This is a genomic window from Rhizobium sp. ZK1 (assembly GCF_047782645.1).
Lineage (GTDB): Bacteria > Pseudomonadota > Alphaproteobacteria > Rhizobiales > Rhizobiaceae > Rhizobium.
Map to the genome: position 1 here is coordinate 2887339 of NZ_CP180586.1, position 55683 is coordinate 2943021.

The following is a 55683-nucleotide window of genomic DNA, read 5'->3' on the forward strand; positions in this document are numbered from 1 at the left end:
CGCCGAACGCGTCAGCCTGTCACCAACGGCGACGGCCGAACGCGTCAAACGGCTGACGCGGGAGGGCTACATCACTGGCTATATGGCGGTCCTTTCGCCGGAAAAGCTCGGCCGCAATCTCCTCGTCTTCGTGCAGGTAAAGCTCGACCGTACTACGCCTGACGTCTTTGATGCCTTTGCTGCGGCGGTAAAACGCAGCGATGACGTCATGGAATGTCATATGGTCGCCGGAGGCTTCGATTATCTTGTGAAGGCGCGCATGGCGGGGATGGAGGCCTATCGCCAGTTCCTCTCGGAGGTGATTCTGTCCCTTCCCGGCGTACGCGAAACACACACTTATGCGGTGATGGAGGAGGTAAAAGGCACCGCCCTTTTACCCGTGTAGCTCAAAAATCAACTTGAACGTGTTTTTTCACTGATTAATTTTTCACAAAATGAATTAATCAGCATGTGCTAAGTCAATTGGCACTAGCATGCGTGCGGATTTATGTATTTGATAGCGGTAACATGAAGACTTGCGGGGGCGTATAATGTCTTACATGACTACCTCTGAAAGGCAGTCATTGCTGTCGAGCGAACTGGCGGTGGCGCGCACGCGTGGCCTGTTCGCACAGGCACTCGGAAGAGTGGCCGCCGCTTTCGGTTTTGAGCACGTCACTCTGCTGAACGCGCCCTCGGCGGAAGATCTGCTGCTGAAGCCGCTGATCATCGAGAGTTCGTTGCCGGTTTCCTACATCAGAGATTTTGATCGCGGACATATGCTGCGTGCCTGTCCGTTTGCCGCCCGCATGAGGGAATCAGCCGTACCGCAAGTCTGGCACCTCAGCGATCCTGGCCATGCACAATCCTTTCCCGCCGACATCAGGAATTTGATGCTCCAGCGCGGCATGATGGCGGGTATCGCGATGCCGATCAACTCAGCCGATGGACAGCGCCTCGTCTTCTGGTTCGGCGGCGAACGCGCATCCCTCGGCCAAAGCGAGATCAACGAACTTGTGATGATCGTTCTCCACGCGCTGGACACCTACAACGCCGTCAAGCGCAATGAGGAAAGCGCTCATAGTGCGCTTTCGGCTCGTGAACTGGAGGTCGTACGCTGGACCGCACAGGGCAAGACCTCGATAGAGATCGGCCAGATCCTGGCGCTCTCGGATCACACGGTAAATGCTTATATGACCAACGCAATTAAAAAACTCGATTGCGTCAACCGCACCCAGTTGGTAGCAAAAGCCATCCGATTGAAGCTGATCAACTGAGGAATCAGAAGAGAATCAGCGCGTCATCCCGAATTGGGGGGAAACCGTGCCTCTTCGTTTCGAACAGCCAGCCGTCGAGCATCGGCTGCAATCCCGTGCCCATATCGGAATCACCGATGCCGAAGCGCTGACGATGTTCGCCGCCTATCGCCTCTTTGGCTTCTGGTGGATGAACCTCGAGACGGGGCATTTCTTCGCCAGCGAAGACGTACACCAGATCTTCGATCTTCCCTACAGCGAAGGTCCGGTCAACCTGACCGAACTCATGTCGCGCATCCATGAGGAAGACCGGTTGCTGATCGCCGAAACCTTCGAGCAGGCGAGCCTCCACCGGGTCGGCTTCCACTATGTCTATCGGGTCGACAACCGACTCGGCGGCTACAAGATGGTACGCTCCGTCGGCAAGTTCCGCGACGACGCCAGAGGCGGCGGTATTGTCGGTATCACCTATGAATTCGTCGAGAAGCTGCGCATCGTCGGCTTCGAGGATGGCGGCGCTCGGCTTTAACCGTCAGGAAATAGCATTCTGGGCAGTCTAGCGGTCGAGCACCGCACGGATTTCAACCAGGTTCGAGCGCACTCTCAATATATAGAAGCCCATCGTGGCGAGATGGCTCGGCATGATCCAGCCGTCCTCCCGCCCGTTGGAAATGATCGCCGGCTGGATACGAAGTGCTGCCTGGAATTGCCGTGTCGTGCCAGCCCAGATTGCCCCAAGGTTTCGCTCCGACACAACCTGGGAGAAGTCCGCCTGCGCCGCCGAAAGAATCGCGTAATAAGCGTAGAGTTGTCCATAGGCGAACCAGAAGCGATCGTCGGCACGCGTATCGAACCAACCGCGATTGTGGTTTTCCGAGCGCTCGGCCAGCATGTCGGAGGTGCTGCCGAGATCGTTGGCGATACGATCGATGAACTGAATGAGGTTGTCGGCGCGGCCATCGAAGACCGCATTGCAGCCAGCCAGATCGGTATTGAACTTGCGCAGGCTGTTGATCGCCGCACGATAATAGGCCGGTGTCGGCGTCTTAGGCCCGAAGGGGCTGAGGCCGAAATACCAGCTATATTCATCGAACTGCAGATTGCCGCGAGCGTTCTGCAGGTCATTGTTGATGCCGGACGTGCCGCGCACGCGGCCCAGCGTATCGACAAGCTCGACGGAGGTGCGGCGGACGGCCTGGTTGATACCGCGCTGGAAGGATGCCTTGTTGTCGAGGAAGGGCGTGTGATCCCAGTCTATGCCGAAGAAGCCCATCTTGTAGAGCACCATCGAGGATATCCAGGCATTCTGGTTGACGTTGAAATCCGTCAGATCGGCCGCGACATCGACGATTGCCGAGCGCTGGCAGGTCTTGGCAGCAGCCCCGTCAGCCGCCGGAATTTCCTGCCCAGCCGGCACCTTGCGTTCCGAAAGACGATACTGATTGACGAAGTCAGTATTGAAATTCGACCAGACCTGCGTCTGCCAGACGAAGTTGCCGTAGAGAACGACAAGAAGCACAAGGAAGGCGAGGATCGGCAGCCGGATCACCCAGGTCCGCCGCGCATACCATCCGTGCGCGGCCAGGAACGGCCAGAAGGCCCAGGCGGCAAAAAGGCGAACCCAGCGGCTGATCGTCTGGCCGATCAGTCTGAAAAAACCGGCAATCCGGTCAAGCATCGTCGTCTCCTGTCAGGCGGCGAAAACGGGGATATCCTTTTCATCCACATATGCGCTTGATCGCCCAAGTACAACAAGAGCCAAGGATATTTCGTCCCGAAGGATGCGCGGGCCAGACACGACAGGACGTGATACGCTTCCCCTCACCGCCCTGTCAGGAGCGCAACGAACGGAAGAATCCAAGTCCGAACATAGGGGATTTACGCACCACATCGATCAGCGGCGCATCGGACCGTTCCTCCGCATAGACGGGGAATTTGCGGGCGAATTCCTGGTCGGCGCGGCTTTTTCGCTGGACCAGATCCTGAGGTACCAGCATGCCCTTCTCGAAAAGCGCGATGGTTTCAGCGATGTCAGGAAAAAGCTCCGGTTTGATCCTCACCTTCATGCCGGGCCGGTCGGTATCGACCTGCGCCTGATAGATGATGAGCCGCTCCTCGGTATCGACCGAAAGCTTGCGGATGAGCACGTTGCAGCCGGCAATACGGCTGTTCAGCCTGTCAACGAAAGCCTGGAACATGCCGATGAAACGCTCGCGCCGCTGGCTCTCATCGCGCATCGCATGTTCCTCGACGGAAATGCGATCAGCCTCCGCTATCAGCGCCTGGCGCTCCGCCTCCATTTGCGCCCAATGCGCCTTATTGCCATAGACGCCGATGCGGCCCTGCGTGTTCAATGCCTTGGCATTGAGCTCCTTCATGCGCATCCGCGCAATATCGATCTCGTCGACCAGCCGCCGCCGATGCTCGACAATGTCGATAAGGCTCAGTTCGGCGCTTTTGTGACGCCCGATAAGGAATCGCCTCTGGCCTTTGAGCAGCGTCGCCAGAAGATCTGATTTCGTCAGCAGATCGAGCAGCTGTTCCACGACCGGCGCCTCGCGTACCCGCGCGCTGTGCATGCGCCACATGCGCTGGCGGGAAAACCATCCGGCTATCTTTTCGCGCCGCGTCAGCCCGCGAAAACTGTCAAGATCGGCCGAAACCTTTGATGTCAGCCGGTCGAGAGAGAAGACGAGTTCTGCAAGCAGCACATCGAGCGTGGCGCTGTCGTTGAAAAAGGCCTGGAAGCGCGCATTCTGTTCGAGGAAAATCTCGTCGGACGAGCGCCCCTCGTCGCCATCGAAGCCGGCGATGCAGGCGGCACAATAATCCGCCTCGCCGGCCATCGCCTCGGCAAGGCCGCGGGCGGCATCATACTGGCTATCGAAAGGCGGGCTTTTGCGCACCGGGCACTCCCAGGGAATCTCCGTCTTCCAGACTATTCGCTTGCCGCGTCAAAGAAAACAGGCGTCGATCCGTTCAGACCGGCTCTGCAATCCATTCGCCGTTCATCGCATCGTCCCAATGCCGGCGGCACAGCGAAACATATTTCTCGTTTCCGCCGACATCGATCTGCGCGCCCTCATGCAGCACCTTGCCCTCGGCATCGAGCCGCACGACCATGGTCGCCTTGCGCCCGCAATGGCAGATGGTGCGCACCTCGCGCATCTCGTCGGCAATCGCCAGCAGTTCCTGCGAGGCCGGAAAGAGTTTGCCCTGAAAATCCGTCCTTAGGCCGTAGACCATGACGGGAATGCCGAGCCTGTCGACCACGCGGGCAAGCTGCCAAACGTGCTCGCGCGTCATGAAATGCGCCTCATCGAGGAAAACGCAGGAGATCGGCTGCCCTCCGCCGCTAAGCGTCTGAACCAGAGCATAGAGATCGCTGTCGTTTTCGAAGGGGATGGCCTCTGCTTCCAACCCAATGCGCGAACCGATGACGCCACGCCCGACCCGGTCGTCGAAGGCCGCAATCAAGAGAACCGTGCGCATTCCGCGCTCCTGATAATTGTAGGAGGCCTGCAGCAGCATCGTCGACTTGCCGGCGTTCATCGTTGAGTAGTTGAAATAGAGTTTTGCCATCGGATTCTCCTTGTCTGGCTTCTTGGAAGGTGGAGAACACAAAGAAAAGCCCCGACAAATTGATAATCACAGGAAATCCTGGCATCGAAATCGCCAAAAACCTGGAAGTTCAGGCATTCTCAAAAAAACGCCGGGGCGTCGCAATCACAGTGGCCGGAACGCCGCAAACGCGCCGAGATCGCTTGTAAAACTGGTCTATTGATGGTTGGCTTGGGAACGTAAGACTGGGAGTCTAAAATGAAAACAACAAGCGCATTCAAACTCGTTACCGTAACCGCAGTCGCCGCCCTCTCCGTGGCGACCGCCGCCTTCTCCGCAGACCCTGAAAGCTGCTCCACCGTCCGTCTTTCGGACATCGGCTGGACGGACGTCACGTCGACCACGGCGACCGCCTCTCTGCTCCTCAAGAAGCTCGGCTATGAAACCGACATCAAGGTTCTCTCCTTGCCGGTCACCTATACCTCGATGAAGAACAAGGACATCGACGTCTTCCTCGGCAACTGGATGCAGTCCCAGAAGGCGGATATCCAGCCCTATCTCGACGACAAGTCGGTCGAGTCCTACGGGCCGAACCTCGTCGGCGCCAAGTACACGCTGGCGACCAATGCCAAGGGTGCGGAACTCGGCATCAAGGACTTCAAGGATATCGCTGCTCACAAGGGTGATCTCGATGGCAAGATCTACGGCATCGAGCCCGGCAATGACGGCAACCGCCACGTCATCGACATGATCGACAAGAACACCTTCGGCATGAAGGAGATGGAACTTGTCGAATCCTCCGAGCAGGGCATGCTGGCGCAGGTCGCCCGCGCCGAGAAGGATGGCAAGCCCATCGTCTTCCTCGGCTGGGAACCGCATCCGATGAATACCAACTTCAAGATGACCTATCTGTCGGGTGGAGATGATACTTTCGGACCGAATTTTGGCGGCGCCGAAGTCTATACCAACGTGCGTGCCGGCTATCTCAGCGAGTGCCCGAACGTCGGGACATTGATCAAGAATCTCAAGTTCTCCCTGAAAATGGAGAACGAGATCATGAACAAGATCCTCAATGACGGCGAAGATCCGGAAAAGGCAGCGGGCGAATGGCTGAAGGCCAATCCGTCCACGGTTGAACCCTGGCTCGCCGGCGTCAAGACGCGCGACGGCAGCGGCGACGGCCTCGCAGCCGTCAAGTCCGGCCTCGGCCTCTGATGAAATGACCGGGGCGGATTTGCCGCCCCGTTTTCGTTTTCATCCCGATCTTCGTTCTCAAAAAGACAGGCGCGCCTCGTGAATTGGATCACTGACGCTAAAATTCCCATTGGCCCCTGGGCCAAATCCTTTGTCGATTGGCTGACATCGAACGGCGACTGGTTTTTCAACCAACTCTCCGCCCTGTTGTCGTACGTCATTAATGCCTTGCTTTTCGTGCTGCAGACGCCCAATCCGCTGGTTGCCGTCCTTGCCATCAGCCTCCTCGCCTGGTGGCTGCGCCGGTCGATAGCAGTTGCGGTCTTCACCTGTCTTGGGCTGCTGCTCATCATGAACCAGGGCTACTGGAAGGAGACGACGGAAACACTGGCGCTCGTGCTCGCCGCGACCTTCGTCAGCATGGTGGCCGGCATTCCGCTCGGCATTGCGGCTGCCCGCCGCGCCTGGATCTATGCCGCCATGCGGCCCGTCCTGGATCTCATGCAGACCATTCCAACCTTCGTTTATCTCATTCCAGCACTTATCCTTTTCGGTCTCGGCATGGTGCCTGGTCTGATCGCAACCGTCATCTTCGCGATTCCCGCTCCCATCCGCCTCACTCGTCTCGGCATCATCTCGACGCCCCCCTCCCTCGTCGAAGCCGCCGTCGCTTTCGGCGCGACGCCGGTTCAGGTTCTTCGCAAGGTCGAGTTACCCTTTGCAACGCCGCAGATCATGGCCGGTCTAACACAGACCATCATGCTCTCCCTCTCGATGGTCGTCATCGCCGCCCTCGTTGGCGCTCCCGGTCTCGGCGTGCCGGTCGTGCGTGCCTTGAACACCGTCAACATCGCCAAGGGTTTTGAGGCCGGCTTCTGCATCGTCATCCTGGCAATCATTCTGGACCGCATGTTCCGCACAGCAGGCGAAGGAGACGTCGCATGACTGCGGTTAGTTTCAACGACGTTAGCATCATCTTCGGCGACCGGCCGGAAACAGGGCTCGCCATGGTCGACCAGGGTCGCTCACGCGACGAGATCGGCGCCGAGACCGGCCTCGTTCTCGGCGTCGCCAATGCCTCGCTGACGATAGAGGAAGGCGAAATCCTCGTGTTGATGGGCCTTTCGGGTTCCGGCAAGTCGACGCTCCTGCGGGCCGTCAACGGACTTGCGCCCGTCGTGCGCGGCGACGTCGCCGTCTCCACGGCAACGGGGCCGGTAAACCCCTACAAATGCAATGCCAAGGCGCTGCGCGACCTGCGCACGCATACGGTCTCCATGGTGTTCCAGCAGTTCGCCCTGCTGCCCTGGCGCACCGTTGCCGAGAATGTCGGTTTCGGCCTCGAACTCTCGGGCGTGCGGGAAGCCGAGCGCAAGAGCCGGGTCGGCGAACAACTCGAACTCGTCAACCTGACGAAATGGGCAGACCGCAAGGTCAACGAACTCTCCGGCGGCATGCAGCAGCGCGTCGGCCTTGCCCGCGCATTCGCCACCGGTGCTCCGATCCTGCTGATGGACGAGCCGTTCTCCGCGCTCGATCCACTGATCCGCACACGACTGCAGGACGAGCTGCTGGAATTCCAGCGGCGACTGAAGAAGACCATCCTCTTCGTCAGCCACGATCTCGATGAGGCCTTCCGCATCGGCAATCGCATCGCCATCATGGAGGGTGGGCGGATCATCCAATGCGGAACGCCGCAGGAAATCGTCAAGAATCCGGCCGATCAGTATGTTGCCGACTTCGTGCAGAACATGAACCCAATCAACATGCTGATGGCCTCTGACGTCATGCAGCCCGGGCTGGGCGATGCGGCAATCGGCATGTCGGTCAGCGCCACTGCGCGCCCCACGACGCCGCTTGTCGATATCCTCGACGCCCTCTCCCGACAGCCCGGCAGTATCGGCGTAGTCGACAACGGCCAGATCGTCGGCACGATCTCGGCGCAGGATGTCGTCACCGGCCTCACGCGGCACAAGCGGAAGGAATAAAGCATGTCGCGCAAAAGTGTGCAGCGGTTTTGCGATAACGACATGCATCAACCAAAGAACTAAAGCGTGGCAAGCGAATCCTAGAGATCGCGACGCGCTTTAGCCTTGATCCTTTCACTCCGCTTTGCAACATGGCGGATATGAAAGAACCATCCTCCAAGCTCCGCGAAACCGACGACGAGGCCCGCAAACTCGCACGCACCCTGCTGCGCTCCGCCCGCTATGCGGCCCTCGCCGTTCTCGATCCTGAAACCGGCTTTCCCTTCGCAAGCCGGGTTCTTCTCGGCACTGACATAGACGGCGTGCCCATCATTCTCGTTTCCGCGCTCTCTACTCACACGAAGGCGCTCGCCGCCGATGCCAGAGCCTCGCTCCTGACCGGCGAGCCTGGCAAGGGCGATCCGCTCGCCCATGCCCGCCTGACGACCCAATGCCGTGCGGAACAGGTGGAGCGGGATACGCCCCTCCACGCGCGCATCCGCACCCGTTTTCTCAATCGTCACGCCAAGGCGAAACTCTATATCGATTTCCCGGATTTCCGTTTCTTTCGCCTCATCCCGCAATCGGCCAGCCTTAATGGCGGATTCGGCCGTGCTTACATTTTAGACGGCAGCGATCTCGTGATTCACTCGGAGGCAAATGATGACATCGCCGAAAAAGCTGACGCTGCAGTGCAAGATTTAGTAGCGCGCCATCCGACTCTGATGACAGCGCTGGCATCTAGGCTAAAGGCGCCCGAAGCAGGTCCCTGGCACATATGTGGGGTGGATTCCGCGGGTTTTGATATGATTTCAGGTGACTTATTGTTGCGTTGCGAGTTCGACATACCCGCGGAGGATTTGGATCACATTTGTTCAAACATATCTAAAATAGCATACCTGATACCTTAAATTTAGGTATATACAATCTTCAAGCCCAATTGCTAGTTTTTGACGTCAGTCAAAGAACCGTCTGACGGCCTGTGCCTGTACGGATGATGTACGTTTCGCATTAGGAAGAAAAAATATGGAAACCTCTGATTTGGCCGATCACACCAATGTGGCGGCAGCTTTATTATCGGCCATGGCCAACCCCAAGCGTTTGCTGATCCTCACCAGCCTGGTAAAGGGAGAAGTGCCTGTCGGCGTTCTCGCGACCCAGGTCGGCCTGAGCCAGTCGGCCCTCTCCCAGCATCTGTCGAAATTGCGCGCTCAGAAGCTGGTCAAGACCCGTCGCGATGCACAGACGATCTATTATTCCAGCAACTCCGAGCCGGTCATGAAAATCCTTGCAACACTCGAGGATATCTACGTGACACAGAACCGGAGTAGGTCTGCAGCCTGATGTTAGCGCTGACATGATGTTAGTCTGAGCAGTATCGGAGGAGATGTTTCCTCCGATACTGCTCGCGCTATTTCAGCTCGTGAAGCGTTGGAGACCGGCAATTCGCGAGAATTGCCGGTCTCTTTTGATTGCGAAAAGCGGGCTTAGCTGCCCACCACTTCATTGTTGCCGCGGGTCAGCACGACGAGCGACGGACGAGCCGGTACGCCCGGCTTGAAGTCCGGCCAACTGGTGCCGGCATCTTCCATCGAGGTCGCATCTTCGTTGTCGGCCATGCGCAATTCGCCCGGATGCTGGACCGAGAGGAAAACGCTGGAGCCGTCGGACGTGAAGGTCGGCGAGCAGGTCTCCGAACCGACAGGGGCGATATAGATGAGCTTCGGCAGGGCGCGGCCCGGACCTTCCGTATCCATCACATAGACGGAATCGGCGATGCCTTCCGGTGGCGGACCGTCGGTGGTCACCCAGAGGCGGCCCGCCGGATCGACGGCAAGGTTGTCGGGATCGGTGAACCAGCCAGCCGAGGTGGTCGCCGGGTGGAACATCGCCTGGTCTTCGGGCTTTGACGGATCGCCGCAGAGCACGAAAACGTCCCACTTGAAGCTTTCGGCCGCATAATCCGGCTTATCCGGACCGCCAGGAGCTACCAGCTCCAGCAGATGCCCATGCGGATTGGGGCCGCGCGGATTGGCGACGTTGACCTGTTCCTTCTCGTCGTCACCCTGCCCCTTCGGCAGGCGGTCTTCGTTCTCCGTCATGGCAACATAGAGCTTGCCGGTGCCGAGATGCGGGATGAAGCCTTCCGGCCCATCCATCGGCGTAGCACCTACGAGGTCCGCGGCGGCGCGTGTCGCAAGAACCACATCTGCTTGTGTCTTGAAGCCGGCTTCCGCCGTCAGCGGGCCTTCGCCGGCGACCAGCGGGATCCAGCGCATCGTGCCGTCGCTTTCGAACTTGGCGACCGACAGCGTACCGTGGTCGAGCAGGTCCTTGTTGGCGGCGCGATCATTGGGGTTCCACGGATCGCGGGTGACGAAGCGGTAGATATATTCGAAATCGTCATCATCGCCCATGAACACCACGACGCGTCCGTCAGGGGCGACGCAACATTGCGCGCCTTCATGCGTCATGCGGCCGAGCGACGTGCGCTTGACCGGCTTTGCCGAGGGATCGAACGGATCGATTTCGACGACCCAGTCGAAGCGCATCCATTCATTCGGCTCCTCCTCGAACTTGAAGCGCGGCTCGACGCGGCTGACGGAATAGATGTCGTTCTCATCCTCGTCCCAGCCCTGTCGCTCGACCAGTTCCTGGTTCGCCAGCTTGGTATAGTCGCCGGCAAAAACGTCCATTGCGCCTTCTTCGCCCGAGAGCATCGTGCCCCAAGGCGTGATACCGCCATTGCAGTTCGAGATCGTGCCGAAGACCATCTTGCCGGTCGGGTCAGCCTTGGTCTTGAGGCGATCGTCGCCGGCGGCCGGGCCGGAAATGCCGATTTCCGTGCTCATGTGGATGCGGCGGTTATATTTGCCGTCCTTGACGACCTGCCACCGGTTGCCGTCCTTGCGCACTTCGAAAACCGAGACGCCGACAGCGGCCATCACCGCCCGGATCTGGTCCTCGGTCATCTTCTCACGGTAATTGTCCGCCGTCAGTCCCGGAAACATCAGGAAGGGCGTGGCATATTCATGGCTGACGACCATCAGGCCATGATCGGAGCTCTTCTCGCCCCAGGGCAGCGGCAGGAACTGCGTGAAATCGTTGTTGTAGCCGAACTGGCGCTCGGCGGTCTTGCCGTCGAGCTTGGCGACATCGAATTCCGGGCTGTCGTTGAAGAGTGCGTCACCCCAGCGAATGAGGATCTGGCGCTCGTAACCATCAGGCCAGTGGTCGGCAGCGTCACGCACACGCTTCAGTTCGGGGAAAGTAAGCGTCGACTCGGCGGCTTCAGCCTTCCTTGCTTCGAGCGCCGGCGCAAAAGCGGCTGCACCCATGGCTGCGATGAAGCCCTTCAGAACGGTACGGCGACGAACGCCTTCTTCGAGAATGGTGCCGTAGCTCGGCGCAAATGCACGCCGCGGATTGGGACGCGGTCTGGTCTTCTGGCGGTCCGTCATGACTACCTCCGGTAAAATGGTTGAATTTCAAGGAAATGAATGGAATGCCCTCGGCCATTGCGGCCATCGATTTTTGTAGCGATGCCGGGCGAAGGATTGATGACGCCCGACGTGTCCGGGAACATCAGAAGGCGACGCTTCTCTGGCTTGACGCCTTGCCGGGCGCTGATAATTTGACCGGGCAGTAAAAATATAATCGGCGCCAAGCTTAAAACGGGAACGGCCTCCCCAACGGCCAGGAGAACAGCATGTCCAATCGCCTGAATGCAACGCCAAACGACCTTCGCGCCTTTTGGATGCCCTTTACCGCGAACCGTCAGTTCAAGAAGGAACCGCGCCTCTTCGTGGGTGCGAAGGATATGTATTACCAAACCCATGACGGCCGTCAGGTTCTGGACGGTACGGCTGGCCTCTGGTGCGTGAATGCCGGACACTGCCGCCCGAAGATCACCGAAGCGATCCGCGAGCAGGCGGGCGAACTCGACTACGCCCCGGCCTTTCAGCTCGGCCATCCCAAGGCTTTCGAACTCGCCAATCGCCTGGTCGACATCGCACCCGAGGGCATGAACCATGTCCTCTATACCAATTCCGGTTCTGAATCGGTCGAAACGGCGCTCAAGGTGGCGCTCGCCTATCACCGCGTGAAGGGCAATGGCTCACGCTTCCGCCTGATCGGCCGCGAGCGTGGCTATCACGGCGTCAATTTCGGCGGCATCTCCGTCGGCGGCATCGTCACCAACCGCAAGATGTTCGGCACGCTGCTGACCGGCGTCGACCACATGCCCCACACTCATCTGCCCGGCAAGAACAACTTTACCCGCGGCGAACCCGAGCATGGCGGCGATATCGCCACCGAACTCGAGCGCATCGTCACCCTGCATGACGCGTCCACCGTCGCCGCCGTCATCGTCGAGCCGGTCGCCGGCTCCACCGGCGTTCTCATTCCGCCGAAGGGCTATCTGCAGAAGCTGCGTGAAATCTGCACCAAGCACGGCATCCTGCTGATCTTCGATGAAGTCATCACCGGATTCGGCCGCCTCGGCGCACCCTTCGCCGCTCAGTATTACGACGTGAAGCCCGACATCATCACCACCGCCAAGGGTCTGACCAACGGCGTCATCCCGATGGGCGCCGTCTTCGTGACCTCGGAAATCCATGATGCCTTCATGAACGGCCCCGAGCACATGATCGAGTTCTTCCACGGTTATACTTATTCCGGGAACCCGATCGCTTCGGCCGCAGCACTTGCGACGCTCGACACCTACAAGGAAGAAGGCCTGCTGACCCGCGCAGCCGAGCTTTCCGACTACTGGGCCGACGCGCTGCACTCGCTCAAGGATTGCCCCAACGTCATCGACATCAGAAATACGGGCCTCATCGGCGCCATCGAGCTCGACCCGATCGCCGGCGAGCCGACCAAACGCGCCTTCACGGCCTTCCTCAAGGCTTACGAAAGCGGCCTGCTGATCCGCACGACGGGCGACATCATCGCGCTCTCCCCGCCGCTGATCATCGAGAAGAAGCACATCGACGAGCTCTTCGGCAAGCTGCGTACGATCCTGCAGAACAATATCTGAACTCGATCGTCCTGATTGAATGCATCTTTCTGATTGAATTTAAGGGCGAGGCTCAGGCCTCGCCCTTTCCTTTTGATGTCGGCGACCTTGATCGCGTTATCGGTCTCCGGTGTGACGGATTTCCTGCAGACAGGGCAAATCAACCCTATGGAGATCTCATGCAAAGACTTGCCATCCTTCTCTCCTTCACCCTGTTACTGGCACCGGCAGCACATGCCGGAACCGGCTTTCGCGAAACCACCCTGCCTGTCAAAAACGCCGATCGTCCTGTCCATGTCAGCATCTGGTATCCAACGGTATCGGACGTCACCCCGGTCCTTCTCGGCGAAACGCCAGCCTTTATCGGCCAGCCCGTCATCAGGGATGCCGAACCCATGGCCGGCCCGCATCCGCTGGTCGTACTCTCCCATGGTTACGGTGGCAGCTGGCGCAACCTCGCCTGGCTCGCCGCCGATCTCGTGGAAGCAGGCTATGTCGTGGCCGCACCCGATCATCCCGGCACGACCACATTCGACATGCGAAAGCCCGATGCCATCGAACTATGGAAGCGCCCCGGCGACCTCAGCCGCACGATCCACGCCCTGCTCGACAATCCCGATCTTGCGGGCGGCGTGGCATCCGATCGGATTGCCGCCATCGGCCATTCACTCGGCGGCTGGACGGTCGTCGAACTGGCGGGCGGCCGCTTCGACGCGGCCAAGGTGGCGAAGAACTGCATGGCTGAATTCAGCCCGATCTACTGCAGAATATTCGAGGCGCTCGGCATCGGGCGCAATGCAGCCTCCGATGCAGCGATGGCCGCCGATCTCAGCGACCCGAGAATCCGTGCCGTCGTGACGCTCGACCTCGGACCCGGCCGCGGGCTGACACCAGAGAGCCTCGCGGCAATCGATGTTCCCGTCATGGTGCTGGGCGCTGCTGACGACGTCGATGGAGACACGGCAACCAAGGCGGACATAGCCGCCACGAACAAGGATTCCGGCTACCTTGCCCGCTATCTGCCGCCAGCGACGACCACCTACACTCTTATCCCCGGATCGCTGCATTTCAGCTTCATGCAACCCTGCAAGCCCGGCGCAGCAGAACTGATCGAGAAGGAAGCGCCAGGGGAGAGCATCGTCTGCCGGGATGGCGTCGGCGCAGATCGCGGAACGATTCACCGGCAGGTTTCCAACATGATCACGGATTTCCTGGGAAAGGCGCTCGCCGATCAATAGAGTAGCTTCCTTGTCCTGCGCGCTTTCGGGGTGCCACGGATCACGAAGAAACTCGGCCTGCGGCGGATCAGATCCCCGCAGGCCTTGTGTGACGAGACAGATACGCTCAGGAAACGGAGGCGATCGACAGGCAGAGGGCGAATTTTTTGACGAGCCGGCGATCGAAATGCCCTTCATTGGCCAGCATCCAGCTCAGCGCCTCCTTCGCGCTCCACGCAGCCTTGTAGGGGCGCGCCGAAGTAACGGCGTCATAGACATCGCAAATCGCGGCGAGACGTGCGTGAAGGCTGATCTCGCCGTGGGAGAGCTTGCGCGGATAACCCTTGCCGTCAATGCGTTCGTGATGGTTCAGGCAGACGTCGAGGACGATTTCCGGCATGCCCTCCTGGCGCGACAGGATCGCATGCCCTTTCGCCGGATGATCTCGGATCAATTGGATCTCGTCCTCATTCAGGCGTCCTTCCTTGTTGAGCACTTCAAGAGGAATTTCGAGCTTACCGACATCATGCAATAGCCCGGCCGTGCCGAGCGTCTGCACCAGTTCCTCGTTCAGTCCGAGATGACGGCTGAAAAGGATCATCAAGGCACTGACCGAAAGGGAATGCAGAAAGGTTACTTCGTCCTTGGATTTCAGCCGGGTAACGCTGATGAAGACGGCCGGGTGGTCATCCATTGATTTGGAAACGGAGGAAATTACCGGCTCGACCTGATCGACGGCGATCGCATCTCCGCCTTGCAGCCGACCGAAGACATTTTCCAGCACCTCGACCGATTTCTGAATGGTCTCGCGCGCTGCCCTGACGTCGATCTCGATCTTATGTGAGGTGTTCCTGACATCGAGGCCCTTGGTCGTGTTGATCACGACGCCCGTATCCGCGCACTCGTTAAGCTTCAGCGTATCACTCTCACGTCGCAGTAAGAACCGTCGCCGAGATAGAAGAGGATCTTGCCAGATGCCCTCGACCATCTCGATGAACATTCCGGTTCGTACCTGCCTGGCTTCAATACGCTTGAGCATCCAGATATCTGTTCCCGTTATATGCCTGTATCGATAAATCGGATACTTTTTCGCACCGCAATAAATACTAGGGAATGATAGTTATATTGGGATTCTTAGAATCAATTGTTAACTCGCTAAAACAGTAAAACCAAAACAGCGGTCAGCGGCGTCATTACCAGATACCCGCTTATCCGCAGCCGTAGATATGCTCTGTCGGAGAAGCTTCGCCTCGACTTTCTGCAAAGGTTGCAAGTCATTTACGGCTAAAAGCATGCGGTCGGAAAAATCTCGGCCGGACACCTGCAGATTGAGACTGCCCTGACACCGTCGCGGCAAGCCGAGGAATGGTCGCGACAACGCAGACCGAAAATTGCGGAAGATGGATTGAAAAATCAAAAAAATCGCGCGCAATCTTTCCAGATTTGGCGAAAATGATCCCGATCTTGTTATCAACTTGCGGAATCTTCCCGAAATTTCTAGAAATCTTGCCATGCGCCGGGCGAGCCAAATATGGCCGCGAGGCTCATTGATCGCGCAGCTTTTCCTCGTCCTTGGCACGCTCCCAAAGGGATCGCTGACAAAAGAAGCGGCCTGCGCGGCAAGCAACCGGTGGTCGAAGACGACCCTACCCAAGGAGACAGAACATGACCCTGAAGACTCTGACGGCGACGCTCGTCGCCTCGCTGGCATTTGCACCGCTCGCGCATGCGGATATCACCATCGGCCTCATCGCGCCGCTGACCGGTCCGGTGGCGGCTTACGGCGACCAGGTAAAGAATGGCGCGCAGACCGCCGTCGACGAAATTAACAAGAACGGCGGCATTCTCGGCGAGAAGGTCGTGCTCGAACTGGCCGACGATGCCGGCGAGCCGAAGCAGGGCGTTTCCGCCGCGAACAAGGTTGTCGGCGACGGCATCCGCTTCGTCGTCGGCCCGGTCACCTCCGGTGTCGCCATTCCGGTTTCCGACGTTCTGGCCGAAAATGGCGTACTGATGGTCACTCCGACTGCAACAGCACCTGACCTGACCAAGCGTGGCCTGACCAACGTTCTGCGCACCTGCGGCCGCGACGACCAGCAGGCCGAAGTCGCCGCCAAATACGTTCTCGAACACTTCAAGGACAAGCGCATCGCCATCATCAACGACAAGGGCGCTTACGGTAAAGGTCTCGCAGACGCCTTCAAGGCAACGCTGAATGCCGGCGGCATCACCGAAGTCATCAACGACTCCATTACGCCTGGCGACAAGGACTTCTCCGCTCTGACCACCCGCATCAAGGCCGAGAAAGTCGATCTCGTCTATTTCGGCGGCTACCACCCGGAAGGCGGTCTGCTCGCCCGCCAGCTCCATGACCTCTCGGTCAATGCCCAAATCATCGGCGGCGACGGTCTCTCCAACACCGAGTTCTGGACGATCGGCACGGATGCAGCAGGCGGCACGCTGTTCACCAATGCTTCGGACGCCACCAAGAGCCCGGACTCCAAGACCGCTGCCGATGCGCTCGCCGCCAAGAACATTCCGGCCGAAGCCTTCACGCTGAACGCCTATGCTGCCGTCGAAGTCCTGAAAGCCGGCATCGAAAAGGCCGGCAGCGCCGAGGATGCGGAAGCCGTTGCGGCTGCCCTGAAGAGCGGCGACCAGATCCCGACGGTCATCGGCAAGCTCACCTATGGCGAAACCGGCGACCTCTCCTCGCAGAGCTTCTCGCTCTACAAGTGGGAAGGCGGCAAGATCGTTGCTGCCGAGTAATCGAGCGAATGGAACATGCGACCGGGCGCCAATGGCGCCCGGTTTTGTTTGCGGGCATCGAATCCGCGAACAGATGCGCTATAACTCGCGGAATCGATTGCATTGCGAGGACAGATATGATCGCCAAGCTCGAACGTCTCATCGATCAGGGTGTGGGTCGCATGCCTGCCGATATCGTCCTGAAAGGCGGACACTTCTTCGACCTCGTGACGGGTGAACTCGTCCAGTCGGACATCGCCATCGGCGGCGAGCGTGTGATCGGGACCTGCGGCAACTACAGCGGCGAGACGGAGATCGACATTTCCGGCAAGATCGTCGTTCCCGGCTTCATCGATACGCATCTGCACATCGAATCCTCGCTCGTCACGCCGCATGAATTCGACCGCTGCGTGCTGCCTTACGGCGTGACGACAGTGATCTGCGACCCTCATGAGATCGCCAATGTGCTCGGCAAAGAAGGCATTGAATTCTTCCTCGCCTCGGCGTTGGAAACGATCATGGATATCCGCGTCCAGCTTTCCTCCTGTGTGCCAGCCACACATCTTGAAACATCCGGCGCCGACCTGCCGGTCGAAAGCCTCCTGCCTTATCGCGATCATCCCAAGGTCATCGGCCTTGCCGAATTCATGAATTTCCCCGGCGTAATCCACAAGGATCCCGTCTGCATGGCGAAGCTCGAGGCTTTCCAGGGCGGCCATATCGACGGGCATGCTCCGTTGCTCTCAGGCAATGATCTGAACGGTTATCTCTCCGCCGGCATCCGCACCGAGCATGAATGCACGAGCGCGGCCGAAGCGCTGGAGAAAATTCGCAAAGGCGTGCATATCCTTGTGCGCGAGGGCTCCGTCTCTAAGGATCTGCACGCCCTGATGCCCATCATCACCGAACGCCTCTCGCCATACCTCGCGCTCTGCACCGATGACCGCAATCCGCTCGATATCGCCGAGCAGGGCCATCTCGACTATATGATCCGCACGGCGATCTCCAAAGGCGTCGAGCCGCTGGCTGTCTACCGCGCCGCCTCGATCTCGGCTGCCCGCGCCTTCGGCTTGCGTGACCGCGGCCTCATTGCGCCCGGCTGGCGGGCCGATCTTGTCATTATCGACAGCCTGGAGAACTGCGTGGCGGATATGGTCTTCTCGGCCGGCCGCCACGTCACCGACGCGCTCTTTGCCACCCGCAAATCCGTGCCGCCTGTCGGCCTCGACAGCGTCAAGGCACGGCCGGTCAATGCGGCCCATTTCGGCGTGCCTGTTTCGGAGGGAGAAACACCCGTCATCGGCGTCATGCCCGGCAAGATCATCACCGAGCATCGCCGCTACCGCCTGCCGGCTAGGGGCAACCAGACCACCGTCGATCTCGGCAACGACATCATCAAGGTCGCCGTCATCGAGCGCCACGGCAAGAACGGCAACCATGCAAACGGTTTCGTCCAGGGCTTCGGATTGAAGAAAGGCGCCATCGCCTCGACGGTCGGCCATGACAGCCACAATATCTGCGTCGTCGGCGTTAGCGAGGATGACATGGCTCTTGCGGCCAATCGTCTCGGCGAGATCAAGGGCGGCTTCGTCGTCGTCGAGGACGGCAAAGTCACCGCCGAAATCGCGCTTCCTGTCGCCGGCCTGATGAGCCTGGAACCGTATGAGACGGTGCGCGACACGCTGCATCATCTGCGCAAGGCAGCCTACGCCCTCGGTACGACGCTGGAGGAACCCTTCCTGCAGGTCGCCTTCCTACCCCTGCCCGTGATTCCGCATTTGAAGATCTCGGACAAGGGGATGGTGGACGTCGATCGCTTCGCGCTGATCAGCTGATCCGAGCGCAGAAAGCGTCAAGCGCGTCGAGCTGCACTGTCTTCGCACTGGCGGCGGCATTGAAGCCGGGCATGGGCAATGGAGCGCCCAGCACCATGCCAGCGGGAAGCTGAAACTCCGCGGCTTCACGCGTCAGGTTGAAGACGAAGAGCAGCTTCTCGTCTCCCTTCTCGCGCACGAAGGCGAGCAGATCCTGATTGCTGCCGACGAATTCCATACTGCCGTCAAGCAGCGCCGGATGGCCCTTCCGGAATTCCAGTGTGCGCCGATAGTGGTGCAGAACCGAGCTATCGTTGTTCTCCTGAGTGTCCACGGAAAGCGCCGCCTGTTCATAGGGCACCGGCAGCCAGCTCTTCTCGGCGCTGGTGAAACCGGCATGCGCCTTGCCGGCTTCCCACGGCATCGGCGTGCGACATCCGTCACGGCCCTTGAAGGCCGGCCAGAAGCGGATGCCATAGGGATCGCGCAGGTCCTCGAAGGCAAGTTCCGCCTCCGGCAACCCCAGTTCCTCGCCCTGATAGAGGCAGATCGAACCGCGAAGTGCCGCAAGCACCGAAATCGCCAATTTGGCAATGACCGGACGCTCCTCTTCCGTCAGCGCGAAACGGCTGACATGGCGGTTGACGTCGTGATTGGAAAAGGCCCAGCAGACCCACCCGTCCTTCACCATGCGCTGGAAGGTCTCGACACAACCGCGAATGTGAGTGGCGGTGAAATCCGGCCGGAGCAGATCAAAAGTGTAACACATATGCAGCTTATCGCCGCCGCTCGTATAGGCCGCGACGGTCTTCAACGAACGTGCCCCGTCGCCGACTTCGCCAACGGTCGTGCGCCCTTCGTACTGATCGAGCAGAGCGCGGAAACGCTTGAGGAACTCGAGGTTCTCCGGCTGCGTCTTGTCATAAAGATGGTTCTGCATGCCATAAGGATTGGTATCGGGCGCATCGAGACCGACCTGATCCGGGTCCGGCTCGTGCGGCGGATTGTCTCGGAGCAGCTTGTCGCAGAAGTAATAATTCACCGTGTCCAGGCGGAATCCATCCACGCCGCGGTCGAGCCAGAACTTTACCGTCTTCAAGAGCGCATCCTGAACTTCCTTGCTGTGAAAGTTCAGGTCAGGCTGCGAGGTCAGGAAGTTGTGCTGGTAATATTGCCGGCGCACGCCATCCCATTCCCAGCCCGGCCCGCCGAAGATCGACAGCCAGTTGTTTGGCGCCGTCCCATCGGGCTTCGGATCAGCCCAGACATACCAGTCGGCCTTGTCGTTCGTGCGGCTGGAACGGCTTTCCACGAACCATGGATGCCGGTCGGACGTATGGGAAATCACCTGATCGATGATGACCTTTATGCCGAGCCTGTGGGCTTCCCCCATCATCGCATCGAAATCGTCGAGCGTGCCGAAAATCGGATCGACATCGCAATAGTCGGAGACGTCATACCCCATGTCGGCCATGGGCGACTTGAAGAAAGGCGACAGCCAGATCGCATCGACGCCGAGGCTTGCGATATGGGAGAGGCGCCGGGTTATCCCCTTGAGATCGCCGAGCCCGTCGCCATCAGTATCCTGAAACGAGCGCGGATAGACCTGATAGATCACCGCGCCGCGCCACCAATTCGCATTCCCGCCTGTCTGCAACGCCATGAACCGCCGTCTCCTGCTTCATTTCGCAAGCAACACTAGTGAGGGCGAGGCAAAAAACAACAGCTTAGTGGCGCGGTGAAGCGCGGGAGAAGGGGGGGCGCGATCGGACAAAAGGGAGACGCTTATAAGCTTGTCCACACCCGAATGCTACCCACCGGTTTAGGGGTTGCAACGCCAAACCTTTGCGTTAAGGTGCCGTTGACCTGCACGTAACAGGTCAAACCGGGAACAAATGACCAAAGAAAAGGCGAAAAGCCTAGAAAGGTGGACACACTATGTCCTTTTTCACGAAAAAATTTCTCGCGTCTGCAATGGTTGGCTCATTGCTCGCATTTTCGGCCCATGCGGCCACGCTGAATATCCATAACGGTGGCGACCCCACCTCGCTGGATCCGCAAAAACTCTCCGGCGACTGGGAAAACCGCATTGCCGGCGACATTTTCGAAGGCCTCGTCACTGAAGACGCCAAGGACAACCCGGTTCCCGGCCAGGCCGAAAGCTGGACCATTTCCCCCGATGGCAAGGTCTACACATTCAAGCTGCGTGACGGCATCAAGTGGTCCGATGGCCAGCCGGTAACGGCCGGCGACTTCGTCTTCGCCTTCCAGCGCCTCGTCGACCCGAAGAACGCAGCCGACTACGCCTATCTGCAGTTCACCATCAAGAACGCGGAAAAGATCAACAAGGGTGAGATCACCGATCTGAACGAGCTCGGCGTCAAGGCTATCGACGACAAGACGCTTGAGATCACCCTTGAAAACCCGACCCCCTATTTCATCAACGCCCTGATGCACTACACGGCCTATCCGCTGCCGAAGCATGTCGTCGAGGCCAAGGGTCAGGACTGGGTCAAGATCGGCAACATCGTCACCAACGGTCCGTACAAGCCGGTCGAGTGGGTCCCCGGCTCGCACGTTACGACCGTCAAGAACGACCAGTATTACGGTGCCAAGGATCTGAAGATCGACGGCGCGAAGTTCTTCGTGCTCGAAGACCAGGAAGCCGCGCTGAAGCGCTACCGCGCTGGCGAATTCGATATCCTCACCGACTTCCCAACCGACCAGTATGAGTGGATGAAGAAGAACCTGCCGGGCCAGGCGCATGTCGCCCCCTTCTCCGGCCTCTACTACTACGTCATCAACTCGACCAAGCCGCCCTTCAACGACAAGCGCGTGCGCCAGGCTCTCTCCATGGCGATCAACCGCGAAGTCATCGGCCCGCAGATCCTTGGCACCGGCGAACTGCCGGCCTACTCCTGGGTTCCGCCGGGCACGGCAAACTATGGCGAACCGGCCTACGTTTCCTGGAAGGATCTTCCCTACAAGGATAAGGTCGAACAAGCCAAGAAGCTGCTGAAGGAAGCCGGTTTCGGTCCGGATCATCCGCTGACCACCGAGCTCAAGTACAACACCAACGACAACCACAAACGTATTGCTGTCGCGATCGCCTCCATGTGGAAGCCGCTTGGCGTCAATGTCGAGCTCGTCAACGCTGAAACGAAGGTCCACTACGATCAGTTGCAGCGTGGCGAAGTGCAGATCGGCCGTGCGGGCTGGCTTGCCGACTACAACGATCCGGACAACTTCCTGAACCTGCTCGTGACAGGCGTTCAGATGAACTATGGCCGCTGGTCAAATGCCGACTATGACAAGCTGATCAAGGAGGGCAACGCTCAGACCGATCTGACGAAGCGCGCCGAGATCTTCAAGAAGGCCGAACAGCTCGCGCTGGATGATTCCGCAGCACTGCCGATCTACTACTACGTCTCCAAGAACGTCGTCTCGCCCAAGATCGAGGGCTTCGTCGACAACGTTCAGGACATCCACCGTACGCGCTGGCTGTCCATTAAGGAATAAGGATGAAAGGCTCTTCCCGGCACGTCCGGGAAGAGCCGCTCCACGACCATGATCAAATATGCACTCCGTCGATTGCTGTCGACGATCCCTGTCCTGTGGATCGCCGTCACAGCCTGCTTTTTCGTTTTGCGCCTTGCCCCCGGCGGCCCCTTCGATGGCGAAAGGCCATTGCCGCCGGTGATCTTGAAAAACCTCGCGATCCACTACAATCTGGATAAACCGCTCGTTCAGCAGTACCTGATCTATGTCGGCGACCTGCTGAAAGGCGACCTCGGCCCCTCCTTCGCGAGTGAGGACTTCACCGTCGCCCAGCAGATCATGATCGGTCTGCCCTACACCTTCACCATCGGCACTGCTGCCTTCCTGATCGCCATCATCGTCGGCGTGGCTGTCGGCTGTCTTGGGGCGCTCTATCAGAACAAGGCACCGGACTATATTCTGAGTGCTCTCATTCTGGTGGGCGTCGTGCTGCCGAACTTCCTGATCGCGCCGATCATGCAGCTCGTCTTCGGCATCCATCTCGCGTGGTTCCCGGTCGGCGGCTGGGGTGATGGATCGATCAAGTATCTCGTCCTGCCGATCGTCGTTCTGGCGCTGCCGCATGCCGGCCGCATCTCGCGCATCACCCGCGGCTCGATGATCGAAGTGATGAACCAGAACTTCATCCGCACCGCCAAGGCCAAGGGCATCGGCCCGCGTCTGACGGTCATGCGTCATGCGCTCAAACCCGCCATGATGCCCGTCGTTTCCTACCTGGGTCCGGCGGCAAGTTACCTTCTCACCGGCTCGCTCGTTGTCGAAAGCATCTTCGGATTGCCCGGCATCGGCCGCTATTTCGTCAACGCAGCGCTGAACCGCGATTATGGTATGGTTCTCGGTACGGTCATCTTCTACATGGTGCTGATCGTGTTCCTGAACCTTCTGGTCGATATCGCCTATGCCTGGCTGGACCCGAAAGTGAGAAACAGATGATCCTAAATCCTGCAAAAAGAGAGCTGCTCGCAGCCGAGTTGTTGGAAGCGGAAGGCCTGTCTCCAGAAGGCCGCTCGCTGACCAAGGATGCGTTGCGCCGCCTCTCGCGCAACAAGGCGGCCGTCATATCGATCGGCATACTCGTGTTGCTGATCCTTGCCGCCTTCCTCGGCCCGAACTTCATCCCCTTCAACTATGAAGACCCGGACTGGGCCGCCTTCCGCGCGCCGCCGTCCTTCGAAAACGGCCACTATTTCGGCACAGACCCGAACGGCCGCGACCTGCTCGCCCGCGTGCTCTACGGCACGCGCATCTCGCTGGCCGTCGCGTTGACGGCAACCCTGGTCTCCGTCGTCATCGGCGTGCTCTACGGTGCGGTCTCCGGTTATATTGGCGGCAGACTGGACTCCATCATGATGCGCTTCGTCGACATCATGTACGCACTCCCCTACATCCTCTTCGTTATCCTGCTGATGGTCATCTTCGGCCGCAACGTCTACCTGCTCTTTGCAGCGATCGGCGCGCTCGAATGGCTGACCATGGCCCGTATCGTGCGTGGTCAGACCCTGTCGCTCAAGCATCGCGAATTCGTGGAAGCGGCCCGCGCCTCGGGTCAGAAGCCTTTCAAGATCATTACCAAGCACATCATCCCGAACCTCGTCGGCCCCGTCGTCATCTTCGCGGCGCTGACCGTGCCGGAGATCATCGCGACCGAGAGCTTCCTTTCCTATCTCGGCTTCGGCGTTCAGGAGCCGCTGACTTCGCTCGGCACCCTGATTGCCGAAGGCACCGATGCCATGGAAAGCATGCCCTGGCTGCTGGTCTTCCCGGCAAGCTTCCTTGTGGCCCTGCTCCTCAGCCTGCTGTTCATCGGCGACGGGCTGCGCGATGCGTTCGACCCGAAGGATCGATAGATGATCTCAGAAAAACAAAAAGATACCCTTCTCGAACTCAAGGATTACTCGATCACCTTCGAGACCCCCGAGGGCCAGGTGAAGGCGGTCTCCAACATGAACCTGACGGTTCGCCGCGGCGAACGTATCGCCATCGTCGGTGAATCCGGTTCAGGCAAGAGCCAGACGTTCCTTGGCATCATGGGACTGCTCGCCAAGAACGGCAGAACGACCGGCCAGGCATTGCTGGAAGGCCAGGACGTGCTGTCGCTGAAGCCACGCGAACTCGACCGTGTCCGCGGCAAGGACATGGCCATGGTCTTCCAGGACCCGATGACGGCACTCAATCCGTCTCTCCGCATCTCCCGGCAACTGACGGAACAGCTTGAGATCCACCGCGGCTTTACCGCCAGGGCGGCATCTGCCGAAGCGCTCGATATGCTGAAGCGTGTCGGCATTCCTGATCCCACGCGTCGTTTCAACCTCTATCCGCACGAGCTTTCCGGCGGCATGCGCCAGCGCATCGTCATCGCCATGGCGCTGCTCACCAAGCCGAAACTGCTGATCGCCGACGAGCCGACGACCGCGCTCGATGTGACCATCCAGGCGCAGATCCTCGATCTCTTCAATGATCTGACGGCGGAAATGAACACGGCGCTTCTGATGATCACCCACGACCTCGGTGTCGTGGCTGGTCTCGCAGACAGGGTTGCCGTCATGTATGCCGGCCGCATCGTCGAGGAAGCTCCGGTCGACGAACTCTTCGAAAACCCGGCGCATCCCTATACAGCAGCGCTGCACGCTTCGATCCCGCGCCCGGATCAGGATGTCGACGATCTCGTCGTCATCCCCGGCCGCCCGCCGAACCTGCAGCATCTGCCCAAGGGCTGCAATTTCTCGCCACGCTGTTCGCAGGTCCAGGACGATTGCATCGACCGCCCGCCGCAGCTTCAACAGCAGGGAGCAAGCCATTGCGCAGCCTGCTTCCATCCCTTCCCCCGCCGCGAGGAGTTGCTGATCCATGGCTGAGCGCTCGCTTCTGAGGGTCGAGAACCTGACGACCCAGTTCGAGATCCCCTCAAAATCCTTCTTCAAGCCGCCGCTGATGCTGACGGCCGTCAACAATGTCAGCTTCGATCTCGCCGAAGGCCGCACGCTTGGCATCGTCGGCGAATCCGGCTGCGGCAAGTCGACGCTCGGCCGCTCCATCCTGCGTCTTCTGAAGTCGCAGAAGGGGCGCATCCTCTGGCAGGGCCGTAATCTGCTCGATCTCTCCGACGAGGAAATGCGCGCCGCCCGCCGCGACATGCAGATCATCTTCCAGGATCCGATCGCCTCGCTCGATCCGCGCATGACGGTCGGTGACATTATTGCCGAACCGCTCACCGTCTTCGAGCCAAAGCTCTCGAAAGCCCAGCGCCTCGAACGCGTACGCGAGATCATGGCGGCCGTCGGTCTCGTGCCTGAAATGATCAATCGCTATCCGCACGAATTTTCGGGCGGTCAGGCGCAACGTATCGGCATTGCCCGTGCTGTCGTCACGCGGCCGAAGCTCATCATCTGCGACGAGCCGGTCTCGGCGCTCGACGTGTCGATCCAGGGCCAGGTCATCACACTGCTTCGCAAGCTGCGCAAGGAGTTCGGCTTGACGTTGATCTTCATCAGCCACGACCTCTCGGTCGTGCGCCTGATCTCGGATGACGTGCTGGTGCTCTATCTCGGCAAGGTGGTCGAAGCCGGCGATTGCGCCACCGTCTTCGAACATCCGGCGCATCCCTATACGCAGGCGCTCTTCTCGGCGGCGCCGATCCCGGATCCAAAGCTCGCGCGTCTGCGCAGCCGCATCCGCCTGCAGGGCGATCCACCTTCGCCGCTGAATCCGCCACAGGGCTGCGTCTTCTCGCCGCGCTGCTGGAAGGCAACGGATGTCTGTCGCACCGAAATGCCGCCGACGGAGCTCGTCCGCCCAGGGCAGACGGCGGCCTGCTATCATATGGACAGGCCCTGACCTGCCATCTCCATCGCCCCGCAACTGGGGCGATGGACTTTCCATGCTCATTGACTTGTCTCATCTCCCCTCTTCGCGTATCCGCAAGAACAGAAAAATCTGGGAGGACGGCTTGAGCGGACGGTTTTTGTCGATTGGCGAATGCATGGTGGAGCTCTCGCAGGCAGGTGAAGGCCTGCTGCGGAAAGGCTTTGCCGGCGATACTTTCAACACCGCATGGTACGCCCGCGCCTGCCTGCCGCCCGCCTGGTCGGTCGATTATTTCACCGCCCTCGGCGATGATCCGATGTCTGACGAAATGGTCGCCTTCATGGGCAAAGCCGGCATCGGCACGGACCTCATCTGCCGCATCAAGGGCAAGACGCCTGGCCTCTACATGATCAATCTGAAGAACGGCGAACGCTCCTTCAGCTACTGGCGCGACAGCTCTGCCGCCCGTAGCCTGGCCGCCGATCCCGACCGCCTGCGTGAGGCGGTGGAAAGTGCCGATGTCATCTATTTCTCCGGCATCACGCTCGCCATCCTTTCCCATGACGACACCGAGACGCTGCTTGCGGAAATCCGCCGTGCCAAGGCGGTCGGCAAGTTTGTCGTCTTCGACCCGAATATCCGCCCTCGCCTCTGGTCGAGCTACGATGTGATGCACACGACGATCAGCGAAGGCGGACGCGCCTCCTCGCTTGTCATGCCGAGCTTCGATGACGAGGTTGCCCATTTCGGCGATGCCTCCATCGAAGCCACCATTGAGCGCTATCGCGGGCTCGGCGCCTTGCATGTCGTCGTCAAGAACGGCGCGGAAGGCGCAACGCTGAGCTTCGCCAATGAGCAGATGCATGTGCCAGCGGAAAAGGTAAAAAAAGTCGTCGATACCACCAGCGCCGGCGACAGCTTCAACGGTGCATTTCTGGCTCATTATCTGGAAAACCGGGATGCCCCGGCAGCCGCCCGCTTCGGGGCTAAAATCGCCGCCCGCGTCGTCAGCGAACATGGTGCACTCGTGCCGAAGGAAAAGCTCGACCTCTGATATCGAGATTGAAGCCTGCGCATGTCCTTTGTCGGGCGGCCACGCGCAGGCCCGTCCCCCTCAGCGGTCATTAGCGCCTGATTGCGGGATCAGGAATTGGTTTTCTTGTCGTCCGTGCGCACGGCCTCGTCGTGATACCAGCAGCTATCGAGCGCGGCGTCGCACACACCAGCCGCCTCCCGCTCCATCATGCGCAGGCGCTCGAAGCGGTTCGGGCCTTGAGCAGCCTTGAGTGGGAACTGGTAGATCGTCGCGGATTCGCGATGGAAACCGATTGCCATGAGATAGCCTTTCTTCAGCTCGGCCTATCAACATTCACGGTCGAAACAATAGCACAATGCACATAGTTTATGCAAATAGCATAAAATATAGGCAAAGTTATAATTGCAGCCGATCGATGCAGCATTTCCTGATTAAGCTTGCGCTGATTTGTTTAAAACTTCATCCATTAGCCTCAACGCCGGAATTTTGATCTGGTTCCGACCCCGAAAGTGGCCGCCTCAAAGCGGAATGGGGCCAACCGGACTCGCCCTTTCTTCTGCCGCATCCAGGCTGAAAACTGCTTCCGTATTGTGATTCGTAAATTTTTTATGTCTGAAAGACGATCTGGCACGCTACGTGCTTCACAAGAGACATCCCTGGCGGAAGAGCGCACCCTTGCGTCTACTGCCTCAGGATTTGCTCAAGTTCGCAGCAGAGAGAGTCGCGATGACAAAGTATAAGCTCGAGTATATTTGGCTCGATGGGTACACCCCGGTACCGAACCTGCGTGGCAAGACGCAGATCAAGGAATTCGATAATTTCCCGACGCTCGAACAGCTCCCGCTCTGGGGCTTCGACGGTTCGTCGACGATGCAGGCCGAAGGCCGCAGCTCGGATTGCGTGCTGAAGCCGGTTGCCGTCTATCCCGATCCGGCCCGCACCAACGGCGTGCTCGTCATGTGCGAAGTCATGATGCCGGATGGCGTGACACCGCATGCAAGCAACGCTCGTGCGACCATCCTCGATGACGAAGACGCTTGGTTCGGCTTCGAACAGGAATATTTCTTCTTCGAGAACGGCCGTCCGCTCGGCTTCCCGGAGAGCGGCTACCCGGCTCCGCAGGGCCCGTACTATACCGGCGTCGGCTATTCGAACGTCGGTTCGGTTGCCCGCGAAATCGTCGAAGAGCACCTCGACCTCTGCCTCGCTGCCGGCATCAACCACGAAGGCATCAATGCCGAAGTGGCCAAGGGCCAGTGGGAATTCCAGATTTTCGGCAAGGGCTCGAAGAAGGCCGCCGACCAGATCTGGATGGCGCGCTACCTCCTGCAGCGCCTGACCGAGAAGTACGGCATCGACATCGAGTATCATTGCAAGCCGCTCGGTGACACCGACTGGAACGGCTCGGGCATGCATTGCAACTTCTCGACCAAGTACATGCGCGAAGTTGGTGGCAAGGCCTATTTCGAAGCACTGATGGCTCAGTTCGAAAAGAACCTGATGGACCACATCAATGTCTACGGTCCTGACAACGACAAGCGCCTGACCGGCAAGCACGAGACGGCTCCGTGGAACAAGTTCTCCTACGGCGTTGCTGACCGTGGCGCCTCGATCCGCGTTCCGCACTCATTCATCAAGAATGATTACAAGGGCTATCTGGAAGATCGTCGCCCGAACTCCCAGGGCGACCCCTACCAGATCGCATCGCAGGTTCTGAAGACGATCTCGGAAGTTCCGACCTCCGGTTCTGCTTCGGCCGCAGCCTGAGCTTTTACCGCGGCGCCGGCCTCCCCGCTGGCGCCGTTCCTTTTCAAGGCTCATCTGCCTGGCGGCTTTTCAACCGACATATTTACTGTCGCAATAGCCGCAAAGTCCTGTCAACACTCGCACAGGGCTGTAATATTTCCATCATGCACTTCCGCCAAGATAAGAGAGCGGGAATCGCCATTCCGGAACCCCGCCCAGGGATTATGCGTTGCTACAACCATGCGACGCTGATGGAAATGGAAGCATGCTGCAACGTCCGTCAAGTTCATATAGCGGCGAAAGCTGGGCTAGTGCTGCGGCCGCTGGGGCCGTGCCCGAGCGGCTGGTGATCGTGACTGACGCCTGGCACCCGCAGGTCAATGGCGTTGTCCGCTCGATCGAGAACACCAATCGGGAACTCGCCAAGATGGGCGTCGAAGTCTCGATGGTGACGCCGGAGCGCTTCGCAAGCATCCCCTGCCCCACCTATCCCGAGATTCGCCTGTCGATCGCCTGGTATGGCCGTGTTGCCCGCGAGATCGAAAAGCACAATCCTTCCTACGTCCACATCGCGACGGAAGGCCCGCTGGGACTGACGGCGCGCCGCTGGTGCCTCCGCAAGCGCATGCCGTTCTCCACGAGCTACCACACCCGCTTCCCCGAATATGTTTCGGCCCGCCTGCCAATCCCTGAGAGCTGGCTCTATGCTTTCATACGGTGGTTCCACAACGGCGGCGCAGGCTGCATGGTCGCAACGCCCAGCCTCGCCCGGGAACTCGCTGCAAAGGGCGTGAAGAACCTCATGCCGTGGAGCCGCGGCATCGATGCGACGCAATTCCACCCGATGCCGTTGGAAGAGAAACCCTTCGGCCTTCCCCGTCCGATTTTCATGACGGTCGGCCGCGTGGCGCTGGAAAAGAACCTGCCGGCTTTCCTCGATCTCGACCTGCCCGGCTCGAAGGTGGTGGTCGGCGACGGCCCGGCGCGCGCGGATTTGGAGCAGCGCTATCCGGATGTGCACTTCACCGGCATCAAGCTCGGTGAGGATCTGGCAAAGGCCTATGCGCAGGCCGATGTCTTCGTCTTCCCGTCGCTGACGGATACGTTCGGCAATACCATTCTGGAAGCGCTTGCGTCGGGCGTTCCAGTCGCGGCCTATCCCGTCACCGGCCCGCTGGATATCATCGGCGAGGAAAGCCTCGTCGGTGCGCTGGACGAGGATCTGCAGATGGCCTGCTTTGCTGCGCTTTCCGCCTCGCGGGAGAAGGCGCGCGAGCTCGCCATGCAATATTCCTGGGAAGCGGCGACGCTGCAGTTCATCAACAATATCCGCGCCGCCAACGGCGTCATCACGCCGAAATGGAAGAAAGCGTGGCAATACGCCACCAAATCCCTTCCGAGAAGCAGAAAGCCCGGCGATAGCGCCGGGCCTGTCTCGCCTGCCGACTGAGCTTACTTGTGAAGAGCAGCCCTTAAGGTGTCATTGGCGACCGAGATGGCACTCCGCACGGCCGGAGTCTCAGCAATCGCGTTCAAGAGCACGAAGTCATGGATCGTGCCGTTATAGCGGATCGATGTGACCTTCACGCCGGCCTGAACGAGTTTGCGGCCATAGGCTTCGCCCTCGTCGCGCAGCACGTCGTTTTCATCGGTGATGATGAGCGCCGGCGGCAGGCCGTTCAATTGTTCGAGCGAAGCCTGAAGCGGTGAAGCCGTCGGTTCCTTGCGCTTGGCCTCGTCCGGCAGGTAGGCATTCCAGAACCACTTCATGGCTTCCTTGGTCAGCCACGGGCCGTTGGCGAACTGATTGTAGGAGCCAGTGTCGAAATTGGCATCGGTCACGGGGTAGAACAGCACCTGCTGGTCGATATCGGGACCGCCGCGTTCCTTGGCAAGCAGCGTCACGACGGCTGCCATGTTACCGCCGACACTATCGCCGGCAACGGCAAGGCGGCTGGCATCGATATGGAATTCCTTGGCGTGATCGGCGATATATTTCGTTGCGGCATAGGCCTGTTCGATAGCAATCGGATAACGCGCTTCCGGCGAACGATCGTAATCGACGAAGACGACAGCAGCCTTGGCGCCGTTGGCGATCTCGCGCACGAGCCGGTCATGTGTGTCAGCATCACCCAGCACCCAGCCGCCGCCATGGAAATACATGACGACAGGCAGCGTGCCCTTAGCACCCTCAGGGCGAACGATGCGCAGCTTGACGCTGCCGGTCGGGCCGACCTTGATGACCTTGTCCTCTTCCCGGGCTGCCAGCTTCTTCACGTCACCCTTCTGGGCGCCGGCGAGGATGTTGCGGGCCTCATCAGGCGAGAAGGTATAGATCGGCTTGGAGCCTGCCAGGCTATCGATGAATTTCTGTGTTGTCGGTTCCAGCACCGGATCGGCAAACGCTCCGATGGCGGAAGCTGCCAGAATTGCTGCTGCGGAAACTGCGGTCTTGATGCCAGGCATTGTCGTATCCTCTTGGGGTTCGTTGCGTTCTTCCTGAACGCAGTTTTTATATCGCACACGACTTATTATCGCGCGATATAAAATATCGCATGGCGGCCATGCATAAAAGCGTCTACGATTATTTATCGCACGATATAAAGTCCTGCAGTTTTGGAGATTGAGCCATGTCGGACCAACTGAAACTCGACAACTTCATCTGCTTTGCCGTCTATACGGCAAGCCACGCCTTGAACCGTGTCTATAAGCCCCTGCTGGACGAACTCGGCCTCACCTATCCGCAATATCTGGCGATGGTGTCGCTCTGGGAAGAAGACGGCCAGACCGTCGGCGGCCTCGGCGGAAAGCTCTTCCTGGAATCGAGCACGCTGACCCCTCTCCTGAAACGTTTGGAGACCGCAGGCTACATCCGCCGCGAACGCAGCAGGCAGGACGAACGCGTCGTGGCGCTGCGCCTGACGGAGGAAGGCAAGCGTCTGAAGGAGAAGGCGGAGACTGTACCGGGCTGCATCATCGACGCAAGCGGCCGCAGTGGAGATGAGCTTGCACGGCTGCAGGCAGAGATCGTCGCACTGCGCGAGGCACTGAACAAGAGCGCATCCTGACGCCAGGCGCGCCGGGCGGCAGGCTCATTCCGGCCCGCGCGGCAACGCTGGAAAACCGCGCTAAGTCCGCTTCTTCTTCCCCTCATAGGGATTGTCCGGCGACCGGTAGTGGATCCGGATCGGCACACTCGGCATGTCGAAATCGGCACGCAGCCCGTTGATCAGGTAGCGCGTATAGGATTCCGGCAGGGCATCCGAGCGGGTGCAGGACACCATGAAGGCCGGCGGGCGAGCCTTTACCTGCGTCATGTATTTGAGCTTGATGCGGCGGCCGGAAACGGCCGGTGGCGGGTGCTGCACCTGCTGCTGCTCCAGCCAGCGATTGAGCTTGGCGGTCGAGATGCGCTTGTTCCAGACGCGATCGGTATCGATGATCGACTGCATCAGCTTGTCGAGCCCCCAGCCGGTCTGGCCGGAGATCGGCACGGCACGAATGCCGCGCGCCTGCGGCAGCAGCCGGTCGGTCTTCTCGCGCAGGTCAGCGAGCACGGCCTGGCGATCCTCGATCATGTCCCACTTGTTGAATGCGAGAACCGCCGCGCGGCCTTCGCGCAACACGAGGTCGACGATATGGAGATCCTGCTTCTCGAAGGGGATCGTCGCATCGAAGACGATAACGACGGTTTCAGCAAAGCGGATGGCGCGCAGCGCATCGGCGACGGAAAGCTTTTCCAGCTTCTCGATCACCTTGGCCTTGCGGCGCATGCCGGCCGTATCGAACATCTTGATCGTGCGGCCCCGCCAGTCCCATTCCACGGAGATGGAATCGCGCGTTATGCCGGCTTCCGGCCCCGTCAGCAGCCGGTCCTCGCCGAGGAACCGATTGATGAGCGTCGACTTGCCGGCGTTCGGACGACCGACGATCGCAACACGCAGCGGCTTGGTGTCGTCATAGGCGGGCTCTTCGTCGTCTTCACCCTCGTCGCCTGATGGTTGCGGCAGGTCGACATCGGTGACGGCAACGTCTTCTTTCGACGGATAAGCGACATCCTCGCCGAGCGCAGCAACGATGGCGTCGCGCAGATCGAGCATGCCCTGCCCATGTTCGGCCGAAATCGGCACGGGTTCGCCAAGCCCCAGCGAGTAGGCATCGTAGAAACCGCTGTCGGAACCGCGCGCCTCGGACTTGTTGGCAACGAGCACGACCGGCTTTCCGCGACGGCGCAGCATCTCGCCGAGCGCCGTATCGACCGGCGTCAGCCCGGTTTTAGCATCGACGACGAAGAGCGATAGATCGGCCTCGTCGATTGCCGTTTCCGTCTGCTGCCGCATACGGCCCTGCAGGCTCTCATCCGTCATCTCTTCGAGGCCTGCCGTATCGACAATTGTAAAACGCAGGTCGATAAGCCGCGCTTCGCCCGGGCGGCGGTCGCGGGTCACGCCCGGCGTGTCATCGACAAGCGCAAGCTTCTTCCCAACCAGCCGGTTGAAAAGCGTCGACTTGCCGACATTCGGGCGACCGACGATGGCGACCGTAAAACTCATTCTTTTCCCTTAAGCCTTAACCCTGCGCGGCGGGCGCCTTGCCGGATGCGGTGATGAGATCAAGCATCATATGAGCGCGATTGGCAACATTGCGCGGGCTGTCGACATCGTCGACGATCGACTGGAACCACTGGCGCGCCTGGGCCATGTTGCCGGCCTTGTAGGCGGCAAGACCAAGCGCCTCGCGCGCCGAATGGCGGAAGGCATTCCCCGGTACGGCCATTTCTTCGACGGCGGCAGAAACCTGTTCATAGGTGCCGTTCTCGATCAGCAGCCAGCCGGCGCGCATCTTGGCAGCATCCTGCACGGCGGCCGGGACGGATTTGTCCTTGGCGATGGCCTCGAAGGACGCGATCGCTCCGGCATTGTCGCCCTTCTGCGACTGGACGGTCGCTGCACGCATGCGCGCCAGAACCGGATAGGCGCCGTGGCCTTCCTTTTCCAGCTTGTCGAGTGCGGCGAGCGCCTCGTCCGTCTTGTTCTCGTCGGCAAGCTTCATCGCCGCCAGGAATTGGTCGCCGGCGCCGGAGGAACGGGTATTGTCCCAATATTCGTAGGCGACCTTGCCGATGGTTCCGAGCACGATGAGAACGGCAATGGCAATGATATAGCGGCCAAACCGGCGCACTGCGCCCTTCATCTGGTCGGAACGCAGTTCCTCGTTGACTTCACGAATGAAGCTGTCGTCGTTGAATGCCATTCTCGTCTCCGGCCACGGATACCCATACATAGTGCAAAACGCACATTGTCGGGCCTTCTACTCCATTTTGCGGCCGTTGTAAGGGGGATATCGCAGAATCGTCACGAAGCAAGCATCGGCAGCGGGGCAACACCGATCAGCCATTCGTGAACACGCCAGATCGTCAGCGCCCAGACGATCGCGCCGATGATGACGGCGTAGAGGTCATTCTTGGCCGACACGAAGGTAGGCAACGTGATCTCTCCACGCTGTTGGCGCCGCTTCAGCGAGATGCGAAGCACCACGCCCCAAATCAGGAAGGCTGTAAAAAGCAGCACCGAATAGGCTTCGCCGTTCGACAATAGATGGGCGAGCGCCCAGATCTTCACCGACAGCACGATCGGATGTTTCGTCTTCGTCTTGATATAGCCGCCTGGCAGGAAACCGGCGACCAGACAGATCACCGCGATCAGCATCAGCGTGACGGTAAGATGCGCCATGCCAACAGGCGGATTATAAAGGAGGCCGATCGGCTCGCTGCGCGCCACACCGAAGGCGTAGATCACGAAGATCAGCGTCAGGATGCTCGCAACCGAGTGGATAGCCATCCAGGCAGGCTTGCCGATCCCATCGATCATCGCCTGCCGGAAGCCCGGCACGACGACGCGGATCAGATGAACGCCGAGAAAGAGAATGAGGCTGAGGACGAGCAGAGCCATGATGATCTGGTTTTCCTGTTTAATGGTCAGCCATGAATTACCGGCAGACGGTGAAAAATGCCAGCGAGACCGCAGCTTCGCCGCATTTCTGTAACAGGAAAACCGCAATGCAAATTGTCGCGGTGCCCATGTTTCGTTCTATTTTTTCTGCTTCCCTCGCCCTGTCTCTGATTTTTCCTGCCGTTGCGGAGGCCGCCGACAAGCCGAAGCAGCTGGTTATCATCTCCTTCGACGGCGCTCACGACAACGCACTCTGGCAGAAGAGCCGCGAAATGGCGGCAAAGAACGGCGCGCACTTTACCTACTTCCTCTCCTGCACCTTCCTGATGAATGAGGCAGCGAAGAAGGCCTACCAAGCCCCTCATCAGAAACGCGGAAAATCCAATGTCGGTTTTGCGCAGAGCGACGATGAGATCCGCGAGCGCCTCGGCAATATCTGGCACGCCCACCTAGAGGGGCACGACATTTCCAGCCATGCCTGCGGCCATTTCGACGGAAGGCAATGGAGCGAGGCGGACTGGTCGGCCGAATACGCGACGTTCAAGACGACGCTGAAGAACGCCTGGAAGGGCGTCGGCTTGGACGAACCGGCCGGCTGGCAGGATCTGGTCGACCACGGCATCAAGGGTTTTCGCGCACCCTACCTGTCGACCGGCGGCGGTGCGGACATGATCGCAGCCGAGAAGAAAGCAGGCTTCACCTATGACGCAAGCCTCGTCACCAAGGGGCCGGCCATGCCGGTCGAGGAACACGGGGTCATCCGCTTCGGCCTGCCGCTCATTCCCGAAGGTCCGGGCGAAAAGCCGATCATCGGCATGGATTACAATCTCTTCGTTCGCCACTCCAAGGGCGAGGAGGACGCAGCCGACAGCGCCGCTTTCGAGGAGCGCGCCTATGCCGCCTTCAAGGAGGCCTTCGACAGGCAATATGCCGGCAGCCGCATTCCCCTGCAGCTCGGCTTCCACTTCGTGGAGATGAACGGCGGCGCCTATTGGCGTGCGCTCGACAGGCTGGTCGGCGACGTCTGCCACAGGGCCGATGTCGCCTGCGTCAGCTATTCCGAAGCGATCCCCATGATCGAGGCACGTGGCCAGTTGCAGCAGACATCCGGGTTGTAAGGCACCCTTACCTACTTAAAATGTTGGATATCAAAAACCACCTGCACCAATTGATTGCGTCCGACCTGCGCTTTGATAAGCACTACATCATGAATGCGCACAAGCACAGGTGGTGGTGTCATGACGGCTATTGTGGACTTCGAGTGTCTGACCGACAAAGACGAATTTCCCATTTGTGAAACCGGCTTTTTCATCTGAGACATCGTCACCAACCTTCTTTACGGCGACGGAGCGGTCGCCGAAATGTTCAGACTTGACCCCTCGAAAACGGCAAGCGGCCTGCCGCTCGAAGCCTATATCTCCCGCATCCATCCGGAGGATCAGCCGGCAGCCGCCAGGATCATTCATGACGCGATCCTGACACAGGAGCCGGAACACCAGAGCTACCGCACCCGCTGCGCCAACGGCGCCTTCCATCAGGTCATGGTCTTCGGACGCTGCTTCCGCGACAAGAACGGCATTCCGTCCGTTTATGGCGGTATTGTCTTGCCCCTTCCGGAGGAAGCGCCGGTGGCCACGCCGCTGCTCGACCATTGCCTCGCCGCCTATGACATCGCCCTCAGGGAGGGCAACGTGGCTGTTGCGGATCATATTCTGGAGGCATTGATGGATTTGGATTGGAAAAATACGGGGTGCAACCGCCCGAATTGACGATCTGCCGGACGCTCAAACAGAAAGGGCCACCATTTCGGTAGCCCTTTCTGTTTTTGTCAGCCGTCGACGTGAACGACGCCGGCCTCACGCTCCAGATAACGCTGATCGATATCCGGCAGCGGCTCATCGTCAATTGCCGCTTCGAAGGCCTTGAGACGCTTGTGAATGGACAGCAGTTCGATGATCGTCGACCAGGAGTTGACGAGAAATTGGAAGGAATTGCTCACCTGGCCGAAGGCGGTCGAGATCTGTTGGAAGATGCCGAAGGTGATGGCGCCGGCGACGAGAGTCGGCGTCATAAAAAAATAGACGAAAAGATTGTCGGCCTGCAGATAAAACGAGCGGGCAATATCGAAATACATATAGTGAAAGTAAAGCGTGAAATAATTCGCTCTTACCCTTGAGAACAGTTCTCGGACGGTCGGCGGTTGCGCTCGGTCGGCATGATCCTCACCATAGACCAGTTCCTTACGGTAGGCAGCCTCCACGCGTTGGTTCTTAAAATTTAGCCCAGGCAATTTGATACCCGCGACAGCAAGCAGGACGGTGCCGAAGGCCGACCAGAAGATAGCCAGCCAGAAAAGAGAGTTCGGCACTTCACCGAGCACCGGCAGCGCCGTGACATAATGCGATAGCTCCAGCATGATCGGCAGGAAGACGACCAGCGTCATTACTGAATTGATCAGGTTGATGCCGAGGCCTTCCAAGGTGCTGGAAAAGCGCATCGTATCCTCCTGCACACGCTGCGATGCGCCTTCGATATGGCGGAGCTTTTCCCAATTGGCCATGTAGAAATTGTTCATCGCCGTTCGCCAGCGGAAGATGTAGTGCCTGGTGAAGAAATCGGTCAGGATCGATACGAACATCGCGAGGAAAGCGATCTGCGCAAAAATCAGAAATAGATCGTAAAAGTTCTCGACGGTAATACCCGGCTTCTTCGCCAGCGCATTCTGCAGCAGATCACCAAAAGGCCGGCGCCAGTTGTTGATGACGACCGTGATCTGCACGCCAAAATAGGTAACGAAGATGATCAGCGCCGATCCCCAGACGGACCACAGCTTCCACGGATGATGCAGCGCCTTTAGATGCCAGAAGCCGCAAAAGATGAGCGCGGCTAAAAGGAAGTAGCCGTAAAACCAGAGATTTTCCGGCAGCAGAAAGAACGAGAGATCAATCGGCTGCTGCTCTTCGGGAACCGGCGTAAAACCAAGCGAAGCACCGAGACCGGCCGCGAAGAAATACCAGCCAAAAATTGCAGCCAGCGTCCAGACTGCGAGCGAAGTAAAGAACGCCTTTGGCTGGGGGAAGAAGGAATGAAACACGGGGGGTTTTGCTTTCCTGAACTGGAGTCACGGAAGAGTGGCGAACCACTGATTGCCCGGAAATTAAGGCAGTTCGAAGAAAGCGGCAATGGGTCCAGCCCATTGTTACGCACTTGTAATCACTTAAGGGATTTTCTTCATCACCGGCATGACCAGAGCCGCGCAGAAAACCAGCACGATTGCGGCGATGATGGTCGGCAGCACGAAATTTCCGGTTCCCTGTGCGATCCAGCCGGCAACGACAGGACCGACCATCTGACCGATACCGAAGGCGGCCGTCATCAGCGCCAGGATGCGGCGCGGGCTTTCGGGTGACAGCCGGCGGCCGATCTGCAATCCATAGGCGGTGATGGCAAGGAACGTTGCGCCGAACAGCGCGCCGCCGATCAGTGGTGCCACCGAATGCGGCAGTGCCACGGTCGCGAGCACGCCAACAGCCTCGATGATGAGGGCGGCCACATAGACGCCGCCGATCCCGAGCCCGCGCACGAAGGGCTTCCAGATGAACAGCGCGATGGTGGCCGTCAGTCCCGCAATGAACCAGCAGAGGAATTCAACGATCGGCCCCGAGGCGCTCATTCGGGCGATGGCGACGAGAAAGGTTGCGGTGATGACGTAGCCGAAACCAAAAAGCCCGTAGGACAGCGTCAGCAGCACCATCGGCCGGTTCCAGGCGAGATCAGGCTCCCTTGCCTGACCCGTATGCACCGGCGCCTTCGGCAGCAATGCCCAGACGATGCCAGAGCTGACAAGGCAGAAGAGCGCGCCGCCGATCCAGTCCGCGCGCCAGCCGCCGGCCGCATCGTCAAAGACATAGCCCAGCGCAAACACCATGACGGAGGAAATCGCGATCCCCGCCCCCGGCCCGCCGAAATGCGTCGCCTGAACGTGATCATTGTCTGCAGCGGCCCCGTGGCTCAGCACGATTGCAGACGCGAAGACCAGCGTGAAGGCGCTCGCCACGCCAGCGAAGAAGCGGATGACCGCAAAGAGCATCACCGAGTCCGTCGCCGCCATGGCGGCAAGCAGGATTGCGGTCGCCAGCAGCGAAAGAAGCGCCACCAGCCGCTCGCGCCCCGCCGCCCAGCCATAGGCAGCCAGGACAGCACCGACGAGGTAGCCGACAAAATTGGCGGAAGCTATGAAACCCGCGTCGGCAGCCGATAGCGGCACGCCGACCATCATTCCCGGCAGGATCGGGGTGAAGGAAAAACGCCCGAAGCCCATCGCCGCCGCCATGGCGACGGCGCCTGCAAGCGCTGTGGTAAGGAGATTGACCGGGCGGTCGTCATTGGGAGCCAACATGGCCCCGTTTATCGCGCTGCAGCATGGCCGTCACAAGTGACTAATTCTGATGAGTTCTTCAATTTCACGAACAGATTTGTCGCATTGCCTCTTGAATGATATGTCTTACGATATATGTTTACGACACAGTAAGCGATACATCAGATATATAGGAATATGACATGAGAGGTTTTCGAGGCGGATTCGTCGGCGAGGCGATGCGCATGGGAATGGGCCGCAGGTTTTCTGCCGGCGAGTTGCAGACGATCCTGCTGGCGCTTCTGGAAGAGCGTCCAAGCCACGGTTATGAACTGATCAAGACGCTGGAGGAGCGCTCCGGCGGCTTCTACGTGCCGAGCCCGGGCGTCATCTATCCGGCCCTCACCTATCTGGAAGAGACCGGACTGGCGGAAGTGGAAAACGAAGGGACGAAGAAGCTCTACAAAATCACGGAGGCCGGCCGCCGGAAGGTGGAAGAAAACCGCGACATGATCGACCAGACGCTTGCCAAGCTGGAACGCATTGCCGAAGGCATGGCCTTCGTTAACCGCATGTTCGATCCCGACCAACCCCAGGGCGGCGGGGGCCGCGGTGGCCACGGCCATCGGCGTCGTGACCACGAGGACGATGAATTCGGCCGCGACCACAGCAACGTCCATGCCGCACGCCAGCTGCTGCGCTCCGCCCTGCGCATGCGCCATCCCTGGTCAACAAGCGAGGCTGCCAGGATTTCCGCGATTCTGGAGCGTGCAGCCATGGAGATCCTGCAGGGCGGCAAGACCGACCCGCATCAGGACTAACGTCGCTTGAGCGAATGGCGGCGGAAGTCGCCGCCCCAGTCAGTCCTCGACCTTCAGGAGACCGCCTGCCAGGGATCGGAATGCTTCGACGACCTTTGCCAGAACGGCATGAGGATCATCTGCTGCGGCGATCCAGAGTGCCGCGCTGAGCGACGCTCCGTTGAGCAGACGGGCCGCAGCCTCCGCATCGACGGGTCTGACAGTCCCTTCGTCGATCAGCGCCTGTATGGTCTGGGTCGTCGTGCGAAGGCAGGCATTCTGGCTCGGCCATTGCGAGGGATCACCCAGCACGGCCGGTCCGTCAAGCAACATGATACGCTGGATCTCCGGCTCCAGAGCCATCTCGATATAGGCGGTATATTCCGCGAGAAGGCCGAGCCAGGCCGACTCCGCCCGGTCGCGCTCGATGCGCAGCCGCTCCCCCATCTCTGCGTCGATCTGGTCGATCACGGCCTGCAGAAGGCCCTTCTTGTCGCCAAAATTATGATAGAGCGCGCCACGCGTCAGACCGACATCGGCGGTCAGATCATCCATGGAGGCCGCCGCATAGCCCTTGACTGCGAAGGCCTTCCGGGCGGCCCGAATGAGCTTCGCCCGCGTCTGCTCCATCATCTGTGTCCGAGTTCTTGCGGTCATCACGATCTCCAAAATTCACATACGCATCGTATGCGTATTGACATACGCGGCGTATCTCCTGATATATCCACATACGGAGCGTATATCAATTGCAGCTCCGCATGACGGGCAAGCCCCGTATCCGCGAATGCTTCCCCTCTCACGACGAACGCGTGTTCGGCGATGGGTACCCTTTTGTCTACAGGAGAAAACAATGACCAAGCGTGACGCGATCTTCCCAGCCGGCCGGCAGGCGCTCTATGAAATCAACCGCTATTCCGCGGCAATCCGCTCCGGAGACCTGCTCTTCGTCTCCGGCCAGGTCGGCAGCCGTGAGGACGGCTCGCCCGAGCCCGATTTCGCAAGGCAGGTGCAGCTTGCCTTCGACAATCTGAAAGCCGTGCTGGCGGCTGCCGGCGCCACATTCGACGACGTCGTCGATGTCACGAGCTTCCATACCGATCCCGAAGCACAGTGGCAGATCATCTCGGATATCAGAATGAAGGAAATCGGCGAGGCGCCCTATCCGAACTGGACGGCTATCGGCGTAAACTGGCTAGCCGGCTTCGATTTCGAGATCAAGGTCATCGCCCGCCTGCCGCAGGCGGCCTGAAGCAAAACATGAGCGCCGCGCGCAAGGCGCATGCGGCGCTCTATGAAATCCTGATCACCTCAAGTTCCTGATCACCGACAGTGACGACATCTCCAACGGCCTTGCCCATGAGGAGCCGAGCGACCGGCGCAACATAGGAAATCGACCCGGCTTTCGGATCGGCCTCCTCCTCTCCGACGATGCGATAGGTCTGCACCCGCCCGTCATCACGGCTGAAGGTGACCGTGCTTCCGAAGGCCACCACGTCGGTCGTTCTCGGGTCGGCAACCAGTTGCGCCGTGCGGACGCGTTCGACGAAATAACGCAAGTCGCGCAGAGGATTGGCCTGCTGCCGCCGCCGTTCGTTGACGTCTTCGATCCTGCTCGCAGCCTCATAGGCCTGGCGCGCGTCCTGCACCTGCAGTTCAAGTGCCTTCAGCCCGGCCTCCGTCACGAGGTTGGGATGCGGCGAAATCGGCCGGTCGGGCAGCAGCGTTTCCGCTGCGGTTTCGGCACTCTCTTCCTTGATAAAGGCAACAGCCATCTCGACCTCCAACAGCGAGGGTGATACCCCTCAAGCCGCCAACGTCAGAATAATCGGCCCGTTGCGGGTTGCAACCACTGTGTGCTCGTACTGCACCGTCGGGGCTTGGGGATCGGCATAGAGCGTCCAGGCGTCATCGCCGCCTTCTGCCCATGTTGCCCCGAGCGACAGGAACGGCTCGACGGTAAAAACGAGGCCTTCCGTCATCATGCGCCGCTCGGACGGATCGGGCCAGGTGGAAAGCTCGGCCGGCTCCTCATGCAGGGAGCGGCCGACGCCGTGGCTCGCGAGATTGGCAACGAGCGTATAGCGGTTCTTCTGGGCAAAGGCGCCGACGGCATTGCCGATCTTCGCCAGCGGCTCGCCGGCCTTGATCTGGTTGAGGCCGACCCACAGCGCCCGCCGGCCGTCCCGGCACAGCTTCTCGATCTTCGACTTCACCGGCGGCACGGCGAAAGAGGCGCCGGTATCGGCAAAGAAACCGTCCTTTTCGGCCGAAACGTCGATATTGACAAGGTCTCCCGGCCGGATGACACGCGGGCCGGGAATGCCGTGGGCAATTTCCTCGTTGACGCTGATGCAGGTCGCGCCTGGAAACTGGTAGCAGAATTCAGGCGCCGAGCGCGCGCCGGCATCTTCCAGAACCTTGCGGCCGATCTGGTCGAGTTCGAGCGTCGTCATGCCCGGCTCCATCGCCGCCGCCATCACCTGTATGGCGTTGGCACAGATGCGGCCGATATCCTTGAGCTTGGTAAGTTCCTCGTCGTTCTCGATAACCATAGACCCGTTCCGGTTTCACCCGAGAGCGACAGGCTCTTCGTCAAGCGGTGGATTTCGCGTCTTCGGAAGCCCCAGTCAATGCCTTTCTGACGATCGGCGCCACTTTTGTACCGTAAAGTTCGATTCCGCGCATGATCTGATCGTGCGGCATCTGGCCGATCGCCATCTGCAGCAGGAAGCGGTCGTTGCGGAAAACCTTGTGGGCGGCAATGATCTTCTCGGCAACCAGTTCCGGATCGCCGAGGAAGAGATTTCCGGTCGGGCCGCGCGACATGTCGAAATGTGCCCGGCTCGTCGGTCCCCAGCCGCGCTCGCGGCCGATGCGGTTCATTACTTCGGCCTGCGGACCGTAGAACTGGTCGGCCGCGGCCTCCGTCGTATCGGCAATGAAACCGTGAACGTTGATGCTGGTCTTCAGCTTCGTCGCATCCTGCCCCGCCCGGCGGGCCGCTTCCCGATAGAGATCGAACAGCGGCGCAAAGCGCGGATATTCCCCACCGATGATCGCAAGCGCCACTGGCAAGCCAAGAGCACCGGCGCGCGCCGCCGACTGCGGCGTACCGCCCACCGCAATCCACAGCGGCAGCTGATCCTGCAGCGGCCGCGGATAAACGCCGCGGCCGTGGATCGGCGCGCGCAGCGCGCCCTTCCAGTCGACCACTTCGTTGTCGCGCAGAGCCAGAAGAAGATCGAGTTTTTCCTCGAAGAGCTGGTCGTAATCTTCGAGATTGTAGCCAAAGAGCGGGAAGGATTCGATGAAGGAGCCGCGCCCCGCCATGATCTCGGCACGGCCGTTGGAAATCAGGTCAAGCGTCGCAAACTGCTGGAACACCCGCACCGGATCGTCCGAAGAGAGAACCGTGACGGCGCTGGTGAGACGAATAGTCTTGGTCTTCGTCGCGGCGGCAGCAAGTGCGACCACCGGCGCGGAGGCCACATAATCGGGTCGATGATGTTCGCCGAGCCCAAAGACATCGAGCCCGACCTGATCGGCAAGCTCGATCTCCTCGATCAGATGCTTGATCCGCTCGGCCGCTTCCACTCCCTTGCTGCGGGAAGCGTTCGGATTTACGTCTGCAAATGTATAAAGGCCCAGTTCCATGATCGGCACCCTGTTAAACTTAAGCCCGGAGATAAGGATGCGGCGAGTGAAGAGCAAACAGAAATTCTGGAACGATATCTTCGAGAAAATCGATAGTCTGAGCACCCCCGGCAGTGCCGCGCTTCGACAAGAATGCCCATGATCGGCATAGGCTGATAGTCGTCCATCGCGCGCTCAATTGCATTGCGCAATATACCCTACGGTTTTGCGGCTGGTTGCGCCGCATCTTCCTGCATCTTGTCGATCTGCCGGCGGATATGGGCAGCTTCCGCCGCCGAATGGGCAAGCGCAATGGCGCGGTCGAAGGCGAGGCGCGCCGGCGCGATGCGCCCGAGCTGCTTCAGCAGATTGCCGCGCAGACCATGGTAGTAGAAATAGCCGTCGAGCTTCTCATCGAGCTGCTCGATAAGATCGAGCGCCTCCTGCGGGCCATTCAGCTTTGAGACCACGACGGCTCGGTTGAGCGTCACCACGGGCGAGGGCTGGACACGTTCCAGCGCGCGGTAGAGGAGATCGATTTCCACCCAGTCGGTATCCTCAGCCCGCTTGGCACGCGAATGGACGGCAGCAATTGCCGCCTGCAGCTGGTAGGGACCGGGCCTGCGGTGACGCAGCGCCTTGTCGAGCAGCGCCAGCGCCTCGTTGATGAAGGGCTGGTTCCAGAGCGAGCGGTCCTGATCCTCGAGCAGCACGATCTCCCCTTCGGGGCTGAAGCGCGCCTGACGGCGGGAAATCTGTAGGAGCATCAGGGACAGCAGCCCCATCAGCTCCGGCTCGGCGGGGAAGATATGCAGCATCAGCCGCGCCAGCCGGATCGCCTCGTCGCTGAAGGCTGCCGCCTCCTGCTCCGGATCGGCCTGGCTGTAGCCCTCGTTGAAGATCAGATAGATCATCGTGCTGACGATCGTCAGACGCTCGGCCCTCTCCTGTGGGCTCGGCGTTTCAAAGGGCACGCCGGCCTTCGCCACCCGCGCCTTGGCGCGCGTGATGCGTTGTTCCATGGCGGTTTCGGATACGAGGAAGGCACGGGCGATCTGCGAGACCGACAGGCCGGAGACGATGCGCAGAGCCAGCGCGATCTGCTGCGTGGCAGGCAGGTCCGGATGGCAGCAGATGAAGAGCAGCCGCAGGATGTCGTCGCGATAGTGGGAATCGTCCAGCCGATCGGCAATATCGCTTTCGGCATCCTCCCTATCCGAAATCTGATCCTCGTCCGGCAGCGCCTGGATCTTCGCGCGCTTGCGCACCGCATCGATGCCGCTGTTGCGGCCGACGAAGATCAGCCAGGCCGTCGGATCGCGTGGCGGCCCCTTTTCCGGCCATGTCCGGATCGCCCTCAGGCACGCCTCCTGAAACGCCTCTTCCGCAGTATCGAGATTGCGGAAATAGCGCAGAAGCGCGCCGAGCGCCTTCGGCCGGGCCGAGGCAAGCGCGAGGTCGATCCAGGCAATGTCTGTCATGATGCGATCTCTCCCGGCCTGAACGTGTAGAACGGCCGTATTTCGTAAGAGGTGGAACCCGGATTGACCGCCGAAAGCTGTTTCGAGAAGGCGATCGCCTCATCCAGCGTTTCGAAATCAACCGTATAGAAGCCGAGAAGCGCCTCTTTCGTTTCCGCAAACGGACCATCGACAACGAAGGCCTCGTCCCTGCCCTTGCGCACGGTCGCTGCGGTCGTCGTCGGCATCAGCCGGCCGGTCGGGCCGAGCTTGCCGGCAGCGGCAAGCGGCTCGATCACGGCATGGAGATTTCCCATGACGGCAGCCTCTTCCTCCTCGGTCCAGGCAAAAACGGTTTCCTCATTGGCGTAGCAAAGGATTGCGTAAAGCATCGGTAACTCCTCTTTCCGAATGACGAAGGAGTAACCGTTTGGCCGACAGGCCGCATCAAAAAATTACGATTGGGAAAATCAGTGAATCTGATCGAAGCGCTGCGGTTAGCCTATGACGGGGCTCCGAAATCCACGCCATCGAGTTGCCTAATTTGGCCCTGAGAGCTGTCGGCGCTTTCCATCACTTTTCCATTCGAGACCCCCGTGAACAAATCTCAGAAACTTCTCGCGGCGCTTACCACCCTTGTATTGTCGACACAGCTGTCCATGCCGCTTCCAACCCGGAGAACTTTCTCTATATGGGTTCCGGCGACCTCGCAGGCGCAAAGGCGAAACTCGCCCGGCCGGATATCGGCGGCGTGCAGGTTGTCTATAACTGGAAAAGCCTGGAAACGGCGAAGGGCCAGTATGATTTTTCGGCGATCGAGCAGGACCTGGCCATCGCCAGAAGTCTGAACAAGAAGATGTTCATCCAGATGCAGGACCGCTTCTTCAATCCGAAGGCGCGCAACATCCCCGACTATATGCTGACCGAACCGGAATATGATGGCGGCCTGACCCCGCAATTCGATAATCCCGGAGAAAACAAGCCAGTCGGTTCCGGCTGGGTCGCTCAGCAATGGAACCCGGCGGTTCGCACCCGCTACCAGGCGCTGTTAAAGGCGCTCGCCGAAAAGTTCGACGGCCAGGTCTACGGCATCAACTTGCCGGAAACCTCCATCGACCTCGATCCCAAGCATGAACCAAAGGGTTTCTCCTGCGAAGCCTATTTCTCCGCCGAGATCGAAAACCTTGCCTTCGCCCGCAAGGCCTTCGAAAAGTCGCTGGTCGTGCAATATGTGAACTTCTGGCCCTGCGAATGGGAGAACGACCACAACTATATGGGCCGCCTCTTCGATTTCGCCGAAAAGAACAATGTCGGCCTCGGCGGCCCCGATATCGTGCCGAACCGCAAGGCGCAGATGAAGAACTCTTATCCCTTCTTCAACAAGTACAAGGGCAAGCTCAGCTATGTCGGCCTCGCAGTGCAGGAGCCGACGCTGACCTACAGGAACCCCGCGACCAAGAAGCCCTTCACCAAGGAAGAGTTCACCGCCTTCGCAAAGGACTATCTCGGCGCCGACGTGATCTTCTGGAGCATGGCAACGCCTTGGCTGAAGAAATGACAAGAACAGTCAGGCGGCCGCCAAGCCGCCTGCCACAGCTCCCCCTGACTTAGCCGCCCCAGGCCGAATTGCGGATCACGCTGCAGAAATTACCTCTGTGGAAATGTGGCTCCTTGTCGGCGATCACATCCGCCTTCACATTGCCGAAGGTCGTTTGCGGCTTGTGCTTGATGCCGTCATAGAAGGTCTGGATGATATCCTCCTTGAAATTCGGCGTGCGTGGATGCGCGTCCACCACCGCCTCACGGTCGACATCGCCGAAGCCGTGATAGTCGATGCCGAGAACATCCATTTCCACGCCTGCCGTCACCAAGGCCACGACCGGGTGCATATGCTGCGGAATGCCGGGCGTCGTATGCAGCGCGATAGCCGTCCAGACGGTGTCGATATCGACCTGCGAGATACCGTAACTTTTCAAGAAATCACGAGCAGCATTGGCGCCGTCGACCTCGAAACGCTCGTGCTCCGAACTATGCTGGTGCGTCAGCCCCATGTCATGGAACATGGCGCCTGCATAAAGCAGTTCCGGGTCAAAATTCAGCCCGCGGCGTTTGCCCGAGAGCGCACCGAAATAATAGACCCGGCTGGAATGATGAAAGAGCAGCGGCGATTCCGTGTCCCTGACAAGTTCGGTAATGTCGCGTGCCAGCTTGCTGTCGGGAATGCTGATGCCGCCGATCGTCAATATCATCGTCTTTCTCCTTGATGGTGGATGTCAAGGAGCGTAAAAGCGGACGAGAATGTCAGCAATCGACGCTATCCGGCATTTTCTGCCAAAAACATTCCGCTGCGGACATGAGGCCGTCAGATGAAGCCCCGGACCATCGCCATCCTTGCCGTTCCCGGCGTCCAGCTTCTGGATGTTTCCGGCCCCCTCGATGTTTTTGCCGAAGCTAACCTGCAGAGCGACAGGCAAGTTTATCGCCCCGCCGTCATCGCCGCCACGCACGGCCATATCCGCAGTTCTTCCGGCATCCGCCTGGTCGCCGATTATACGATCGAGGATGAGACCGGTCCGCTCGATACGCTGCTTGTCGCCGGCTGTCCCAATTCGGCTGAGATCGAGCATGATGCAAAGCTGTTGGCATGGCTCGGCAAGGCTGCACCCGGCGCCCGCCGTTACGGCTCGGTCTGCAGCGGCGCATTCCTGCTCGCGTCCGCCGGCCTGCTAGACGGCCGCCGGGTAACCACGCACTGGGCCGTCGCAGAGAGGTTGAGACAGGCCTATCCCGCCGTGACGGTCGAGGAGGACGCCATCCATGTGGCCGACGGGCAGTTGAGAACCGCTGCCGGCGTCACAGCGGGACTGGATCTTGCTCTCTCCCTAGTCGAAGAGGATCTCGGCCGTAACGTGGCGATGCGTATCGCAGCCCAGCTCGTCATGTTCTTCAAGCGCCCCGGCGGCCAGATGCAGTTCAGCCGCAAGGGCGAAGCCGTTCCCGCCGGACGCTCGGCCCTTCAGGAAGTACAGCGCTGGATAGCAGCCAATCCCGCTGCCGACCATAGCGTCGCCGAACTCGCCCGCCGGATGGAACTCAGCCCCCGGCATTTCGCCCGTCTATTTCGCGATGAAGTCGGCATGACGCCGGCAGCCTGGGTCGAATCTACCCGCATTGCCGCCGCCCGCCGGCTGCTCGAAAGCGGCCATGCGCCGAAACAGGTGGCCAGCGAATGCGGCTTTGCCGATGACGACACCTTGCGCCGCGCCTTCACTCGCCATCTCGGCGTGACACCTGCGGAATACCGCAAGCAATACGCGCACATGAGCCTGGTGAGCTGAGCGATCAGAGTTCGCTCAGCGTCCGCTTTACCGCGTTCTTCCATCCCTTGAGCTTCGCAGCGCGCATCTTGTCGTCCATGGCGGGTTCGAAGCGCCGGTCCCGCTTCCAGGTGGCCGAGAACGTCTGCCGATCCGGCCAGACGCCGGCCCTGCTACCGGCAAGCCATGCCGCTCCGAGCGCCGTCGTCTCCAGAATGACGGGCCGATCGACCGGTGCTTCCAGCAGGTCGGCGAGCCGCTGCATCGTCCAGTCGGAGGCAACCATGCCACCGTCGACGCGCAGTACCGTATTGTCGGTGCCGTTCTTCCAATCCTTCTGCATGGCCTCCAGCAGGTCGCGCGTCTGGTAGCAGACAGCTTCCAGCGCCGCGCGGGAAAGCTCTGCCGATCCGCTGTTGCGCGTCAGGCCGTAGATCGCACCGCGCGCCTTGGCATCCCAATGCGGCGCGCCAAGGCCGGTAAAGGCCGGCACGAGATAGACTTCCTGCGTCGGATCGGATTTTTCCGCCAGATCACTCGTATCGGATGCCCTGTCGATGATGCCAAGGCCATCGCGCAACCACTGAACCGCCGCCCCGGCAATGAAGATCGAGCCCTCCAGTGCATAGGTCGTTTCACCGTTCAGGCGATAGGCAATCGTCGTCAGCAGCCGGTTTTTCGAACGCACCATGTCGCTGCCGGTATTCAGCAGCGCGAAGCAGCCTGTCCCATAGGTCGATTTCAGCATGCCCGGCTCGAAGCAGGCCTGGCCGATCGTCGCCGCCTGCTGGTCGCCGGCAACACCGAGGATCGGGATGGCTGCGCCGAAAAGCTCCGGATCGACGGTGCCGAAATCATCGGCGCAATCCTTCACTTCAGGCAGCATGGCGGCCGGTACGCGCAGGATGTCGAGCAGATCCGCATCCCATTCATTGGTGGCGATATTGAACATCAGCGTGCGCGACGCATTGGTCGCGTCTGTGACAAAACTCTTGCCGCCCGTCAGCCGCCAGATGAGGAAGGTATCGATCGTGCCGAAGCAGAGATCGCCACGCGCCGCCCTTGCGCGCGCGCCCTTCACATTGGCGAGCATCCAGGAGAGCTTCGTTCCCGAGAAATATGGATCGAGAATGAGACCGGTCTTTTTCGTGAAGGTGCGCTCCAGATCCTGCCGCTTGAGATTGTCGCAATAGCTTGCTGTGCGCCGGTCCTGCCAGACGATGGCATTCTGGATCGGCTTGCCGGTTTCGCGCTCCCAGACGACGACGGTCTCGCGCTGGTTGGTGATGCCGAGTGCGGCAATATCCTTGGCCGTCACCTTGGCTTCGCGTAGTGCCATATGGATGGTGGAAACGACCGAATCCCAGATTTCCTCGGGATCGTGCTCCACCCAGCCGGATCGCGGATAGATCTGTGTGAATTCCTTCTGGCCCATGCCGGCGATCTTCATGTCGCCGTCGAAGACGATCGCCCGCGTCGAAGTCGTTCCCTGATCGACCGCCAGAACATATCCACCCATGCGATTCCTCCCGCTGCATGCTGTTGTCGTGGCAAATCAATAGGGCAGGTCCGCCTGGCTTGGAAGGGCGTAAGTGGCGGCGCCCCTCAGCCACTTCCCGATTGCCAGCCCGCCGCCTTTGGGCATAACCTCGCTTCAACGTTGCAATGCAGCATCTCATAGTCAGGAAGGAAGAAGCATGAGCAGATCAGTCGTCGTCACCGGGTCCACCAGCGGCATCGGGCTTGCGATTGCCACTGCCTTTGCCGCCAGGGGCGACAACGTCGTCATCAACGGCTTCGGAAAAGAATATGAAATCAATGATATAGTCGGGCGCCTTGAATCATCGTCGAAAGCGAAGGCACTCTATCACCCGGCTGACATGACGAAGCCATCAGAGATTGCCGATCTGATCGAAACTGCGGCTAAGACCTTCGGGACGGTCGATGTCCTCGTCAACAATGCCGGCATCCAGCATGTCGAAAAGATCGAAGATTTCCCGATCGAGAAGTGGGACCAGATCATCGCCATCAATCTGTCCAGCTCTTTCCATACGATGCGTGCTGCGATCCCGCTGATGAAAGCGAAAAAACATGGCCGCATCATCAACATCGCTTCGGCACATGCCTTGGTCGCGTCGCCCTTCAAATCTGCCTATGTAGCGGCAAAACATGGTATGTTAGGCTTAACGAAGACGGCAGCGCTCGAGCTTGCCGAATTCGGCGTGACTGTAAACGCCATCTGCCCCGGCTACGTGCTGACCCCGCTGGTCGAAAAGCAGATCCCGGATACCGCCAAGGCGCGCGGCATGACCGAGGAACAGGTCAAGACCGAAGTCATCCTCAAGGCGCAGCCGACGCATGAATTCGTCAAGGCCGAGGAGATCGGCGCGCTCGCCCTCTACCTCGCAAGCGAGGAAGCCCGACAGGTAACCGGTACGCATATCTCGATTGACGGGGGCTGGACGGCGGCATAACCATTTTGGAAAAACAACCGGGAACATCATGAACGACAGCATCCGCTTCATCCTCAATGGCGAGGACGTTTCCTTGGAGAACGTCCGGCCGACCGAGACTCTTCTTGATTTTCTCCGGCTGAAGCGGCGACTGACGGGCACGAAGGAAGGCTGCGCCGAGGGTGATTGCGGCGCCTGCACCGTGCTGGTCGGCCGGCTGATCGACGGCAAGCTTTTCTATGAATCCGTCAATGCCTGCATCCGCTTCATCGGCTCCCTTCAGGGCACCCATGTCGTGACGATCGAGCATCTGGCGGCTAGAGACGGCACGCTGCATCCGGTGCAGCAGGCCATGGTCGATTGCCACGGTTCGCAATGCGGCTTCTGCACACCCGGTTTCGTCATGTCCCTCTACGGCCTCTGGCTCTCCAACGAGAAGCCCGACCGTGCCGAGATCGAACAGGCGCTCCAGGGCAATCTCTGTCGCTGCACCGGCTACGAGCCCATCGTCAAGGCAGCCGAACAGGTGAGCCTGCAGCGCCCGAGCACGCTCTTCGATCCCTTGGAAAAGACCCGCGCCGAAATCATCGCCCGCCTCTGGGCCATGCAGGCCTCGGAAACGCTGACGGTGACGTCGGAAGAAGGCCGTCTGATCGTGCCGCGCTCCCTGGAGGCACTGGCGAAGATCCTGGCCGCAGAACCCACAGCAACGATCGTTGCCGGCTCGACCGATGTCGGCCTCTGGGTCACCAAGCAGATGCAGCAACTGAACCCCGTTGTCTTCATCAATCACCTGACGGAGCTTCAGTCGATCACCGCAGGCGAGACCGGCATCACCATCGGCGCCGGCGTCACCTATACCCGCGCCTTGGAGACCATTGCCTGGAAAATTCCGACCGTTGCCCGCCTCATCACCCGCATCGGCGGCGAACAGGTCCGCAATATGGGCACGATCGGCGGCAATATCGCCAACGGTTCGCCGATCGGCGACAGCCCGCCGCCGCTGATTGCACTCGGCGCACAACTGACGTTGCGCTCGACCGCGGGCACGCGCACGCTTCCGCTCGAAGATTACTTCATCGCCTATGGAAGGCAGGACCGCAGGCGCGACGAATTCGTCGAAAGCCTGTTCGTGCCTTATCCGACCGCCGACGCGAAATTTGCCGTCTACAAGATCAGCAAACGCCGCGACGAGGATATCACCGCCGTCCTCGGTGCCTTCCATCTGGTGCTGGATGAGACAGAACACGTTACCGACATCCGTATCGCTTTCGGCGGCATGGCCGCAACGCCGAAGCGCGCCCGCAGCGTCGAGGCAGAACTGATCGGCAAGATCTGGAATGAAGCGACCGTCGAGGCCGCCCGCCCCGCCTTCGATGCCGATTTCCAGCCGCTGACGGACTGGCGCGCAACTGCTGAATACCGCCAGTTGACGGCCAAGAACCTGCTGACGCGGTTTTACCTCGAAACGGTCGGTGCGCCCGCCGAACTGAAGCGGTTCGAGGAGGTGGCATGATGGACAAGTCCACCTTCGAGGAACGCAAGCTCATCAACGGCCAGATGCATGTCTCGCTGCGCCATGATTCAGCGCATAAGCATGTCACCGGAAGTGCCGATTATATCGACGATATTCCTGAACCGTCCGATCTGCTGCACGGCGCACTCGGCCTGTCCGACCGCGCCCATGCCGAGATTGTCTCGATGGATCTGTCCGAGGTCCAGACCTATCCCGGGGTCGTCTGGGTCTTCACCGGCAAGGACATTCCCGGCGTCAACGACGTTAGCTCCAACGGCAGCCATGACGAACCGCTGCTTGCCGAAACTCTGGTTCAATTCCACGGCCAGCCAATCTTCGCGGTGATCGCCCAAACCCGCCAGATTGCGCGGCGCGCTGCCCGCAAGGCGAAGATCGAATATCGCGACCTGCCGCACTGGAGCGATATCGATGGGGCTATTGAAAATGGCAGCCCGCTTGTCATCACGCCGATGACGCTGAAGCGCGGCGATCCGGAAACGGAAATGGCCAACGCCCCGCGCCGGCTGACGGGCCGCATGCGCATCGGCGGCCAGGAGCATTTCTATCTCGAAAGCCATATCGCCATGGCGATCCCAGGCGAGGATGATGAGGTTGCTGTCTGGTCGTCCACACAGCACCCGAGCGAAATCCAGCATATCGTCGGACATGTGCTGCACATCCCCTCGAACGCCGTGACCGTGAACGTGCGCCGCATGGGCGGCGGCTTCGGCGGCAAGGAAACGCAAGGCAACCAGTTCGCGGCCCTTGCGGCAATCGCCGCCAAGAAACTGAAGCGCGCCATCAAGTTCCGTCCGGATCGCGACGAGGATATGAGCGCCACCGGCAAGCGCCACGACTTCCGTGTCGATTACGAACTCGGCTTCGATGAGGAAGGCCGCATCCACGCCGTCGACGCCACCTATTCGGCCCGCTGCGGCTTCTCTTCCGACCTGTCAGGCCCGGTCACCGACCGCGCCCTCTTCCACGCCGATTCCAGCTATTTCTACCCGCATGTGCATCTGACCTCGCAGCCGCTGAAGACGCATACCGTCTCCAACACCGCCTTCCGCGGTTTCGGCGGCCCGCAGGGCATGCTCGGTGCCGAGCGCTTCATCGAGGAGATCGCCTATGCCGTCGGCAAGGATCCGCTCGATATCCGCAAGCTGAATTTCTACGGCCAGACGGGTTCGGGGCGCACGACCACGCCCTATCATCAGGAGGTCGAGGACAATATCATCGCCCGCGTGGTCGAGGAGTTGGAGGACAGCGCCGATTACCGCGCCCGCCGCAACGCCATCGTCGCCTTCAACCGCGACAGCCGCTATATCCGCAAGGGCATCGCCCTGACGCCGGTCAAATTCGGCATCTCCTTCACCATGACCGCCTTCAACCAGGCCGGCGCGCTCGTCCATATCTATCAGGACGGCTCGATCCACCTGAACCATGGCGGCACCGAAATGGGCCAGGGCCTCTACACCAAGGTGGCGCAGGTTCTTGCCGACAGTTTCCAGGTCGATATCGACAGGGTGAAGATCACGGCGACGACGACTGGCAAGGTGCCGAATACCTCGGCCACCGCCGCTTCTTCCGGTTCGGACCTGAACGGCATGGCCGCCTTCGATGCAGCCCGTCAGCTCAAGGAACGACTTGTCGCCTTTGCCGCGGAGAAATGGGGCGTTCCGGCCTCGGAAGTCATCTTCCTGCCTAACCGTGTGCGGGTCGGAGACATCGAAGTCCCCTTCCCCGATTTCATCAAGCAGGCCTATTTCGCCCGGGTGCAGCTCTCAGCCGCCGGCTTCTACAAGACGCCGAAAATCCATTGGGACCGCAAGGCCGGCCGCGGCACGCCTTTCTACTATTTCGCCTATGGCGCCGCCTGCACCGAAGTGTCGATCGACACGCTGACCGGCGAATATCTCATCGACCGCACCGATATCCTGCATGATGTCGGCCGCTCGCTGAACCCGGCGATCGATATCGGCCAGGTCGAGGGCGCCTTCGTTCAGGGCATGGGCTGGCTGACGACGGAAGAACTCTGGTGGGATGACAAGGGCCGCCTGCGCACGCATGCGCCTTCCACCTACAAGATCCCGCTCGCCTCCGACCGGCCGAAGATCTTCAACGTGCGCCTGGCAGAATGGTCCGAAAATACCGAAGCGACGATCGGCCGCTCGAAAGCCGTCGGCGAGCCACCCTTCATGCTGGCGATCTCAGTGCTGGAGGCTCTTTCCATGGCTGTCGCGAGCGTCGCGAATTATCGCGTCTGCCCGCGTCTCGATGCGCCCGCAACGCCTGAACGCGTGCTGATGGCGGTCGAGAGGATGAAGAGGGTGTAACGATGACGCGGCGCGAAATCCTTTCCGGTTTTCTGCCCGGCAGCGACTTCCGCGCCTTCCTGGCCCTCCAGCCTGAAACGATCCTCGTCGAAGTATCCGGCACGCAAGGTTCGACGCCGCGCGAGGCCGGCACCTTCATGCTGGTCTCGGCAAGGAGCGTCTGGGGCACGATCGGCGGCGGCCAGTTCGAATTCATCGCCATCGGCAATGCCCGCGAGATGCTTGCCGGCACCGGCGGCACGGAGATGATGGATATTCCGCTCGGACCGGAAATCGGCCAGTGCTGCGGCGGCCGCACGCAACTGCGCTTCCGGCCTGTGACGGATACGGTCAGGGATGAACTGGAGAAGAAACAGGAAGAAGAAACAGAACGTCTGCCCGAGGTCTATGTCTTCGGTGCCGGCCATGTCGGCCGTGCCTTAGCCGCATCCCTTGCTCCACTGCCGCTCTCGGTCACCGTCATCGAAACCCGTCGGGATGAGCTTGCCAATCTTCCCGCTTCGACGAAAAGCCGGTTGGTGCCGATGCCCGAAGCCTTGGTGAAAGACATGCCCGCTGGCGCGGCGCTCGTCATCCTCACCCACGATCATGCACTGGATTTCCTGATTGCTCGCGAGGCGCTTGCCCGCACCGATTTTGCCTATGTCGGCATGATCGGTTCTGCGACCAAGCGCGCCACCTTTGCAAGCTGGCTTTCCCGCGAGGCAGGCGGCGAGCGCTCCTGGCTCGATCGCCTCACTTTGCCGATCGGCGGATCGGCGGTGAAGGACAAACGCCCCGAAGTGATCGCCGCCGTGACAGCAGCCGAAATCCTGACCGCACTTTCCGCCTATCGCAACCGATCGTCCTCGTAACGCGGATCGCGTCCATCCAGGAAACCGAGATCGCGCTTGATGCGATCGGGTGTGACGTCCATGTCCAGCTGCGGCATCCGGCTGCCGATCCCCCGGGTCAGCCGGCGGA

General features: G+C 60.0%; 53 protein-coding genes (2 of these 53 cut by a window edge). 31 read left to right on the top strand and 22 right to left on the bottom strand.

The features are described 5' to 3' along the window. From ACK9YZ_RS14885 to ACK9YZ_RS14895, 3 genes are all read left to right on the top strand, one after another. Nucleotides 1–385 carry the 3' portion of an Lrp/AsnC ligand binding domain-containing protein gene (locus ACK9YZ_RS14885; RefSeq protein ID WP_216755416.1) on the top strand. The gene continues 77 nt to the left of window position 1, outside the view, so 385 of the gene's 462 nt are visible here — the last part of the coding sequence; the start codon falls outside the window, past its left edge; the stop codon is at nt 383–385. A 145-nt stretch (nt 386–530) separates the two neighbouring features. Further along, the gene (locus ACK9YZ_RS14890; RefSeq protein WP_216755417.1) at nt 531–1256 is read left to right on the top strand and encodes a helix-turn-helix transcriptional regulator; all 726 of its coding nucleotides are present in this window, start codon (nt 531–533) and stop codon (nt 1254–1256) included. Nucleotides 1257–1302: 46 nt separating this feature from the next. Further along, nucleotides 1303–1764, top strand: a complete 462-nt coding sequence (locus tag ACK9YZ_RS14895; protein WP_416064326.1) for a PAS domain-containing protein — start codon at nt 1303–1305, stop codon at nt 1762–1764. A 27-nt stretch (nt 1765–1791) separates the two neighbouring features. On the opposite strand, the gene ACK9YZ_RS14900 is transcribed toward ACK9YZ_RS14895, so the two are convergent. The 3 genes from ACK9YZ_RS14900 to ACK9YZ_RS14910 all read right to left on the bottom strand — a co-directional run bounded on the left by ACK9YZ_RS14900 (nt 1792) and on the right by ACK9YZ_RS14910 (nt 4817). Continuing rightward, nucleotides 1792–2913 (bottom strand): DUF2333 family protein, encoded by a 1122-nt coding sequence (locus ACK9YZ_RS14900; protein ID WP_416064327.1) that lies wholly within the window; start codon nt 2911–2913, stop codon nt 1792–1794. A 154-nt stretch (nt 2914–3067) separates the two neighbouring features. Then, nucleotides 3068–4141 carry a hypothetical protein gene (locus ACK9YZ_RS14905; RefSeq protein ID WP_416064328.1) on the bottom strand — a complete coding sequence of 358 codons (1074 nt, stop codon included), beginning with the start codon at nt 4139–4141 and terminating at the stop codon, nt 3068–3070. 73 nt (nt 4142–4214) lie between these two features. Then, the gene (locus ACK9YZ_RS14910) at nt 4215–4817 is read right to left on the bottom strand and encodes a thymidine kinase (protein ID WP_216755421.1); all 603 of its coding nucleotides are present in this window, start codon (nt 4815–4817) and stop codon (nt 4215–4217) included. 237 nt (nt 4818–5054) lie between these two features. On the opposite strand from ACK9YZ_RS14910, the gene ACK9YZ_RS14915 reads away from it, so the two are divergent. The 5 genes from ACK9YZ_RS14915 (at nt 5055) to ACK9YZ_RS14935 (ending at nt 9301) form a co-directional block, all read left to right on the top strand. Further along, nucleotides 5055–6011 (top strand): choline ABC transporter substrate-binding protein, encoded by a 957-nt coding sequence (locus ACK9YZ_RS14915; protein ID WP_416064329.1) that lies wholly within the window; start codon nt 5055–5057, stop codon nt 6009–6011. Between the two features lie 78 nt (nt 6012–6089). Then, nucleotides 6090–6935, top strand: a complete 846-nt coding sequence (choW, locus tag ACK9YZ_RS14920) for a choline ABC transporter permease subunit (RefSeq protein ID WP_216755423.1) — start codon at nt 6090–6092, stop codon at nt 6933–6935. Continuing rightward, complete coding sequence (gene choV / locus ACK9YZ_RS14925; RefSeq protein WP_216755424.1) at nt 6932–7978, top strand: choline ABC transporter ATP-binding protein; 1047 nt, start codon at nt 6932–6934, stop codon at nt 7976–7978. Before choW ends, choV begins: the two co-directional genes overlap by 4 nt. A 140-nt stretch (nt 7979–8118) precedes the next feature. Then, nucleotides 8119–8868, top strand: a complete 750-nt coding sequence (locus ACK9YZ_RS14930; RefSeq protein ID WP_416064330.1) for a HugZ family protein — start codon at nt 8119–8121, stop codon at nt 8866–8868. A 115-nt stretch (nt 8869–8983) separates the two neighbouring features. Beyond that, nucleotides 8984–9301 (top strand): ArsR/SmtB family transcription factor, encoded by a 318-nt coding sequence (locus ACK9YZ_RS14935; RefSeq protein WP_183731754.1) that lies wholly within the window; start codon nt 8984–8986, stop codon nt 9299–9301. A gap of 143 nt (nt 9302–9444) precedes the next feature. Here ACK9YZ_RS14935 and ACK9YZ_RS14940 read toward each other — a convergent pair whose 3' ends face one another. Beyond that, on the bottom strand, nt 9445–11418 hold the full coding sequence (locus ACK9YZ_RS14940) for a PhoX family protein (RefSeq protein ID WP_416064331.1): 1974 nt from the start codon (nt 11416–11418) through the stop codon (nt 9445–9447). Nucleotides 11419–11666: 248 nt separating this feature from the next. Here ACK9YZ_RS14940 and ACK9YZ_RS14945 point away from each other — a divergent pair, with 248 nt between their 5' ends. Both ACK9YZ_RS14945 and ACK9YZ_RS14950 read left to right on the top strand, forming a co-directional pair. Next, on the top strand, nt 11667–12995 hold the full coding sequence (locus ACK9YZ_RS14945; protein WP_416064332.1) for an aspartate aminotransferase family protein: 1329 nt from the start codon (nt 11667–11669) through the stop codon (nt 12993–12995). Nucleotides 12996–13153: 158 nt separating this feature from the next. Beyond that, nucleotides 13154–14212: an alpha/beta hydrolase family protein gene (locus ACK9YZ_RS14950; RefSeq protein ID WP_416064333.1), complete on the top strand. Its 1059-nt coding sequence runs from the start codon at nt 13154–13156 to the stop codon at nt 14210–14212. 106 nt (nt 14213–14318) lie between these two features. Here ACK9YZ_RS14950 and ACK9YZ_RS14955 read toward each other — a convergent pair whose 3' ends face one another. Further along, nucleotides 14319–15230: an HD-GYP domain-containing protein gene (locus ACK9YZ_RS14955; RefSeq protein WP_416064334.1), complete on the bottom strand. Its 912-nt coding sequence runs from the start codon at nt 15228–15230 to the stop codon at nt 14319–14321. A gap of 626 nt (nt 15231–15856) precedes the next feature. Between ACK9YZ_RS14955 and ACK9YZ_RS14960 the strand changes: the two genes are divergently transcribed. Both ACK9YZ_RS14960 and ade read left to right on the top strand, forming a co-directional pair. Continuing rightward, nucleotides 15857–16960, top strand: a complete 1104-nt coding sequence (locus ACK9YZ_RS14960) for a branched-chain amino acid ABC transporter substrate-binding protein (RefSeq protein ID WP_416064335.1) — start codon at nt 15857–15859, stop codon at nt 16958–16960. Nucleotides 16961–17076: 116 nt separating this feature from the next. Then, nucleotides 17077–18774: an adenine deaminase gene (ade, locus tag ACK9YZ_RS14965; RefSeq protein WP_416064336.1), complete on the top strand. Its 1698-nt coding sequence runs from the start codon at nt 17077–17079 to the stop codon at nt 18772–18774. Here the strand turns inward: ade and ACK9YZ_RS14970 are convergent. Next, a complete protein-coding gene (locus ACK9YZ_RS14970; RefSeq protein WP_416064337.1) occupies nt 18767–20416 on the bottom strand; it encodes an alpha-glucosidase family protein in 1650 nt (549 codons plus the stop codon). The genes ade and ACK9YZ_RS14970 overlap by 8 nt on opposite strands. A 275-nt stretch (nt 20417–20691) precedes the next feature. On the opposite strand from ACK9YZ_RS14970, the gene ACK9YZ_RS14975 reads away from it, so the two are divergent. From ACK9YZ_RS14975 to ACK9YZ_RS15000, 6 genes are all read left to right on the top strand, one after another. Further along, the gene (locus ACK9YZ_RS14975) at nt 20692–22272 is read left to right on the top strand and encodes a peptide ABC transporter substrate-binding protein (protein ID WP_416064338.1); all 1581 of its coding nucleotides are present in this window, start codon (nt 20692–20694) and stop codon (nt 22270–22272) included. A 48-nt stretch (nt 22273–22320) separates the two neighbouring features. Then, complete coding sequence (locus ACK9YZ_RS14980; RefSeq protein ID WP_183731779.1) at nt 22321–23244, top strand: ABC transporter permease subunit; 924 nt, start codon at nt 22321–22323, stop codon at nt 23242–23244. Next, nucleotides 23241–24158: an ABC transporter permease gene (locus tag ACK9YZ_RS14985; RefSeq protein WP_216755436.1), complete on the top strand. Its 918-nt coding sequence runs from the start codon at nt 23241–23243 to the stop codon at nt 24156–24158. The genes ACK9YZ_RS14980 and ACK9YZ_RS14985 overlap by 4 nt, the downstream gene beginning before the upstream one ends. After that, complete coding sequence (locus ACK9YZ_RS14990; protein WP_216755437.1) at nt 24159–25166, top strand: ABC transporter ATP-binding protein; 1008 nt, start codon at nt 24159–24161, stop codon at nt 25164–25166. It begins immediately after the preceding gene. After that, nucleotides 25159–26145, top strand: a complete 987-nt coding sequence (locus ACK9YZ_RS14995; protein ID WP_216755438.1) for an ABC transporter ATP-binding protein — start codon at nt 25159–25161, stop codon at nt 26143–26145. The genes ACK9YZ_RS14990 and ACK9YZ_RS14995 overlap by 8 nt, the downstream gene beginning before the upstream one ends. Before the next feature lie 112 nt (nt 26146–26257). Next, the gene (locus ACK9YZ_RS15000; RefSeq protein WP_216755439.1) at nt 26258–27169 is read left to right on the top strand and encodes a sugar kinase; all 912 of its coding nucleotides are present in this window, start codon (nt 26258–26260) and stop codon (nt 27167–27169) included. Nucleotides 27170–27258: 89 nt separating this feature from the next. Here ACK9YZ_RS15000 and gstI read toward each other — a convergent pair whose 3' ends face one another. Beyond that, complete coding sequence (gene gstI, locus ACK9YZ_RS15005; protein ID WP_216755440.1) at nt 27259–27450, bottom strand: glutamine synthetase translation inhibitor GstI; 192 nt, start codon at nt 27448–27450, stop codon at nt 27259–27261. A gap of 427 nt (nt 27451–27877) precedes the next feature. Here gstI and ACK9YZ_RS15010 point away from each other — a divergent pair, with 427 nt between their 5' ends. Both ACK9YZ_RS15010 and ACK9YZ_RS15015 read left to right on the top strand, forming a co-directional pair. Further along, the gene (locus ACK9YZ_RS15010) at nt 27878–28918 is read left to right on the top strand and encodes a glutamine synthetase beta-grasp domain-containing protein (protein WP_216755441.1); all 1041 of its coding nucleotides are present in this window, start codon (nt 27878–27880) and stop codon (nt 28916–28918) included. Between the two features lie 244 nt (nt 28919–29162). Beyond that, the gene (locus ACK9YZ_RS15015) at nt 29163–30347 is read left to right on the top strand and encodes a glycosyltransferase family 4 protein (RefSeq protein ID WP_416064339.1); all 1185 of its coding nucleotides are present in this window, start codon (nt 29163–29165) and stop codon (nt 30345–30347) included. Nucleotides 30348–30349: 2 nt separating this feature from the next. On the opposite strand, the gene ACK9YZ_RS15020 is transcribed toward ACK9YZ_RS15015, so the two are convergent. Further along, nucleotides 30350–31363 carry an alpha/beta hydrolase gene (locus ACK9YZ_RS15020; RefSeq protein WP_416064340.1) on the bottom strand — a complete coding sequence of 338 codons (1014 nt, stop codon included), beginning with the start codon at nt 31361–31363 and terminating at the stop codon, nt 30350–30352. 164 nt (nt 31364–31527) lie between these two features. On the opposite strand from ACK9YZ_RS15020, the gene ACK9YZ_RS15025 reads away from it, so the two are divergent. Further along, nucleotides 31528–31965, top strand: coding sequence for a MarR family winged helix-turn-helix transcriptional regulator (locus ACK9YZ_RS15025; RefSeq protein ID WP_416064341.1), 438 nt, complete (start codon nt 31528–31530; stop codon nt 31963–31965). A 60-nt stretch (nt 31966–32025) separates the two neighbouring features. On the opposite strand, the gene der is transcribed toward ACK9YZ_RS15025, so the two are convergent. The 3 genes from der to ACK9YZ_RS15040 all read right to left on the bottom strand — a co-directional run bounded on the left by der (nt 32026) and on the right by ACK9YZ_RS15040 (nt 34848). Continuing rightward, nucleotides 32026–33450, bottom strand: a complete 1425-nt coding sequence (der, locus tag ACK9YZ_RS15030; RefSeq protein ID WP_216755445.1) for a ribosome biogenesis GTPase Der — start codon at nt 33448–33450, stop codon at nt 32026–32028. A 16-nt stretch (nt 33451–33466) separates the two neighbouring features. Then, nucleotides 33467–34150, bottom strand: a complete 684-nt coding sequence (locus tag ACK9YZ_RS15035) for a tetratricopeptide repeat protein (protein ID WP_416064342.1) — start codon at nt 34148–34150, stop codon at nt 33467–33469. 101 nt (nt 34151–34251) lie between these two features. Further along, a complete protein-coding gene (locus ACK9YZ_RS15040) occupies nt 34252–34848 on the bottom strand; it encodes an NnrU family protein (protein ID WP_416064343.1) in 597 nt (198 codons plus the stop codon). 128 nt (nt 34849–34976) lie between these two features. On the opposite strand from ACK9YZ_RS15040, the gene ACK9YZ_RS15045 reads away from it, so the two are divergent. Further along, the gene (locus tag ACK9YZ_RS15045; RefSeq protein WP_416064344.1) at nt 34977–35966 is read left to right on the top strand and encodes a polysaccharide deacetylase; all 990 of its coding nucleotides are present in this window, start codon (nt 34977–34979) and stop codon (nt 35964–35966) included. Nucleotides 35967–36209: 243 nt separating this feature from the next. After that, nucleotides 36210–36617, top strand: coding sequence for a PAS domain-containing protein (locus ACK9YZ_RS15050; protein ID WP_416064345.1), 408 nt, complete (start codon nt 36210–36212; stop codon nt 36615–36617). A 59-nt stretch (nt 36618–36676) separates the two neighbouring features. On the opposite strand, the gene sbmA is transcribed toward ACK9YZ_RS15050, so the two are convergent. Continuing rightward, nucleotides 36677–37942, bottom strand: coding sequence for a peptide antibiotic transporter SbmA (sbmA, locus tag ACK9YZ_RS15055; RefSeq protein ID WP_216755449.1), 1266 nt, complete (start codon nt 37940–37942; stop codon nt 36677–36679). A gap of 123 nt (nt 37943–38065) precedes the next feature. Further along, nucleotides 38066–39247 (bottom strand): YbfB/YjiJ family MFS transporter, encoded by a 1182-nt coding sequence (locus ACK9YZ_RS15060; protein WP_416064346.1) that lies wholly within the window; start codon nt 39245–39247, stop codon nt 38066–38068. A gap of 161 nt (nt 39248–39408) precedes the next feature. On the opposite strand from ACK9YZ_RS15060, the gene ACK9YZ_RS15065 reads away from it, so the two are divergent. After that, complete coding sequence (locus tag ACK9YZ_RS15065; RefSeq protein WP_416064347.1) at nt 39409–40026, top strand: PadR family transcriptional regulator; 618 nt, start codon at nt 39409–39411, stop codon at nt 40024–40026. A gap of 39 nt (nt 40027–40065) precedes the next feature. Here the strand turns inward: ACK9YZ_RS15065 and ACK9YZ_RS15070 are convergent, their stop codons facing one another. After that, the gene (locus ACK9YZ_RS15070) at nt 40066–40662 is read right to left on the bottom strand and encodes a TetR/AcrR family transcriptional regulator (RefSeq protein ID WP_416064348.1); all 597 of its coding nucleotides are present in this window, start codon (nt 40660–40662) and stop codon (nt 40066–40068) included. A 193-nt stretch (nt 40663–40855) separates the two neighbouring features. Here ACK9YZ_RS15070 and ACK9YZ_RS15075 point away from each other — a divergent pair, with 193 nt between their 5' ends. After that, entirely contained in the window at nt 40856–41254 is a 399-nt protein-coding gene (locus tag ACK9YZ_RS15075) for a RidA family protein (RefSeq protein ID WP_216755453.1), read from the top strand. Nucleotides 41255–41294: 40 nt separating this feature from the next. Here the strand turns inward: ACK9YZ_RS15075 and greA are convergent, their stop codons facing one another. The 5 genes from greA to ACK9YZ_RS15100 all read right to left on the bottom strand — a co-directional run bounded on the left by greA (nt 41295) and on the right by ACK9YZ_RS15100 (nt 45490). After that, nucleotides 41295–41777, bottom strand: a complete 483-nt coding sequence (gene greA / locus ACK9YZ_RS15080; protein WP_416064349.1) for a transcription elongation factor GreA — start codon at nt 41775–41777, stop codon at nt 41295–41297. Between the two features lie 30 nt (nt 41778–41807). Beyond that, entirely contained in the window at nt 41808–42557 is a 750-nt protein-coding gene (gene map, locus ACK9YZ_RS15085) for a type I methionyl aminopeptidase (protein WP_183731838.1), read from the bottom strand. 40 nt (nt 42558–42597) lie between these two features. Then, complete coding sequence (locus ACK9YZ_RS15090) at nt 42598–43659, bottom strand: LLM class flavin-dependent oxidoreductase (RefSeq protein WP_416064350.1); 1062 nt, start codon at nt 43657–43659, stop codon at nt 42598–42600. A gap of 197 nt (nt 43660–43856) precedes the next feature. Further along, on the bottom strand, nt 43857–45119 hold the full coding sequence (locus ACK9YZ_RS15095) for an RNA polymerase sigma factor (RefSeq protein WP_416064351.1): 1263 nt from the start codon (nt 45117–45119) through the stop codon (nt 43857–43859). Further along, a complete protein-coding gene (locus ACK9YZ_RS15100; protein WP_183731850.1) occupies nt 45116–45490 on the bottom strand; it encodes a YciI family protein in 375 nt (124 codons plus the stop codon). Before ACK9YZ_RS15100 ends, ACK9YZ_RS15095 begins: the two co-directional genes overlap by 4 nt. A gap of 299 nt (nt 45491–45789) precedes the next feature. Here ACK9YZ_RS15100 and ACK9YZ_RS15105 point away from each other — a divergent pair, with 299 nt between their 5' ends. Beyond that, nucleotides 45790–46656 carry a hypothetical protein gene (locus tag ACK9YZ_RS15105; protein WP_416064352.1) on the top strand — a complete coding sequence of 289 codons (867 nt, stop codon included), beginning with the start codon at nt 45790–45792 and terminating at the stop codon, nt 46654–46656. 49 nt (nt 46657–46705) lie between these two features. Here ACK9YZ_RS15105 and ACK9YZ_RS15110 read toward each other — a convergent pair whose 3' ends face one another. Further along, the gene (locus ACK9YZ_RS15110; protein ID WP_416064353.1) at nt 46706–47347 is read right to left on the bottom strand and encodes an HD domain-containing protein; all 642 of its coding nucleotides are present in this window, start codon (nt 47345–47347) and stop codon (nt 46706–46708) included. A gap of 117 nt (nt 47348–47464) precedes the next feature. Here ACK9YZ_RS15110 and ACK9YZ_RS15115 point away from each other — a divergent pair, with 117 nt between their 5' ends. Then, nucleotides 47465–48436 carry a GlxA family transcriptional regulator gene (locus tag ACK9YZ_RS15115; protein ID WP_416064354.1) on the top strand — a complete coding sequence of 324 codons (972 nt, stop codon included), beginning with the start codon at nt 47465–47467 and terminating at the stop codon, nt 48434–48436. 4 nt (nt 48437–48440) lie between these two features. Here the strand turns inward: ACK9YZ_RS15115 and glpK are convergent, their stop codons facing one another. After that, nucleotides 48441–49934 carry a glycerol kinase GlpK gene (gene glpK, locus ACK9YZ_RS15120; RefSeq protein ID WP_416064355.1) on the bottom strand — a complete coding sequence of 498 codons (1494 nt, stop codon included), beginning with the start codon at nt 49932–49934 and terminating at the stop codon, nt 48441–48443. A gap of 178 nt (nt 49935–50112) precedes the next feature. Between glpK and ACK9YZ_RS15125 the strand changes: the two genes are divergently transcribed. From ACK9YZ_RS15125 to xdhC, 4 genes are read left to right on the top strand one after another with little or no spacing between them, the layout of a single operon-like run. After that, on the top strand, nt 50113–50889 hold the full coding sequence (locus ACK9YZ_RS15125) for a 3-hydroxybutyrate dehydrogenase (protein WP_416064356.1): 777 nt from the start codon (nt 50113–50115) through the stop codon (nt 50887–50889). A gap of 28 nt (nt 50890–50917) precedes the next feature. Next, a complete protein-coding gene (gene xdhA, locus ACK9YZ_RS15130; RefSeq protein ID WP_416064357.1) occupies nt 50918–52384 on the top strand; it encodes a xanthine dehydrogenase small subunit in 1467 nt (488 codons plus the stop codon). Next, the gene (gene xdhB, locus ACK9YZ_RS15135) at nt 52384–54720 is read left to right on the top strand and encodes a xanthine dehydrogenase molybdopterin binding subunit (RefSeq protein WP_416066748.1); all 2337 of its coding nucleotides are present in this window, start codon (nt 52384–52386) and stop codon (nt 54718–54720) included. The genes xdhA and xdhB overlap by 1 nt, the downstream gene beginning before the upstream one ends. A 2-nt stretch (nt 54721–54722) precedes the next feature. Then, the gene (xdhC, locus tag ACK9YZ_RS15140; RefSeq protein ID WP_416064358.1) at nt 54723–55574 is read left to right on the top strand and encodes a xanthine dehydrogenase accessory protein XdhC; all 852 of its coding nucleotides are present in this window, start codon (nt 54723–54725) and stop codon (nt 55572–55574) included. Here the strand turns inward: xdhC and ACK9YZ_RS15145 are convergent. Next, nucleotides 55550–55683: the 3' portion of a hypothetical protein gene (locus ACK9YZ_RS15145; RefSeq protein WP_416066749.1), read on the bottom strand. Its footprint extends 64 nt past the window's final position; the window shows 134 of its 198 coding nt (coding positions 65–198); its start codon lies beyond the right edge, outside the window; it ends in the stop codon at nt 55550–55552. The two genes, xdhC and ACK9YZ_RS15145, sit on opposite strands and share 25 nt — an antisense overlap.

What these genes read in the sequence shown, in the direction of transcription:
- ACK9YZ_RS15075 (WP_216755453.1), top strand. Translation starts at nt 40,856, where the DNA reads ATGACCAAGCGTGACGCGATCTTCCCAGCCGGCCGGCAGGCGCTCTAT.
- glpK (WP_416064355.1), bottom strand. Translation starts at nt 49,934, where the DNA reads ATGGGTGGATATGTTCTGGCGGTCGATCAGGGAACGACTTCGACGCGG.
- ACK9YZ_RS14910 (WP_216755421.1), bottom strand. Translation starts at nt 4,817, where the DNA reads ATGGCAAAACTCTATTTCAACTACTCAACGATGAACGCCGGCAAGTCG.
- ACK9YZ_RS15110 (WP_416064353.1), bottom strand. Translation starts at nt 47,347, where the DNA reads ATGATATTGACGATCGGCGGCATCAGCATTCCCGACAGCAAGCTGGCA.
- ACK9YZ_RS14955 (WP_416064334.1), bottom strand. Translation starts at nt 15,230, where the DNA reads ATGCTCAAGCGTATTGAAGCCAGGCAGGTACGAACCGGAATGTTCATC.
- ade (WP_416064336.1), top strand. Translation starts at nt 17,077, where the DNA reads ATGATCGCCAAGCTCGAACGTCTCATCGATCAGGGTGTGGGTCGCATG.
- ACK9YZ_RS14990 (WP_216755437.1), top strand. Translation starts at nt 24,159, where the DNA reads ATGATCTCAGAAAAACAAAAAGATACCCTTCTCGAACTCAAGGATTAC.
- ACK9YZ_RS14935 (WP_183731754.1), top strand. Translation starts at nt 8,984, where the DNA reads ATGGAAACCTCTGATTTGGCCGATCACACCAATGTGGCGGCAGCTTTA.
- der (WP_216755445.1), bottom strand. Translation starts at nt 33,450, where the DNA reads ATGAGTTTTACGGTCGCCATCGTCGGTCGCCCGAATGTCGGCAAGTCG.
- ACK9YZ_RS14950 (WP_416064333.1), top strand. Translation starts at nt 13,154, where the DNA reads ATGCAAAGACTTGCCATCCTTCTCTCCTTCACCCTGTTACTGGCACCG.
- ACK9YZ_RS14900 (WP_416064327.1), bottom strand. Translation starts at nt 2,913, where the DNA reads ATGCTTGACCGGATTGCCGGTTTTTTCAGACTGATCGGCCAGACGATC.
- ACK9YZ_RS15035 (WP_416064342.1), bottom strand. Translation starts at nt 34,150, where the DNA reads ATGGCATTCAACGACGACAGCTTCATTCGTGAAGTCAACGAGGAACTG.
- ACK9YZ_RS15105 (WP_416064352.1), top strand. Translation starts at nt 45,790, where the DNA reads ATGGGTTCCGGCGACCTCGCAGGCGCAAAGGCGAAACTCGCCCGGCCG.
- xdhA (WP_416064357.1), top strand. Translation starts at nt 50,918, where the DNA reads ATGAACGACAGCATCCGCTTCATCCTCAATGGCGAGGACGTTTCCTTG.
- ACK9YZ_RS15025 (WP_416064341.1), top strand. Translation starts at nt 31,528, where the DNA reads ATGTCGGACCAACTGAAACTCGACAACTTCATCTGCTTTGCCGTCTAT.
- ACK9YZ_RS15115 (WP_416064354.1), top strand. Translation starts at nt 47,465, where the DNA reads ATGAAGCCCCGGACCATCGCCATCCTTGCCGTTCCCGGCGTCCAGCTT.
- ACK9YZ_RS14970 (WP_416064337.1), bottom strand. Translation starts at nt 20,416, where the DNA reads ATGGCGTTGCAGACAGGCGGGAATGCGAATTGGTGGCGCGGCGCGGTG.
- gstI (WP_216755440.1), bottom strand. Translation starts at nt 27,450, where the DNA reads ATGGCAATCGGTTTCCATCGCGAATCCGCGACGATCTACCAGTTCCCA.
- ACK9YZ_RS15045 (WP_416064344.1), top strand. Translation starts at nt 34,977, where the DNA reads ATGTTTCGTTCTATTTTTTCTGCTTCCCTCGCCCTGTCTCTGATTTTT.
- ACK9YZ_RS14940 (WP_416064331.1), bottom strand. Translation starts at nt 11,418, where the DNA reads ATGACGGACCGCCAGAAGACCAGACCGCGTCCCAATCCGCGGCGTGCA.
- choV (WP_216755424.1), top strand. Translation starts at nt 6,932, where the DNA reads ATGACTGCGGTTAGTTTCAACGACGTTAGCATCATCTTCGGCGACCGG.
- xdhC (WP_416064358.1), top strand. Translation starts at nt 54,723, where the DNA reads ATGACGCGGCGCGAAATCCTTTCCGGTTTTCTGCCCGGCAGCGACTTC.
- ACK9YZ_RS15100 (WP_183731850.1), bottom strand. Translation starts at nt 45,490, where the DNA reads ATGCTTTACGCAATCCTTTGCTACGCCAATGAGGAAACCGTTTTTGCC.
- ACK9YZ_RS15090 (WP_416064350.1), bottom strand. Translation starts at nt 43,659, where the DNA reads ATGGAACTGGGCCTTTATACATTTGCAGACGTAAATCCGAACGCTTCC.
- ACK9YZ_RS14945 (WP_416064332.1), top strand. Translation starts at nt 11,667, where the DNA reads ATGTCCAATCGCCTGAATGCAACGCCAAACGACCTTCGCGCCTTTTGG.
- map (WP_183731838.1), bottom strand. Translation starts at nt 42,557, where the DNA reads ATGGTTATCGAGAACGACGAGGAACTTACCAAGCTCAAGGATATCGGC.
- ACK9YZ_RS14960 (WP_416064335.1), top strand. Translation starts at nt 15,857, where the DNA reads ATGACCCTGAAGACTCTGACGGCGACGCTCGTCGCCTCGCTGGCATTT.
- ACK9YZ_RS14980 (WP_183731779.1), top strand. Translation starts at nt 22,321, where the DNA reads ATGATCAAATATGCACTCCGTCGATTGCTGTCGACGATCCCTGTCCTG.
- ACK9YZ_RS15060 (WP_416064346.1), bottom strand. Translation starts at nt 39,247, where the DNA reads ATGTTGGCTCCCAATGACGACCGCCCGGTCAATCTCCTTACCACAGCG.
- ACK9YZ_RS14995 (WP_216755438.1), top strand. Translation starts at nt 25,159, where the DNA reads ATGGCTGAGCGCTCGCTTCTGAGGGTCGAGAACCTGACGACCCAGTTC.
- ACK9YZ_RS15050 (WP_416064345.1), top strand. Translation starts at nt 36,210, where the DNA reads ATGTTCAGACTTGACCCCTCGAAAACGGCAAGCGGCCTGCCGCTCGAA.
- ACK9YZ_RS15095 (WP_416064351.1), bottom strand. Translation starts at nt 45,119, where the DNA reads ATGACAGACATTGCCTGGATCGACCTCGCGCTTGCCTCGGCCCGGCCG.
- ACK9YZ_RS14915 (WP_416064329.1), top strand. Translation starts at nt 5,055, where the DNA reads ATGAAAACAACAAGCGCATTCAAACTCGTTACCGTAACCGCAGTCGCC.
- ACK9YZ_RS15070 (WP_416064348.1), bottom strand. Translation starts at nt 40,662, where the DNA reads ATGACCGCAAGAACTCGGACACAGATGATGGAGCAGACGCGGGCGAAG.
- ACK9YZ_RS14930 (WP_416064330.1), top strand. Translation starts at nt 8,119, where the DNA reads ATGAAAGAACCATCCTCCAAGCTCCGCGAAACCGACGACGAGGCCCGC.
- ACK9YZ_RS15010 (WP_216755441.1), top strand. Translation starts at nt 27,878, where the DNA reads ATGACAAAGTATAAGCTCGAGTATATTTGGCTCGATGGGTACACCCCG.
- ACK9YZ_RS15015 (WP_416064339.1), top strand. Translation starts at nt 29,163, where the DNA reads ATGCTGCAACGTCCGTCAAGTTCATATAGCGGCGAAAGCTGGGCTAGT.
- xdhB (WP_416066748.1), top strand. Translation starts at nt 52,384, where the DNA reads ATGGACAAGTCCACCTTCGAGGAACGCAAGCTCATCAACGGCCAGATG.
- ACK9YZ_RS14985 (WP_216755436.1), top strand. Translation starts at nt 23,241, where the DNA reads ATGATCCTAAATCCTGCAAAAAGAGAGCTGCTCGCAGCCGAGTTGTTG.
- greA (WP_416064349.1), bottom strand. Translation starts at nt 41,777, where the DNA reads ATGGCTGTTGCCTTTATCAAGGAAGAGAGTGCCGAAACCGCAGCGGAA.
- ACK9YZ_RS14975 (WP_416064338.1), top strand. Translation starts at nt 20,692, where the DNA reads ATGTCCTTTTTCACGAAAAAATTTCTCGCGTCTGCAATGGTTGGCTCA.
- ACK9YZ_RS14890 (WP_216755417.1), top strand. Translation starts at nt 531, where the DNA reads ATGTCTTACATGACTACCTCTGAAAGGCAGTCATTGCTGTCGAGCGAA.
- ACK9YZ_RS15020 (WP_416064340.1), bottom strand. Translation starts at nt 31,363, where the DNA reads ATGCCTGGCATCAAGACCGCAGTTTCCGCAGCAGCAATTCTGGCAGCT.
- ACK9YZ_RS15125 (WP_416064356.1), top strand. Translation starts at nt 50,113, where the DNA reads ATGAGCAGATCAGTCGTCGTCACCGGGTCCACCAGCGGCATCGGGCTT.
- ACK9YZ_RS15040 (WP_416064343.1), bottom strand. Translation starts at nt 34,848, where the DNA reads ATGGCTCTGCTCGTCCTCAGCCTCATTCTCTTTCTCGGCGTTCATCTG.
- ACK9YZ_RS15065 (WP_416064347.1), top strand. Translation starts at nt 39,409, where the DNA reads ATGAGAGGTTTTCGAGGCGGATTCGTCGGCGAGGCGATGCGCATGGGA.